General features: G+C 27.9%; 61 protein-coding genes and 1 other RNA gene (1 of these 62 only partly in view). 7 read left to right on the plus strand and 55 right to left on the minus strand.

The features are described 5' to 3' along the window. Positions 1 to 38: 38 nt before the first annotated feature. From D3Z33_RS08935 to cysK, 6 genes are all read right to left on the minus strand, one after another. Complete coding sequence (locus D3Z33_RS08935; RefSeq protein WP_160197418.1) at positions 39 to 1,316, minus strand: ABC transporter permease subunit; 1,278 nt, start codon at positions 1,314 to 1,316, stop codon at positions 39 to 41. 1 nt (position 1,317) lies between these two features. Then, entirely contained in the window at positions 1,318 to 2,358 is a 1,041-nt protein-coding gene (locus D3Z33_RS08940; RefSeq protein ID WP_160197419.1) for an ABC transporter permease subunit, read from the minus strand. Beyond that, positions 2,359 to 3,963, minus strand: a complete 1,605-nt coding sequence (locus D3Z33_RS08945) for a sugar ABC transporter ATP-binding protein (RefSeq protein ID WP_347561235.1) — start codon at positions 3,961 to 3,963, stop codon at positions 2,359 to 2,361. Between the two features lie 77 nt (positions 3,964 to 4,040). Continuing rightward, on the minus strand, positions 4,041 to 5,204 hold the full coding sequence (locus tag D3Z33_RS08950) for a DUF3798 domain-containing protein (protein ID WP_243153468.1): 1,164 nt from the start codon (positions 5,202 to 5,204) through the stop codon (positions 4,041 to 4,043). A 195-nt stretch (positions 5,205 to 5,399) separates the two neighbouring features. After that, a complete protein-coding gene (locus D3Z33_RS08955) occupies positions 5,400 to 6,140 on the minus strand; it encodes a YebC/PmpR family DNA-binding transcriptional regulator (RefSeq protein ID WP_160197420.1) in 741 nt (246 codons plus the stop codon). Positions 6,141 to 6,220: 80 nt separating this feature from the next. Further along, on the minus strand, positions 6,221 to 7,135 hold the full coding sequence (cysK, locus tag D3Z33_RS08960; protein ID WP_160197421.1) for a cysteine synthase A: 915 nt from the start codon (positions 7,133 to 7,135) through the stop codon (positions 6,221 to 6,223). Positions 7,136 to 7,276: 141 nt separating this feature from the next. On the opposite strand from cysK, the gene D3Z33_RS08965 reads away from it, so the two are divergent. Then, positions 7,277 to 7,633 (plus strand): sulfite exporter TauE/SafE family protein, encoded by a 357-nt coding sequence (locus D3Z33_RS08965; RefSeq protein ID WP_160197422.1) that lies wholly within the window; start codon positions 7,277 to 7,279, stop codon positions 7,631 to 7,633. Next, a complete protein-coding gene (locus D3Z33_RS08970) occupies positions 7,630 to 7,986 on the plus strand; it encodes a sulfite exporter TauE/SafE family protein (RefSeq protein WP_160197423.1) in 357 nt (118 codons plus the stop codon). The genes D3Z33_RS08965 and D3Z33_RS08970 overlap by 4 nt, the downstream gene beginning before the upstream one ends. A gap of 16 nt (positions 7,987 to 8,002) precedes the next feature. Here D3Z33_RS08970 and D3Z33_RS08975 read toward each other — a convergent pair whose 3' ends face one another. Genes D3Z33_RS08975 through yunB form a run of 6 tightly spaced genes read right to left on the minus strand, consistent with a single transcriptional unit; the run spans position 8,003 to position 12,258 of the window. After that, a complete protein-coding gene (locus D3Z33_RS08975; protein ID WP_160197424.1) occupies positions 8,003 to 8,377 on the minus strand; it encodes a CoA-binding protein in 375 nt (124 codons plus the stop codon). 52 nt (positions 8,378 to 8,429) lie between these two features. Continuing rightward, the gene (locus tag D3Z33_RS08980) at positions 8,430 to 9,077 is read right to left on the minus strand and encodes a YigZ family protein (RefSeq protein WP_160197425.1); all 648 of its coding nucleotides are present in this window, start codon (positions 9,075 to 9,077) and stop codon (positions 8,430 to 8,432) included. A 56-nt stretch (positions 9,078 to 9,133) separates the two neighbouring features. After that, the gene (locus D3Z33_RS08985) at positions 9,134 to 9,646 is read right to left on the minus strand and encodes an NUDIX hydrolase (protein ID WP_347561236.1); all 513 of its coding nucleotides are present in this window, start codon (positions 9,644 to 9,646) and stop codon (positions 9,134 to 9,136) included. Further along, the gene (locus D3Z33_RS08990; protein ID WP_160197426.1) at positions 9,636 to 10,274 is read right to left on the minus strand and encodes a HEAT repeat domain-containing protein; all 639 of its coding nucleotides are present in this window, start codon (positions 10,272 to 10,274) and stop codon (positions 9,636 to 9,638) included. Before D3Z33_RS08990 ends, D3Z33_RS08985 begins: the two co-directional genes overlap by 11 nt. Before the next feature lie 9 nt (positions 10,275 to 10,283). After that, on the minus strand, positions 10,284 to 11,558 hold the full coding sequence (gene hflX, locus D3Z33_RS08995) for a GTPase HflX (RefSeq protein ID WP_160197427.1): 1,275 nt from the start codon (positions 11,556 to 11,558) through the stop codon (positions 10,284 to 10,286). A 52-nt stretch (positions 11,559 to 11,610) separates the two neighbouring features. Further along, positions 11,611 to 12,258, minus strand: a complete 648-nt coding sequence (gene yunB / locus D3Z33_RS09000) for a sporulation protein YunB (protein ID WP_160197428.1) — start codon at positions 12,256 to 12,258, stop codon at positions 11,611 to 11,613. Between the two features lie 207 nt (positions 12,259 to 12,465). Here yunB and D3Z33_RS09005 point away from each other — a divergent pair, with 207 nt between their 5' ends. After that, on the plus strand, positions 12,466 to 15,486 hold the full coding sequence (locus D3Z33_RS09005; protein WP_160197429.1) for a penicillin-binding protein 1A: 3,021 nt from the start codon (positions 12,466 to 12,468) through the stop codon (positions 15,484 to 15,486). Positions 15,487 to 15,567: 81 nt separating this feature from the next. Here D3Z33_RS09005 and D3Z33_RS09010 read toward each other — a convergent pair whose 3' ends face one another. From D3Z33_RS09010 to spoIIAA, 11 genes are all read right to left on the minus strand, one after another. Beyond that, positions 15,568 to 17,019 carry a spore germination protein gene (locus tag D3Z33_RS09010; RefSeq protein WP_201750478.1) on the minus strand — a complete coding sequence of 484 codons (1,452 nt, stop codon included), beginning with the start codon at positions 17,017 to 17,019 and terminating at the stop codon, positions 15,568 to 15,570. Then, the gene (locus D3Z33_RS16545; RefSeq protein WP_201750479.1) at positions 17,020 to 17,577 is read right to left on the minus strand and encodes a stage V sporulation protein AE; all 558 of its coding nucleotides are present in this window, start codon (positions 17,575 to 17,577) and stop codon (positions 17,020 to 17,022) included. 10 nt (positions 17,578 to 17,587) lie between these two features. Beyond that, positions 17,588 to 17,944 (minus strand): stage V sporulation protein AE, encoded by a 357-nt coding sequence (gene spoVAE / locus D3Z33_RS09015; RefSeq protein WP_160197430.1) that lies wholly within the window; start codon positions 17,942 to 17,944, stop codon positions 17,588 to 17,590. Position 17,945: 1 nt separating this feature from the next. Further along, positions 17,946 to 18,974, minus strand: coding sequence for a stage V sporulation protein AD (gene spoVAD / locus D3Z33_RS09020; RefSeq protein WP_160197431.1), 1,029 nt, complete (start codon positions 18,972 to 18,974; stop codon positions 17,946 to 17,948). 11 nt (positions 18,975 to 18,985) lie between these two features. After that, positions 18,986 to 19,429, minus strand: a complete 444-nt coding sequence (gene spoVAC / locus D3Z33_RS09025) for a stage V sporulation protein AC (protein WP_160197432.1) — start codon at positions 19,427 to 19,429, stop codon at positions 18,986 to 18,988. 16 nt (positions 19,430 to 19,445) lie between these two features. Further along, positions 19,446 to 19,868 (minus strand): stage V sporulation protein AB, encoded by a 423-nt coding sequence (locus D3Z33_RS09030; protein WP_160197433.1) that lies wholly within the window; start codon positions 19,866 to 19,868, stop codon positions 19,446 to 19,448. 11 nt (positions 19,869 to 19,879) lie between these two features. Further along, positions 19,880 to 20,491 (minus strand): stage V sporulation protein AA, encoded by a 612-nt coding sequence (locus tag D3Z33_RS09035; protein ID WP_160197434.1) that lies wholly within the window; start codon positions 20,489 to 20,491, stop codon positions 19,880 to 19,882. Then, the gene (locus D3Z33_RS09040) at positions 20,488 to 20,634 is read right to left on the minus strand and encodes a hypothetical protein (protein ID WP_160197435.1); all 147 of its coding nucleotides are present in this window, start codon (positions 20,632 to 20,634) and stop codon (positions 20,488 to 20,490) included. The genes D3Z33_RS09035 and D3Z33_RS09040 overlap by 4 nt, the downstream gene beginning before the upstream one ends. 66 nt (positions 20,635 to 20,700) lie before the next feature. Then, positions 20,701 to 21,468, minus strand: coding sequence for an RNA polymerase sporulation sigma factor SigF (gene sigF / locus D3Z33_RS09045; protein WP_160197436.1), 768 nt, complete (start codon positions 21,466 to 21,468; stop codon positions 20,701 to 20,703). Positions 21,469 to 21,473: 5 nt separating this feature from the next. Then, entirely contained in the window at positions 21,474 to 21,911 is a 438-nt protein-coding gene (spoIIAB, locus tag D3Z33_RS09050; protein ID WP_130806700.1) for an anti-sigma F factor, read from the minus strand. A gap of 13 nt (positions 21,912 to 21,924) precedes the next feature. Further along, a complete protein-coding gene (gene spoIIAA / locus D3Z33_RS09055; protein ID WP_130806698.1) occupies positions 21,925 to 22,260 on the minus strand; it encodes an anti-sigma F factor antagonist in 336 nt (111 codons plus the stop codon). A 182-nt stretch (positions 22,261 to 22,442) separates the two neighbouring features. On the opposite strand from spoIIAA, the gene D3Z33_RS09060 reads away from it, so the two are divergent. Together D3Z33_RS09060 and D3Z33_RS09065 are read left to right on the plus strand one after the other, a co-directional pair. Then, positions 22,443 to 23,393 carry a phosphoglycerate dehydrogenase gene (locus D3Z33_RS09060; protein ID WP_347561237.1) on the plus strand — a complete coding sequence of 317 codons (951 nt, stop codon included), beginning with the start codon at positions 22,443 to 22,445 and terminating at the stop codon, positions 23,391 to 23,393. A gap of 55 nt (positions 23,394 to 23,448) precedes the next feature. Further along, positions 23,449 to 24,537, plus strand: a complete 1,089-nt coding sequence (locus D3Z33_RS09065; protein WP_160197438.1) for a YibE/F family protein — start codon at positions 23,449 to 23,451, stop codon at positions 24,535 to 24,537. Between the two features lie 87 nt (positions 24,538 to 24,624). Here the strand turns inward: D3Z33_RS09065 and D3Z33_RS09070 are convergent, their stop codons facing one another. The 14 genes from D3Z33_RS09070 to D3Z33_RS09130 form a co-directional block, all read right to left on the minus strand. After that, positions 24,625 to 26,094, minus strand: coding sequence for a DUF92 domain-containing protein (locus D3Z33_RS09070; RefSeq protein ID WP_160197439.1), 1,470 nt, complete (start codon positions 26,092 to 26,094; stop codon positions 24,625 to 24,627). An 86-nt stretch (positions 26,095 to 26,180) separates the two neighbouring features. Further along, positions 26,181 to 26,306 carry a hypothetical protein gene (locus D3Z33_RS16955; RefSeq protein WP_279279074.1) on the minus strand — a complete coding sequence of 42 codons (126 nt, stop codon included), beginning with the start codon at positions 26,304 to 26,306 and terminating at the stop codon, positions 26,181 to 26,183. Between the two features lie 85 nt (positions 26,307 to 26,391). After that, positions 26,392 to 27,837: a leucyl aminopeptidase gene (locus D3Z33_RS09075; RefSeq protein WP_160197440.1), complete on the minus strand. Its 1,446-nt coding sequence runs from the start codon at positions 27,835 to 27,837 to the stop codon at positions 26,392 to 26,394. Positions 27,838 to 27,930: 93 nt separating this feature from the next. Then, positions 27,931 to 28,530 (minus strand): nitroreductase family protein, encoded by a 600-nt coding sequence (locus tag D3Z33_RS09080; RefSeq protein ID WP_160197503.1) that lies wholly within the window; start codon positions 28,528 to 28,530, stop codon positions 27,931 to 27,933. Positions 28,531 to 28,639: 109 nt separating this feature from the next. Next, the gene (gene abc-f, locus D3Z33_RS09085) at positions 28,640 to 30,286 is read right to left on the minus strand and encodes a ribosomal protection-like ABC-F family protein (RefSeq protein WP_160197441.1); all 1,647 of its coding nucleotides are present in this window, start codon (positions 30,284 to 30,286) and stop codon (positions 28,640 to 28,642) included. Between the two features lie 431 nt (positions 30,287 to 30,717). Then, positions 30,718 to 30,882, minus strand: a complete 165-nt coding sequence (locus D3Z33_RS09090; RefSeq protein WP_160197442.1) for a hypothetical protein — start codon at positions 30,880 to 30,882, stop codon at positions 30,718 to 30,720. A gap of 312 nt (positions 30,883 to 31,194) precedes the next feature. Next, complete coding sequence (locus D3Z33_RS09095) at positions 31,195 to 31,371, minus strand: hypothetical protein (RefSeq protein WP_160197443.1); 177 nt, start codon at positions 31,369 to 31,371, stop codon at positions 31,195 to 31,197. 85 nt (positions 31,372 to 31,456) lie between these two features. Continuing rightward, complete coding sequence (locus D3Z33_RS09100; RefSeq protein WP_160197444.1) at positions 31,457 to 32,479, minus strand: restriction endonuclease; 1,023 nt, start codon at positions 32,477 to 32,479, stop codon at positions 31,457 to 31,459. Positions 32,480 to 32,800: 321 nt separating this feature from the next. Next, positions 32,801 to 33,184, minus strand: a complete 384-nt coding sequence (locus D3Z33_RS09105) for a PH domain-containing protein (RefSeq protein ID WP_160197445.1) — start codon at positions 33,182 to 33,184, stop codon at positions 32,801 to 32,803. Between the two features lie 16 nt (positions 33,185 to 33,200). After that, the gene (locus D3Z33_RS16960; RefSeq protein WP_160197446.1) at positions 33,201 to 33,527 is read right to left on the minus strand and encodes a hypothetical protein; all 327 of its coding nucleotides are present in this window, start codon (positions 33,525 to 33,527) and stop codon (positions 33,201 to 33,203) included. Between the two features lie 250 nt (positions 33,528 to 33,777). Then, positions 33,778 to 34,149, minus strand: coding sequence for a hypothetical protein (locus D3Z33_RS09115; RefSeq protein ID WP_160197447.1), 372 nt, complete (start codon positions 34,147 to 34,149; stop codon positions 33,778 to 33,780). A gap of 150 nt (positions 34,150 to 34,299) precedes the next feature. Further along, a complete protein-coding gene (locus D3Z33_RS09120; RefSeq protein WP_160197448.1) occupies positions 34,300 to 35,223 on the minus strand; it encodes an alpha/beta hydrolase in 924 nt (307 codons plus the stop codon). A gap of 72 nt (positions 35,224 to 35,295) precedes the next feature. After that, the gene (locus D3Z33_RS09125) at positions 35,296 to 35,775 is read right to left on the minus strand and encodes a YbaK/EbsC family protein (RefSeq protein ID WP_160197449.1); all 480 of its coding nucleotides are present in this window, start codon (positions 35,773 to 35,775) and stop codon (positions 35,296 to 35,298) included. A gap of 15 nt (positions 35,776 to 35,790) precedes the next feature. Then, positions 35,791 to 36,963, minus strand: a complete 1,173-nt coding sequence (locus D3Z33_RS09130) for a DUF362 domain-containing protein (RefSeq protein ID WP_160197450.1) — start codon at positions 36,961 to 36,963, stop codon at positions 35,791 to 35,793. A gap of 133 nt (positions 36,964 to 37,096) precedes the next feature. Between D3Z33_RS09130 and D3Z33_RS09135 the strand changes: the two genes are divergently transcribed. Both D3Z33_RS09135 and prxU read left to right on the plus strand, forming a co-directional pair. Continuing rightward, positions 37,097 to 37,513 (plus strand): Fur family transcriptional regulator, encoded by a 417-nt coding sequence (locus tag D3Z33_RS09135; protein ID WP_160197451.1) that lies wholly within the window; start codon positions 37,097 to 37,099, stop codon positions 37,511 to 37,513. A gap of 170 nt (positions 37,514 to 37,683) precedes the next feature. Continuing rightward, positions 37,684 to 38,403: a thioredoxin-dependent peroxiredoxin gene (prxU, locus tag D3Z33_RS16730; protein ID WP_243153469.1), complete on the plus strand. Its 720-nt coding sequence runs from the start codon at positions 37,684 to 37,686 to the stop codon at positions 38,401 to 38,403. Positions 38,404 to 38,462: 59 nt separating this feature from the next. Here the strand turns inward: prxU and D3Z33_RS09150 are convergent, their stop codons facing one another. From D3Z33_RS09150 to glyS, 18 genes are all read right to left on the minus strand, one after another. Further along, entirely contained in the window at positions 38,463 to 38,834 is a 372-nt protein-coding gene (locus tag D3Z33_RS09150) for a DUF1667 domain-containing protein (protein ID WP_160197454.1), read from the minus strand. A 1-nt stretch (position 38,835) separates the two neighbouring features. Next, on the minus strand, positions 38,836 to 40,098 hold the full coding sequence (locus D3Z33_RS09155) for an NAD(P)/FAD-dependent oxidoreductase (protein ID WP_160197504.1): 1,263 nt from the start codon (positions 40,096 to 40,098) through the stop codon (positions 38,836 to 38,838). A 47-nt stretch (positions 40,099 to 40,145) separates the two neighbouring features. Next, on the minus strand, positions 40,146 to 41,582 hold the full coding sequence (locus D3Z33_RS09160) for an NAD(P)/FAD-dependent oxidoreductase (protein WP_160197455.1): 1,437 nt from the start codon (positions 41,580 to 41,582) through the stop codon (positions 40,146 to 40,148). A 121-nt stretch (positions 41,583 to 41,703) separates the two neighbouring features. After that, entirely contained in the window at positions 41,704 to 43,206 is a 1,503-nt protein-coding gene (gene glpK / locus D3Z33_RS09165; RefSeq protein ID WP_160197456.1) for a glycerol kinase GlpK, read from the minus strand. Between the two features lie 79 nt (positions 43,207 to 43,285). Then, positions 43,286 to 44,005, minus strand: a complete 720-nt coding sequence (locus D3Z33_RS09170; protein ID WP_201750487.1) for an MIP/aquaporin family protein — start codon at positions 44,003 to 44,005, stop codon at positions 43,286 to 43,288. A gap of 95 nt (positions 44,006 to 44,100) precedes the next feature. Further along, positions 44,101 to 44,667 carry a glycerol-3-phosphate responsive antiterminator gene (locus D3Z33_RS09175; protein ID WP_160197458.1) on the minus strand — a complete coding sequence of 189 codons (567 nt, stop codon included), beginning with the start codon at positions 44,665 to 44,667 and terminating at the stop codon, positions 44,101 to 44,103. Between the two features lie 173 nt (positions 44,668 to 44,840). After that, positions 44,841 to 46,289, minus strand: coding sequence for an NAD(P)/FAD-dependent oxidoreductase (locus D3Z33_RS09180; RefSeq protein ID WP_160197459.1), 1,449 nt, complete (start codon positions 46,287 to 46,289; stop codon positions 44,841 to 44,843). A gap of 184 nt (positions 46,290 to 46,473) precedes the next feature. After that, positions 46,474 to 46,808, minus strand: an RNA gene (gene rnpB / locus D3Z33_RS09185) — RNase P RNA component class A. Positions 46,809 to 46,898: 90 nt separating this feature from the next. After that, complete coding sequence (locus tag D3Z33_RS09190; protein ID WP_160197460.1) at positions 46,899 to 47,618, minus strand: zinc ribbon domain-containing protein; 720 nt, start codon at positions 47,616 to 47,618, stop codon at positions 46,899 to 46,901. Positions 47,619 to 47,637: 19 nt separating this feature from the next. After that, positions 47,638 to 48,744 carry a Nif3-like dinuclear metal center hexameric protein gene (locus tag D3Z33_RS09195; protein ID WP_160197461.1) on the minus strand — a complete coding sequence of 369 codons (1,107 nt, stop codon included), beginning with the start codon at positions 48,742 to 48,744 and terminating at the stop codon, positions 47,638 to 47,640. Then, positions 48,719 to 49,420 carry a tRNA (adenine(22)-N(1))-methyltransferase gene (locus D3Z33_RS09200; protein WP_160197462.1) on the minus strand — a complete coding sequence of 234 codons (702 nt, stop codon included), beginning with the start codon at positions 49,418 to 49,420 and terminating at the stop codon, positions 48,719 to 48,721. Before D3Z33_RS09200 ends, D3Z33_RS09195 begins: the two co-directional genes overlap by 26 nt. 50 nt (positions 49,421 to 49,470) lie before the next feature. Beyond that, positions 49,471 to 50,604: an RNA polymerase sigma factor RpoD gene (gene rpoD / locus D3Z33_RS09205; RefSeq protein ID WP_160197463.1), complete on the minus strand. Its 1,134-nt coding sequence runs from the start codon at positions 50,602 to 50,604 to the stop codon at positions 49,471 to 49,473. A 24-nt stretch (positions 50,605 to 50,628) separates the two neighbouring features. After that, a complete protein-coding gene (gene dnaG, locus D3Z33_RS09210) occupies positions 50,629 to 52,443 on the minus strand; it encodes a DNA primase (protein WP_160197464.1) in 1,815 nt (604 codons plus the stop codon). Between the two features lie 21 nt (positions 52,444 to 52,464). After that, the gene (locus tag D3Z33_RS09215) at positions 52,465 to 52,938 is read right to left on the minus strand and encodes a YaiI/YqxD family protein (RefSeq protein WP_160197465.1); all 474 of its coding nucleotides are present in this window, start codon (positions 52,936 to 52,938) and stop codon (positions 52,465 to 52,467) included. Positions 52,939 to 53,030: 92 nt separating this feature from the next. Beyond that, complete coding sequence (locus tag D3Z33_RS09220; protein ID WP_160197466.1) at positions 53,031 to 54,035, minus strand: deoxyguanosinetriphosphate triphosphohydrolase; 1,005 nt, start codon at positions 54,033 to 54,035, stop codon at positions 53,031 to 53,033. Between the two features lie 186 nt (positions 54,036 to 54,221). Further along, positions 54,222 to 55,037 (minus strand): pyruvate, water dikinase regulatory protein, encoded by an 816-nt coding sequence (locus tag D3Z33_RS09225; RefSeq protein WP_160197467.1) that lies wholly within the window; start codon positions 55,035 to 55,037, stop codon positions 54,222 to 54,224. A 12-nt stretch (positions 55,038 to 55,049) separates the two neighbouring features. Continuing rightward, the gene (locus D3Z33_RS09230) at positions 55,050 to 55,685 is read right to left on the minus strand and encodes a helix-turn-helix transcriptional regulator (protein ID WP_347561246.1); all 636 of its coding nucleotides are present in this window, start codon (positions 55,683 to 55,685) and stop codon (positions 55,050 to 55,052) included. 25 nt (positions 55,686 to 55,710) lie between these two features. Continuing rightward, positions 55,711 to 57,671: the 3' portion of a glycine--tRNA ligase subunit beta gene (gene glyS / locus D3Z33_RS09235; RefSeq protein ID WP_160197468.1), read on the minus strand. It continues 115 nt past the right edge of the window; the window shows 1,961 of its 2,076 coding nt (coding positions 116-2,076); its start codon lies beyond the right edge, outside the window — the gene reads right to left on this strand; the stop codon is at positions 55,711 to 55,713.

Consider the following 57,671-nt stretch of genomic DNA (forward strand, 5'->3'; position numbering starts at 1 on the left):
AATAAAGCACTTCCTAGGAAGTGCTTTATTTATAGATATTATTTTCTTTTCAACTCTACTCTTTTTTTCCAAGCATGTAACCCCAAAGAAACACCTATTACTCCATAAGCTACAAATGCTCTAAAAAATTCTCCTATTTGTGCATCACCAAATAAATTTTTTCCTGCTAAAGGAGATACTATAAATAATGTATGGAATAATGTTGTACCGAGTATTGCCTGACCTATAGTTGCTTTAGAAACTGAAGCCCCACCTATAAGTAATGCTGCTATTGAAAACATTCCAATTTGTTCATGACTTCCATACGTATTTAAGGTTCCTAGATTTTGCAAAAATATAATTTGTCCCCAAGCTGCTAAAACTATAGATATTACAATAGCTAGAACTCTTATTTTATCTACATTTATACCAGAAACTTTAGCAATTTGTTTGTCTTGACCTACCGTTCTAAATTCTTGACCTATTTTAGTCTTGACAATTAATACATTAAAAAGACACAAAGCAAATATTACAAATATGGTTATAACAGGTACCTTAGTCATATTTAATAGTGAATTACTAGTCTTTATATATAAAGATAATATTATAAGTAAGACCATCATTATCATAGTAAATATATATTTAAATTTATTATAATTTACTTTGTATTTACTTCTTTTATTTCTTATATAAATAAAAGAATAAATTATAATTGTTATTATAGAACAAGTTAATAATACATCAAATAAAGGTAGTTTTAAAATATTATCTAAAGCGTATTTTATACCTGTAGGTTTAACGCCCTTTGACAAATCAATAGTATTTCTTATACCTACTCCTCCACTTAACATTAAAACTGGATTTTTCATAGGTATTAATGTACCTACTAAAAATAAAAATATTAATTGATAAACACCATTGGCAAAAAATCCTGTAATCATACTGGCAATCATTTCTTGCCCTTTAGTTTTATTTAATAATTTTCCAGTTAAAAATCCAAATAATAAAGCAATAGGAAATGATATAACTATTGCTAATATAAATCCTTTAAACCCAGTAATACCTAAATGTGTCACAGATATTATAGCTATTTGTCCTGCCATTGCTCCTACTACAATACTAAAGTTTAATCCCATGCCTGCAAGTACTGGAATTATTAATGAAAGTACTAAAAATGAGTTTCTTGTAATTCTTGTTATCAACTCATTTACTATAAATGGTATTGGTAAATTAGATAGTTGAACTCCTATAAGACATAAAATAACAAATATAATTGTAACTATATTATTAAATATCATCTTTTTTCCTGAATCCCCTACAATATTTTTACTTATCATATTAACTATCACCTCCTACTTTAGTTAAAGCATACAAGATGATACCGTTTTGAATAATCATCCTAGCTACCTCAGATAAATTTCCTTCACTTACTATTTTATTAGCAACAGGTAATGATACTGTAAGTAATCCTTGAAATAATAACACTCCTAGAATAACATGACTTATTTTTGCCTTTCCAGCTGAAGCTCCCCCTATTAAAATTGCAGCTACAGCAGGAAATGCCATCATTAATGGAGCTTGATATAGTTGGAAAAATCCATAACTTTGAGCATAAACTAATATACCTATAGCTCCAAGTATAGTAGATAATATTGTACCAGTTATTCTTGCATTATTCACATTAATTCCAGACGCTACTGCAAATTTAGGATTTTCTCCAGCTGCTTTCATAGCTATACCTGCTTTACTTCGTAAAAACAACCAAACTAAAAAACATAATGCTAAAAAGAATGCTAAAAGCCCAGTCGGTATAGTTATATTTCCAATAGAAACAGACATAAATTCATTTAAAATTTGTGCATATCTTCCATCTAAAGAAATAGTAACCCTAAGCCCTTTTCCTATAGGCCAAATCATTTCTGGACTTTTAAACGGCATTAATATCCATAAAATACTCATTAAAAATACTACTGAAAATCCAGTATATGTTGCAACCATCATTTCTGATCCTTTTACTGCATTTAATATTTTGGCATAAAAATAACCAACAATTATTGCAATAGGAATAGAAATAGCTATAGCTGCTAAAAATCCCTCTACTCCAGTTAAATTAAGTTCAATACTTATTAATCCCCCCAACAAACCACATATTACACCTAATGGCAATCCAAAATTAGGTCCTATACCAGACAATATTGATGGAACCATAGCAAGTACTAATACTCCATTCATTCCAATTCTTACTAATGTATCTTCTAATAATAAATTAACTGGTAATTTTAAAAAATGTGCTGAAATTATAAGTAAAATAAAAAAAGTAATTATAATCATCCTTGGAAGCCCTAAAGCATTTTTAGTCTTATTAAATACACTTACCATTTAAAAAGCCTCCCTTCTACTCTTTTTGTATTCTCCTGCCATCATCAATCCAAATTTTGAATCTTCATCATCAGGACTTAATATACCTTCTACCTGTCCTTCAGTGATTATTGCAATTCTATTACATATAGATCTAAGTTCAGCTAATTCACTAGATGTCATAACTATTGTCATACCTAGCTCTTCATTTAATTTATATAATAAATCTAAAACTAATTTTTTAGCACCAATATCTATACCTCTTGTAGGTTCTGATATTAATAAAATGTCAGGTTGTAATGTTAATGCACGAGCTATACATACCTTTTGTTGATTACCACCACTAAGGCGTCTAGTAATTTGTTCTGGTCCTCTGCACCTTATATCTAAATCAGTAATCATTGTAAGACAATGCTCTCTAATATCAGATTTAGAAATTTGACTAAAAAGGCCAAATTTAGAAATATATTTTTTCTGCATTTGAATAGCAGTAAGTGCAATATTCATTTCAATAGAAGTATCTAATAATAATCCAATTCCTCTTCTATCTTCTGAAACAAAACCTAAACCATTTTTTAAAGATTCTACTGTATTATTTAATTTCAATTTTTTGTTGTTAATTATTATTTCTCCTTTAGTTTCATAAAGTCCCATTATCCCATTTGATATTCCTACTTTACCTTGACCAGCAAGTCCACCAATACCCAATATTTCTCCTCGTTTAACATCAATATTTATACCTTTTGTACTTTCTCCTGGCATATTTACATATAAATTTCTTAATGACAATATTACATCTTTCTCTCTATTTTCTGAACTGGTTTCACTTTCTTTTTTAGATAGTCTTTTAATTTTTCTACCTACCATTAGTTCAGCTAATTCTAAAATATGAGTATGTTTCTTTTCTTTACAAACTACTAATTCTCCATCTCTAAGAACTGTTACCTTATCTGAAACCTTCATAACTTCATCTAATCTATGTGTAATAAAAATAATGGCTATGCCTAAATTTGCTAATTTTTTCATTGCTTTTAATAAATTTTCTGATTCACTTTCTGTAAGAACTGCTGTTGGTTCATCAAAAACTAATATTTTAATATTGTCTTTATCTATTTCTCTAGCAATTTCAATAAATTGTTTGTGGCCTACAGGTAACCCTTCTACTAATGTCCATTCATCTAAGCCTATCTCCAATTTATCTAAAGCCATCCTTGTATCTTTATTCATAGATTTATTATCTAATGTTTCTAATTTTTCTCCAAATATTTTACTTATAATATTCTTTTTTGTCTTTTCTCTATTTAATTTAATATTTTCAGTGATGGTAAAACCAGGAATCAACATAAACTCTTGATGAACCATTCCAATTCCATTTTTCATAGCTTCATTTGGAGAATCTATATTTACTATTTCTCCATCAATCATTATATCTCCAGAAAATCCTCCTGTGGATTGAATAACTGGCATACCAAATAATATATTCATTAATGTGGACTTTCCCGCACCATTTTCACCTAATATAGCATGTATCTCTCCTGATTTAATTGATAAATTTATATTTTTTAACACTTTATTTTTAAAATATTCTTTTTCTATATTTTTCATTTCCAATATATAATCACTCAAATTAATACCCCCTTATTTTATCAAAGAGTAATTAAATAAGGCTACCAAAGTACAGGCAACCTTATTTTTATTAACTATTAAAAGTCTATAAAATCAGACAATATCATCAAATAGTTATCGTAAGTTTTCCCTGTATTTTCATCAGTATAAGGTACAATAGTCATACTTGGCTCTACTCCAGCTCTATCTTCTACATACTCATAAAATACTTCTGTTACTTTATCTGTATCTAATCTATTTTCAATATCACCTTCTAGATATGCTTTTGCATATTCTGCTCCTGCCTCAACAAACATCATGTTCATAGGTACAGGCCATGTAGAAAATCTTCCCTTTCCGCCACCTTCTTCAATTTTTTTAGATATTTCAGAAGATACATAGTTTATATCACCTTTTTTATCTTCAGGAATTTCTATTCCTAATGCTCCTGGATATCCATGGAATGGAGATGGACAACATTGCTGTGGTAAAATTGCCCCTTCATTTAATGCTGATTTAATAAGAGGTTCTTGCATTGCACAATTAGTTGCAAATAAAGCTGTATCTTCTCCATATTCTTCTATTTTTCTTGGAACATCTTCTAATATAAATTGTTGTGCTCCTGATACACCTGCATCACCTGTAGGGTCTGGTGCAGTAGCATCTACAAATTCCATGTCTAATTTTTCTGCAGTTTGCTTGAATAAATCTCTTCTTTGAGCTAGTAGTGCATATGACATATGTCTTGGGAATGAATAGTGAACAAAAGTCTCAGCACCTTGTTTTTTTGCTTGTTCAACAACAGCTGTACCCATTCCTAATTCATCCATTTGAAATACTACATCAGCTTTAGAAGCTATCATATTTGGATCTTCTCCAGCAGTACCAACTATAAATAATATATCTTCTCTCGTTTCTCTAACCTTATCTATAGCTGCTGATGTTCCTGGAACACCTTGTACTATTACAATAGCTTTTATGTCCTGATCGGAAGCCATACTTACAATATTTGCAATTGTTGTTTCTTGTTCTTTCATAAATTGGTCAGGATATGTTTGTATAACTACTTTATCTTCACCATATTTTTCTAATACACTTTCAGCAGCTCTATATTCTTCCTCATTCTGAGATACAGTACCTGTCATAATACCAATCTTCCATGAAGATTCAGATTTAGATTTTGAATTTTCTGAATCATCTCCGCATGCTGACAAACTTATAGTCATAATTAAAATCAATAAAACACTTATTAATTTTTTCAATGAAATTCCCCCTTTTATTAAAATTCTTTAGCTAAAATAAATTAAAAACCTCCCCCTTTATTCTAAATTTATATTTTTGTTATTTTTAAAAGTATATTCTATGACTAAAGATATATTACAGAAATTTAGATGAAATAAAAAAATACCTTCAATTTTATTGTGTTAACACAATAAAATTGAAGGTATTTCAAATATTTATTCCATTTCTTCTGGAATTTCCCAGTTATGATACACTTCTTGAACATCATCATTATCTTCAATAGCATCTATAAGTTTTTCCATGTTCTTCATATCTTTAGATTCTTCTAATTTAGTTTGAGTTTGAGGAATAAAAGATACCTCTGCTGTAGAAAACTTATATCCTTCACTTTTTAATGATTCTCTAACATCTTTGAAATCTTCTGGAGAAGTTGTAATTTCAAAATATTCATCTTCCGCTACAAAGTCTTCAGCACCAGCCTCAATTGAATTAAGCATTATTTCTTCTTCATCTATATCTTCATTTCTATCTATTATAAGTATTCCTTTTCTATCAAACATAAAAGATACACAACCAGTTGCACCTAGATTACCGTTATATTTAGAAAAATAATGTCTTATATCTGCTGCAGTTCTATTTTTATTGTCTGTTAAACATTGAACCATTACAGCAACACCATTAGGTCCATAACCTTCATAAGTAATTTCTTCATATGATGCACCATCTAAATCTCCTGAACCTTTTTTGATTGCTCTATCTATATTATCATTTGGCATATTTTCAGCCTTTGCCTTTTCTATAGAATTAGAAAGTTCTGCATTATATTCTGGATCGTCTCCACCTTCTTTTACTGCTACAGTGATAGCTCTAGCTAATTTAGTAAATACTTTAGCCTTTTTTGCATCCTGTCTTCCTTTTCTATGCTTTATATTGGCCCATTTTGAATGTCCAGCCATTTAAATCACTCCTTTATCCCTTTATAAAACAATTAATATTCTAACACAATATAATGATTTTATAAAGAAAAAAGATATCATTAGCTAAAAATATCAGTACTTAGATATCTTTCTCCACTATCAGGTGCTATCACTACAACTTTTTTACCTTTGCCTAATTCTTTTGCAATTTTTATAGCACCATTTATAGCAGCACCAGAAGAAATACCTACTAATAATCCTTCTTTTCTAGCTACCTCTTTAGTTGTCTTAACTGCTTGTTCTCCAGCTATTTTTAATATTTTATCTATTATATTCATATTTAATACATCTGGTATAAATCCTGCCCCTATACCTTGTATTCTATGTGGCCCAGGACTTTCTCCACTCATAACTGCAGACTCACTAGGTTCTATGGCAATTATTTTTATATCTTTATTTTTCTCCTTTAATACTTCAGAAACACCAGTAATAGTTCCACCAGTTCCTACACCTGCTACAAATGCATCTATATCTCCATTTGTTTGTCTAAGTATTTCTACAGCTGTAGTTTTTCTATGCATTTCAGGATTGTTTTTATTCATAAATTGTTGAGGCATAAAATAACCATTTTTTTCTTTCAATTCTTTAGCTTTCTGTATAGCTCCATTCATACCTTTTTCACCTGGTGTAAGTACAAGTTCAGCACCGTATGCTTTAAGTAAATTTCTTCTTTCTGTGCTCATAGTATCTGGCATAACTAATATAACATTATATCCCTTAGCTGCACCTATCATAGCAAGACCTATACCAGTATTCCCGCTGGTTGGTTCAACAATAGTTGAATTCTTTTTTAGCTCACCTTGTTTTTCTGCCATTTCTATCATATTAAATGAAATTCTATCTTTTACACTACTTCCTGGATTAAAAGATTCTAGCTTAACAAATATTTCTGCGCTATCATCATCTACTATATTATTTAATTTCACCATTGGAGTTTCACCAATCAATTCAAGAATATTATTTACAGTTTTCATTTTCATCCTCCTCATTTAAACACTTTAATTCCTACCAGTTTATATGTATTTATTTTATTGTATAAATTAATCTTTGTCAAGGAATATGTTTTTAAACTTTAGTCAATATTATATCTATATAACATTATAAAGGTGATTTAAATGAAAGATAAGATAATATTAATTTTTATTGGTTTAATTACAGGTTTTATCAATGGAATATTTGGATCAGGTGGAGGACTGATAATAGTACCTTCATTAATTTATATATTAAATATAAAGAGACATAAAGCTCATGCAACTGCCATATCAATTATTTTACCATTATCTTTTATAAGTACATATATTTATATTAGAAATGATTTAATAGATTTTAATATAGTAATCTTAATTTCTATAGGTGCAATTTTAGGTGGATTTATAGGTGCTAAATTATTAAATAAAATTCCAATTAACATTTTAAGAAAATCTTTTAGTCTTCTAATAATTTATATTTCAATTAGGATGATAATATTATGAAATTAATATTTATTGGTCTATTATCGGGAATATTAGGTGGGATGGGAATCGGTGGAGGTACAATACTTATACCATCTTTAATTTTTTTTATAGGACTAAGTCAAACACAAGCTCAAGGTACAAATTTAATTGTATTTATTCCTACTTCTATAATTGCATTAATAATTCATTATAAAAATAAAAATATAGTTACAAATATTATATTATATATCATTATACCAGGAATAATTGGGTCTATTCTCGGAAGTTTTATTGCCATAAAAATTGATCAATTACTTCTTAGAAAAATTTTTGGTGTATTTATGCTATTTATAGGTATATATCAATTCTTTCATAAAAAAGACAATGAGTAAAAACTCATTGTCTTTTTTATGAAAGAGCTACAAGTACACAATCTTCTACTATATTAAGATTACTTTCTTTTGCTTTTTCAATCACATTTTTATCAGATGTTCCAGGTTGGAACCACACATTTTTAATTCCCTTTTTATTTACTTCATCTAATGCATTTAGACTTACTTGAGGAGGAACTACAAAATCTAATACATCTGGTGTTTCTGGTAATTCTTCTATAGATTTATAGCACTTTTCTCCATTTATCTCATCGTATTTTGGATTTATAGGATATACTTTATAATCATGATCCTTTAATTTTTTATAAATTTTATATCCAAATTTACTCTCATTAGGAGTGACACCTAATACTGCCCAAACTTTTTTTTCTAACATCTCTTTTTTATTCATACAATCTACCTCCTGAATAGTTTTTACCCTTTTTATTTCTTTAAAAACATCATCATTTTATTAATTTTTTATTTTTAAATGATAAATACTGTTCACCTAGTTCTGTAATAACTACATCTCCACTAGTTATATCTAATAATAGACTCTTTAAATCTTCTAGTTTTTCTTTTCTAGATAAAAGAATCATATTAACAGAATCATCATAACTTATATCTTCTATAAAATATGAAGAATTATTTATAACATTTTCTATTTTACCATTAAAAGTATAATCAAACCTTACTTTTATTTTCTTATAAATAATTTTTTCTATTATTGATGCACTTTCAAGAGCAATTTTAGCACCATGAGTATATGCACGAACTAATCCTCCAGCACCTAATTTTATACCACCAAAATATCTTGTTACAACTACTACTATATTTCTAAGGTCTTCCTTTTTTATAACTTCTAAAATTGGTATGCCTGCAGTTCCACTTGGCTCACCATCATCACTATATCTTTGTATATTATTATTTTCACCTATAGCATATGCATATACATTATGTGTTGCATCTTTATGTTTAGTTCTTATTTGTTCTATAAAATCTAAAGCTTCTTCCTCAGATTCTATAGGTTTTGCATATCCAATAAATTTTGATTTTTTCTCTATAAAATCGTCTTCTCCAAATTTATGTATTGTTTTAAATATATCTTTCATTTAATCTCCTTTCTTTTTTATAAAATATTATAACATAAAAAAGGGCCTAGGCCCTTTTATACTATAGCTAAATTTTCATTTTTAAGTTTTAAATATTTTTTATGAGAAAGTCTTACTAATGATTTATCTTGGCTATAAGTGATTTTTTCTATTGCTTCTTGTATTTCATAAAAACCACCATTTTTAAACTCTTTACTCTTGATATCATATTCCAATGACTTGGCTTCCATTATAAACCATATAATTTCATTACAAACAGGTTTTTTTCTAGATAAAGAATAAAACTCATAATTTGTTTCACCTGCTGGTGATACTATTTGAATATTTTCTAACCCAGTTTCTTCTTTTACTTTAATTTTAGCAGTTTCAATAGCTAAATTTCCACTTTGAATTTTACCTTTAGGAAGAATCCATTCATCCTTTTCATTTTTTAGAATAAAAACCTTGTCTTCATAAAATACAACACCACCAGCACAATTTCTCAAGAGCATATTTAAAACCTCCTCTTTATTATTAATACCATCATATAATAATTTATCAGAAAATTCAATTGATTTTTTATTTTTCAACTAAATAATTTATAACATCTTTTGATGCACGTCTTACATATTCCTTTTCCCTTTTATCATTTGATATTTTTTCCAACAACTTTATAGTATTCATATCTCCTATATTTCGAGTGGATTTAATTGCATATTGTCTAACTTGAGGATTATCATCAAAGAAAAACTCTTCCAATATATCTTTATGTTCACTTTTAGCCATCTTACCTAGTGCCGATACTGATAACCTTCTATAATTTACATTCTTACTTTTTAATTCCATAAGTAAAAAAGGAACTAATTTCTCATCTTTTAACTCTCCTATTAACCATATTAATATCATTCTATCTTCAATATTTTTAAATTTTATATATCTTTTATAAATCTGTTCAACTAAATCTTTTTTATCTTCATTTGTAAGTGTTTTTAAATACTCAACTCTTTTTGACTTGCTCATAGAAATAATCTTTATTAATTTATCTTGTTTTTTCTTTTTTTGATATTTGATCTTTGCTTCTATAATATGCTTTTCAATTTCTTTATATGGCAAATTTCTAATTTTAGATATTATATCAATACTTTTACCTTCAAGATATAAAAGATAACTTATTTGAAAACTCTCCATCTTATCTATTTCATTCCACTTACCAAGCATAATATCACCTTACTTAACTACATATTCTTTATATTTAAAATAATCTTTCTTATTAAGCACTACTTCTATAAAAGTACCTTCTTCTGTATGTGATACCTTCTTTGGATTATAATTATCTAAAATATAAGAAGTTATATCAGATTTATTATAAGGTAAAAGTATTTTTGTATTATAAAATTTATCTTCTAAGGCTATTTCAATTGAATCAAACAATTTATCAATATTGATATTTTTTTTGGCAGAAATATATAATTTTTCTCCTTTTATATTATATCCTATATCTTCAATGCTTTGTTGATCAATTTTATTAAATACTGTAATAATAGGTTTGTTTTCTGTATCTAAATCTTTCAATATATTTAATGTAGTTTTTATTTGTATATCAAAATCGCTATTTGTAGCATCTACTACATGAACTATTACATCAGCATAATTAACTTCTTCTAAAGTCCCTTTAAAGGCAGCTATTAAATGTGTAGGCAATTTACTAACAAATCCAACTGTATCTATTACAAGCACTTTTTGACCATTAGGCAGATTAGTCTTTCTTAGAGTAGTATCTAATGTTGCAAAAAGCATATCTTCAGTATATACATCTTTTTCATTATTATAATCACTTCCAGCTTTTAAAAGTTCATTAAAAAGAGTAGATTTACCTGCATTTGTATAACCTACAAGAGCTATTATAGGTATTTCAGAATCTATTCTATTTTGTCTTTTTATCTCTCTTACACTTTCAACCTCTTTTAATCTTCTTCTTATTTCATCAATTCTATTTTCTATATGTCTTCTATCAGTTTCTAATTTTTTCTCACCTGGTCCTCTTGTACCTATTCCTCCACCTAATCTAGAAAGTTCTTTTCCAAAGCCTGTAAGTCTAGGTAATCTATACTTTAATTGAGCTAATTCTACTTGTAGCTTACCTTCCTTTGTACTAGCACGCCTTGAAAATATATCTAATATAAGTGCGGTTCTATCAATTACTTTTCTTTCTAATACATTTTCAATATTTCTAATTTGAGCTCCTGTTAATTCATCATTAAATACAATAGTGTCTATATCTAACTCCTCGCAATAATTTAAGATTTCTTGTACCTTACCTTTTCCAATATAAAAAGCACTATCAATTCTATCTTTATTTTGAACAACAGTAGATATAGGATCAGCATTTGCTGCTATAGCTAATTCTCTTAATTCTTCCATAGAACTTTCAATATCAAATTCATTTCTTTTATTTAAATTTACTCCAACTAAAAGTACTCTTTCTTCTATTTGTCTTTCCACTAAAACACCTCATTTTTCTTTTAATTATAGTATAACAAAAAAATTATAATTTTTAATCAACAACATTCAAAAAATCTTTTTCTGGTACAGAAATATAGCTATCAGGTACATCTCCTACTATAACTGTTTCTGCAATAGGTATAGTTGTAAGAACTTCTTCTGTTTTTGTAGCTAAGGGAACTATTATTCTAACATTTGTCTTTATTATTAAAATTACTCTATGGACTGTTTGATTTATCCCAGATTCTTCAAACTCTGTTGTAAAATCTACAGTGACAGAACCTTGTGGGGTCATCTTCATACTAACTTTAGGTCCGTATTGAGATAATAATTGACTATTCATTGCATTACCTAAAGGTATTTTTACTTTTTTTATTCCAATTTGTCTTATCTCATCTTGAACTGCCAATGCTATATTTGAAGAAATTTTTGTCATCATCATAGTATTATTTTGTATAGTTCTTAATTTACCATCATTATCATATCTTAAATGTATTAAATCTTCATATTTTATTTCTTCTCCTATATTTTCCTTTACAGCATCATTTATAGCTTGTGTTGCTACCATTCTTGCTTTAACCTGACTTATAGCAAGTATTGTAGGTCTTATATTTTTATCAACTATTAAAAAACTATAAATAATAATTACTATTAAAAAAACCAAAATGAAATATCTTTTTTTAAAAGGACTTTTCTTCATTATAATCACTCCTATAAATCATTATATGAAGATTACATTCTTAATTTACCAAATAATAATTTTGTTATATAATATGTTTTTATGGCAATATTTATAGTATAATTAATAAAATATATTATTTAATAATTATTTGTTTTTATATTTATATGATATAATTGTTGTAATTTAATAATATTTATTTTTATTAATGTTAGAGGAGGTTCATAAATGTCTAATGAAAAAAATACCAAAAGAGATAAGACAAAAAAAGCTAAAACAAAAAAAGATAATAAAAAAAGAAATATAATACTTAAAACTATATTAGTAGTATTTCTTTTATTTGTCTTTATCTCTGTAGGTACTGTAGGTGGAATTTTGTTTGGTGTAATAAAAGATTCACCAGAAATAAATCCATCACGCGATATAAATGCTTTAAGTGAGAATTCAAAGATATATGATCAAAATGGAACTTTAATTGAAGAAGTTCTAACAGAAGAAAAAAGAACAATAGTAAATTTAGAAGATATGTCACCTTTTGTTAAGGATGCATTTGTTGCAGTTGAAGATGAAAGATTTAGAGACCATTTTGGTATAGATTTAAAAGGTATAGCAAGAGCTATAGTTGTAGATATAAAAACTCGTTCTCTTGAAGAAGGAGCAAGTACTATAACTCAACAATTAGTTAGAAATTTATATCTTACCAAAGAAAAAGCTTTTACAAGAAAAATTACTGAAATGTACTTAGCAGTTAAGATGGAGCGAGAAATATCTAAAGATGATATTTTAGAAGCTTATCTAAATACAATTTATCTTGGTCAAGGCGCTTATGGAGTTGAAGCTGCATCAAAAACATATTTCAATAAAGATGCCAAAGATCTTACGCTTGCTGAATCTACATTACTCGCAGGTATAACTAAATCTCCACAAGACTACCAATTATTTAAAAGGATAGATCCAGAGAATTTAGAAGAGGATAATATGAATGTAGTAGGTACTGTAGAAGTTATAGGTAAACAATATGTAGCAGTATTTAATGAAAACATAATAAATAGGCAAAAAACAATTCTTTCTCTGATGAAAGAGCAAGGTAAAATCACAGAAGAAGAATATAATGAAGCTTTAGATGAAGATGTTGTTTCACTTATTAATCCTGGTCAAATGAAAAATGAAAACATAGAAACTTCTTATTATACTGATTTTGTTAAAAATCAAGTAAAAAAAGATCTAATTTCAAAAGCTGGATATACAGAAGAAGAAGCAGAAGAAGCTCTGTTTAAAGATGGGCTTAAAATTTATACTACAGTAGATATAAAAATGCAAGAAAAAATTGAGGACATTTATAAGTCATTTACAGAAAATGTAGGAAATAAATCATGGTTAAGATTAAATTACAAAACTAGAGGTGGCAATATAATTGATAGTTATGGAAGAATAGCTTACTATCAAAAAGAAAACCTACTCGATAATGAAGGTAACTTATATTTATCTAAAGATTCATATAATATTGATGAAAAAGGTAATTTAACAATAAAGTCTCCTAAAATAAATTATAGAAATTTAGATATAACTGATTATTTTACTAAAAAAGATGGTACAATTTATACTCATCCAACATGGTCACTTAGTGTTGATAAGCAAAATTATACTGTAAATAAAGAAGATGAAAGTTTTACTATAAAAGCAGATTATTTAAAAGAACATAGTGATTTCTATAAAATAACAGATAATACACTATATATATCTAAAGATAGATTCTATAATAATGAAAAAGGTGTAGTTCAACCACAATCTGCTATTACAATCATGGATCCTAAAACTGGACAAGTAAAAGCAATAGTTGGTGGTAGGGATTCTGAAGGTCAAAGAGTCTTTAATAGGGCAACAAATGGTCCAAGACAACCTGGATCATCCATAAAGCCACTTTCAATATATACCCCAGCTTTAGATAATGGGTTTACAGCAGCATCAGTAATTGATGATGTTCCTAGGTATTCAAATGGTAAGATTTGGCCTAAAAACTATTCTACAGGAAGATTTTATGGTTTAACGCCAATGAGAAAAGCAATTCAATATTCTTATAACGTATCCGCAGTTAAATTTTTGGAAAAAGTAGGAATAAATTCTTCAATAGATTATCTGGCTAAGTTTGGACTAATAAATAAAGATAATCCATCAAATGATACTTTTATTTCTGGAGATGAAGCTATAGGTGGTAGTTCAGACGAAAACTTAGCTGCTCTTGCTCTAGGTGGTATGACAAAAGGTGTAACTCCACTTAAAATGACTGCAGCATATGGTGCTTTAGCTAATAATGGTGTCTATACAGAACCTATTGTTTATACAAAAATTGAAAATAATAAAGGTGAAGTTATAATAGACAACAAACCAAAGCAAAATACAGTAGTTAGTCCACAAATTGCATATATTATGACTGATATGCTACAAACTGTAGTTAATTCTGGCTCAGGAACTAATGCTAATTTTGCTAATATGAGTGTAGCAGGTAAAACTGGTACAACTAATAATCAAGTTGATGTTTGGTTTGCAGGATACACTCCATATTACTCTGCAGCAGTTTGGATAGGAAATGACAGTCCTGCAATTGAACTTACACAATCAAGTAAACTTGCATCTAGTTTTTGGGGAAATATAATGAAAACAGTTCATGAAGGATTAGATAATAAAAACTTTAAGCGACCAGAAGGAATTGTATCTAGACAAGTATGTATAGATTCTGGAAAACTTCCTACAGAATTATGTTCTAAGGATCCAAGAGGTAGTCGTGTTAGAACAGAATTATTTGTAGCAGGTACTGAGCCTCGTGAAAGATGTGATGTTCATGTATCAGTAGAAGTAGATACTTCAACTGGAAAACTTGCTAATGAATATTGTCCAGATGACGTAGTTAAAAATGGTGTGTTTATACAAAGACCAGTCCCATATAATGGTAGTATAAAACCTATAGACTCTAAATACGAAGTTCCTACTGAAGTTTGTGATGTTCATACAAAAGATTCTAATCCTATAAAAGATATTATAGATGATATCTTAGATAAAGATAAGGATGAAGACAAGGATAAAGAAGATGATAAGCCTAAGCCTGAAGATCCAGATGAAGGAGATAATGGTAATGACGGTAATGGTGAAGATGGTAATGGCGATGGAGGCAATGAAGGAGATGAAGGTACTGGTGATAGTGAGGATAATGAAGATGACTCAGAACCAGATTCAAAACCTAACCAAAACTAAAGTAATTTAAATATTTAACAAGAGATTTTAAATGACTAAATAATTTAAATTAAAGATTAAAAGGAAGGCATATGCCTTCCTTTATTTTTTCGTTGTTTTATCTTTAGTCCTTAATATTTCTGGTCTTAATTTTACTTCTGGAATCGGTTTTCTCATAATTATAGTGGAAAATGCTCTCCCGTTAAATGGAATAAGAGGCCACAAATAATTTATTCCTCCAAAAGACTTAGTTTTATAAAGAGTTATTAAGAAAATTAAAAAGGTTATAAGGAATCCATAGATTCCAAAAAACCCTCCACCTATGAGCAATAATATTCTAAATAACCTCATAGCAAGTGAAAACTCTATACTAGGAGTTGCAAACATCCCAATACCTGATATTGCTGTATATAATACTGTTTCTGGTATAATCCATCCAACTTTAACAGCAAAATCACTTAATAACAATGCTCCAATTATACCTAGAGATGTAGTCAACGCATTTGGTGTATGAATAGATGCAATCCTAAGCATATCTAGTCCAACTTCTAATACCAAAAACTGAATTACAAGTGGTATTTCTCCTATTTCTTTAGGACCAATAAAACTTAAAGCTTGAGGTAAAAGATCAGTATTATTTGCAAAAACAAGCCATAATGGACTTGCTATAAGTGAAAAGAATATTGCTAAAAATCTTACCCATCTCATATATGTTCCAATTGTAGGGTTTTGATAATAATCCTCTGCATGCTGAGTAAAATGAAACATTGTAACTGGTAAAATCATTACACTAGGTGTAGTATCCACTATTAAAATAATATGTCCTTCTAATAAATGAGCTGCTGTCACATCTGGTCTTTCTGTAAATCTAGCTTGTGGAAATGGATTAAAACTTTTACCTAAAATATATTCTTCTAAACTCTTCTCTGCCATTATAAGAGAATCTGTGTCTATTGCATTTAGTTTATCTTTTATACTTTTCACCAAATCATCATTAGTAATATCTTCAATATATCCTACTACAATATCTGTTTTAGATCTTCTACCTACATTAAAAATCTCAAATCTCAAATTAGGATCTCTAACTCTTCTTCTTATAAGAGCTGTGTTAAATATAATAGTTTCAACAAATCCATCCCTTGATCCTCTAGTAACTTTTTCTAAATCTGGTTCTTCTGGTCCTCTAGCAGGATAAGTTCTTGTATCTAAAATTATTGCCTTATAAACACCCTCTACAAAAAGTACAGATGCGCCAGAAAGTATCATGTATTCTATTTCCTTATAATCATCAGATTCAGTACATTCAATATAAGGTATTTTTTTTACAATTAATTTTTCTAATATATTTGGTACTATTTCATCATGCTTAGTTCCTTGCAATTCCTCCATTATAAAAAGCATAATATCGTCTTTAGAAAACCCATCAATAAAAAATATAGCTGCATTTTTGCCACCAATTGTGATATCTCTTTTTACAACGTCAAAACTCTTTCCTACTCCTAATTTATCAGTCAAATAATCAATATTTTCCTGATATTTTTGAAAAAGTTTCATTTATATCTCCCTTCTATTTAATATATCACTGAAAGCCTTTGTTATAATAGGTGCCCCTATTTTGCAATCATCAGAACCATTCATCTTCCCAATATCCCCGATACCTATTATCAAAGGAAATTCATATACTTCTAATATATCTACAGTATCACCATATAATCTCTTTTCACCAGTGGCATTTCCTTCTTTATCCACACCACCTTCAACATTGTTCCCTCTACAATCAATGGAATAATCAACTTCAATTCCATTTACTCCTTCAGTATTTGAAGCTACTGCAACAACTCCAGCAATAGTTACTCTATCATCATTAACTATTTCACTTAACGCTTGTTCCCCTACTCCATATCCAGGATCTCCTTTATCATCTACCATAACTGCAACAGGATCATATTCTGCAGTAACTATTAAGTCAACAATATCTTTACCAGATAATCTAGTTGGATTTCCCCAAGATTTTGAAATACACCTTCCATTAACATTTTTTATTGCTACTTCTATTGCTTTTTTAGCTTTTTCATCACCATCAGTTACCAAAATAATTTTTCTCTTATTCATAAAATCATCCTTATTTTTTAGTCTTAGGATTAAATATTACTGCCATGATGTATCCAAAAAATATAGCTGCAGCTACTCCTCCTGCTGTTGCTGTTATTCCTCCTGAAAATATTCCAATAATTCCAGATTTATCAACCCCTTCTACAGCTCCTTTAGCTAACGAATAACCAAATCCAAGTAAAGGGACACTTGCACCTGCACCTGCAAATTTTATTATTGGTTCATAAATACCAATAGCAGTAAGTATGACTCCTGATGTTACAAATGAAACTAATATATGTGCAGGAGTAAATTTTGTTCCATCCATAAGTAGTTGAGCTATCAAACATATGAATCCTCCCACTAAAAATGCCTTTATATAATCCATATTACTCCTCCTTATCTAAACTATTTGAAATAGTTACAGCATGAGCTATACAAGGAATTGACTCTCCTTGATTAGCACTTGTAGGAGAATGCATTGCTCCAGTTGCAACTAATAAAATTCTATTTATTTTTTTCTGCTTTAAAAGATCATACATATACCCATTAAAAACTACACCAGAACAAGCACAGCCACTACCACCTGAATGTGTATCTTGTTTTTCATTATCAAATATTAAAATACCACAATCAGTATGATTATCAGAAATATTTAACCCTTCTTTTTTGCACATATCTATTAATATATCTGACCCAATAGTTGCTAAGTCTCCTGTTACAATATAATCATAATCACTAGGACTAAATCCTGATTCTTTAAAGTGAGCAGTTATTGTATCAGTTGCTGCTGGTGCCATTGCTGCCCCCATATTATTTGCATCAATTATTCCTTTATCCACTATTCTACCTGTAGTTACATGAGTTATATAAGGGCCATTTCCATTTGATGATAATACACTTACTCCAGCACCTGTAACTGTCCATTGAGAAGTTAATGGTCTTTGATTTCCAAGTTCTAGTGGAAATCTAAATTGTCTTTCAGCAGTTGAAAAATGACTGGAAGCTATGCATATTACTTTATCAGCAAAACCACCATCAATTGCCATTGCTCCTAAAGAAAGTGATTCACTCATTACTGAACATGCTCCATATAGACCAAAAAAAGGAATATTAGTATTTCTAGCAGCAAATCCTGTAGCAATAATTTGATTTAATAAATCTCCACCAAATATATATTCAATATCATCTTCTTTTAAATTTATTTTATTTAGAGCTTCTTGTATAGTATCTGTTTGCAATTTTGATTCACTTTGCTCCCATGTATTCATTCCATTTAAATCATCTTGAATTATTTTGTCAAAATAATCTTTTAATGGACCTTCTCCTTCTTTAGGACCTACTATTGAAGCTGTAGATATTATTGAAGGAGGATTTAAAAATTTAATTGTCTGTTTTCCTAATTTTTTTATAGCCATATTATACTCTCCTATCTATTTGCAAGGTAATATATAATTCCATAAATTATGGAAGAACCATATCCATATACTAATACTGGTCCAGCAATTACAAACATTTTAGCTGCTACTCCAAAAACATAGCCTTCTCTTTTATATTCCATAGCTGGAGATACAATAGAATTTGCAAATCCAGTGATAGGAACAATAGATCCAGCACCAGCATATCTTCCTAATCTATCGTAAAGTCCAATACCAGTAAAAAGTGCACTTAAAAAAACTAATGTCATTGGAACTGCTGATGCTACTTCTTTTTTATCTAATCCTATATATGTGTAATAATTTAAAAATACCTGCCCTAATGTACATATAAGTCCTCCAACCCAAAATGCTCTTATACAATTTCTGAGATAACTTGGTTTAGGAACTTTCTTTTCTACATATTTACTATATTCTTCACTATTCATATTCTTCATATAAACATCCTTTCATTTATCTAATGTTATTAAGTATTAACCAATCAATAAGAGAACCTATAACTTTTCCAAGAGAGATACATAATACTGGTATCTGCAATAATTCTTTTAATTTTAATTTGTTTTCAAGTACTGGTATTACATTTAACACTTCTGCTAATGCTGAAGCAATTAATCCTATAAAAGCACCTGTGAATATTCCTATAGGAATTAAAAAGAGCATATTTACATATAAAGATATCTGAAAAAATTCTATTAAAGTTGTTAAAATAACTGAAATTACAATTGCTCTCTGATAAATATATAATTGTCCATTGGAATCTGATATTTGTGCAAGTCTTGGTATTAAATCTAAAAGTGTTAAAAATGATGCAATAGCAGTACCTACACCAACACCACCTGCAAATCCTAATATTACAAGAAAAATTGATTTGAACATCTAATCACCTACTAATCTGAATTATGTTTTGTAGCATCTAAAATATAATCATCAATATTTTTCTCATAACTATGCATTTCTAATTGCAATGGACTTGGTTCATTTTTCTTTTTCTTTTTAAAAACTCTCTGAAAAAATGCCACCATTCCAACACCAAGTCCTAATGAATAAGGTATTGTTAATATTAAAGGATTTTGTTTTTCCACTCCAGTAACAATGTAATTTATAGTTGATAGACTTTCTTCCATATTTACATCATCATGAAAGTTTATTATTGCAATTGAAGCTCCAAAAAATAATAATATAGACACAGTAAAAACTTTTAAAAATTTATATAAATTATTTTCTTTTTTATAATCTTTTATGTGTATCAATATTTCAGGTGAGCCATGAATTACTATATTGATATTATTATTCATATTTTTTATGTTTTTTATTATTGATAATACTGAAATCACCTTATTATTATCAAAATCATTGGTTTCACCAATTATTAATTCTTTAATTTCTTGTTCTAATTTAATATCCTTACAGAAAACTGAAGCAATATCTTTAATTTTTATTTGAGAATTTGGTTTAATCGTAACTTTTGGTTCAACTTGTAAAAATAACTCTAAGTTCATATATTATCACCCTTAATATTTAATACTAATGTTGAACCACTAGGCTTTTCATTGATAGAATCATTATTTAAATACAAAGTCGCTATTCCAAAAATTATTAAAACGACTATTAATATTAAAAATCGAATATATATCTTTTTCATATCTTCAACTCCATTTTTTAATATTATTTGCAATTGATTTTTTTTAATACAAAAAAGAAGGCATAATTATGCCTTCATTAAATCATCTTTTAAACTACTTAATATTTTCTTTTCAATTCTTGAAACTTGAACTTGAGAAATTCCTAGTTTTTTTGCAATTTCTACTTGAGTTTCATCTTTAAAATATCTCATTATAATTATCTGCCGTTCTCGTGGTTTCAAATTTACAATTAATTCTTTTAATGTTATTTTATCAACCATATCATAATCTCCTGTATCTTCATCTTCAATTTTATCAATGAGATGAATTGGAGAACCATCATTTTGATGAACCACATCATACAAATAGTCTGGAGAATAACTTGATTCTAAAGCCATAATAATATCTTCTTTATCAACCTTTATTTCATCAGAAATTTCTTGAATAGTAGGTTCTCTACCTAATTTTTTTGTTAAAGATTCTTTTGCTTGTTTTGCCTTATTGGCAGTTTGTTTTAAAGATCTACTTACCTTTATGATTCCATCATCTCGTAGAAATCTTCTTATTTCACCTATTATCATAGGTACAGCATATGTAGAAAATTTCACATTATAACTATCATCAAATTTTTGTATCGCTTTTATAAGGCCAATAGAGCCTAGTTGAAATATATCTTCAGAATCATAACCTCTATTAACGAATTTTTTAACTACACTTCTTATAAGTCCTAAATTATGATTTACTAATATATCTTGAGCTTCTTGATCTCCTGCTTGTGCTTTATTTATTAATTCAATGGTTCTTTCATGACTTAATAGATCATGACTTTTATTTTGTGCATTACAAAATTCCATATCAATTACTCCTCTGAAGATATTTTTTTGAACTCTTTAACCATTCTGATTTTTGTTCCTTTATTTTCTTCAGAATAAACCTCTAATCCATTCATGAAAGTTTCCATAACAGTAAATCCCATACCTGATCTTTCAAGTTCTGGTCTAGATGTATAAAAAGGCACTCTAGCCTCTTCTACATTTGGTATACCTACACCAAAATCTTGAATTATTATTTCAAGCAATTGTCCCTCTATGCTACATTCAATTAAAATTTTACCTATTTTATCCTCATATCCATGAATTATTGAATTAGTTACAGCTTCAGATACAGCAGTTTTTATGTCTGCAAGTTCTTCAATTGTAGGATCTAATTGTGCAGCAAAAGAAGCTACAACTACTCTTGCAAATGCTTCATTTTGTGATTTACTAGGTATTTCTAGTTTCATGGTATTATCTTTCATTTTTCACACTCCCTTATAAATGTTCTAAAACTTTTTCTTCAGTCTCATATACTTCAACTAACTTATATATTCCTGACATTTCAAGTATCTTATTTACCCTAGGATTAACATTAGTAAGAAATAATTTTCCACCAAGTTCATTTACTAATTTATATCTTCCCATAATTAAACCTATACCTGAACTATCCATGAAATTTAGACCTTTCAAGTTGATTGATATATTCTTATATCCAACTTGACTAAATAAAGCATCTATCTTTTCTCTTACTTTTTTTGCATTGTGATGATCAAGTTCACCATTTACATCTACAAATAATGTATTTTTCTTGTTACTAAAATTTATATTCACACTCTTCCCTCCTATTTTGTTTCTATTCTTTCTAATTCTATATATCCTTTTAAAATTCCTTCAATGAAATTTGACTAGTTTTATATAGTTTTAGCTTTTTTTGTAATATTTTGTTTTATATAAAAATAATTATACATTTAGAGGTTAGAATATCATATAAAGTGGTATAAATACATTTGGAGGTGTTAAGTTTGAAAGTACTTTTTACATATAATCAACCACAAGAAAATATTGAAAAAATCAAAGAATTGGGATATGAAGTCATAGTTAAAAATGAAAAATATTTAGAACTTACAAAGGATATATTAGATATTGATGCTATGATATGCTATAAACCTTTTGATAAAATAGACATTTCTAAATTAAAAAATCTTAAATGGATACAATTATCTAGTGTTGGTATTGATCAAGTTCCAATGGATAAACTTAGAGAACAAAATATAACTCTTACAAATAATAGAGGTGGATATAGTATTCCTATGGGTGAATGGATAGTAATGAAAATACTTGAAATGTTAAAAAACTCTAAAGAATTTTATGAAAAACAAAAAAATAAAAATTGGAAATTAGATACTTCACTTTTAGAGCTTTATGGTAAAAAGGTAGGGTTTATAGGCACAGGAACAATATCAATTGAAGCTGCAAAAAGATTACAAGGGTTTGAAATAGAAACATTAGGTTTAAATACAAATGGTAGAAAAGTAGAATATTTTGATAAAACATATTCTAAAGATAATATTGATGAACTTTTAAAAGTTTCTGATATAGTTGTTGTAGCAATACCGTATACAGATAAAACTCATCATATGATAAATAAAGATAGATTTGATTCTATGAAAGATGGAGCCTATCTTATAAATGTAGCCCGTGGTAGTATTGTGAATGAAAAAGATTTAATAGATGCTCTACAATCAAACAAAATACGAAAAGCTGCATTAGATGTAGTAGAAACTGAACCATTAGATAAAAACAGCAAACTTTGGGATTTAAATAATGTTATAATAACACCACATAATTCTTGGATATCAGAAAACAAAGGTAAAAGAAGATTTGAAACTATATATGAAAATTTAAAAAGATTTAAAAATAATGATGAACTTAAAAACAAAGTAAATATTAATAAAGGATATTAAAAAACAAGTTCTGTTTGTCCACCTTCTTTCATATTTATTTAAAGGAGGTGGTTTTTTGCTTAAAAAGATAATTATTATATTAATAATTATAGTATCATTTCATAGTATTTCTTGGGCTTCAAATAATAATGAAGTTAAAGCAAGAATTATTTCTATTAAAAATAATTATTCAAATGAAGATAATAGTATACAAAGTCAAATTATAAAAGTCAAAATATTGGAAGGAAAGCATAAAGACAATATTATAACTTTAGAGAGGTTTATCGATAAATACTCTTTATATGGTTTTATTTTGAAAAATCAAGATACTATCTTGATAGAATTAAATATGGAAAACAATAATTTGGAAGGAAAGTTTATAAATATTTGGAGAGTTAATCACCTAAAAAATTTAGGGCTTATATTTTTAATATCTTTAGTTATTTTTGGTAGAATGAAAGGAATATTATCACTATCTGCACTTGTATTTTCATGTTTTGTAATTATAAAATTTCTTATACCAAATATTCTAAAAGGCTATAATGCAGTGATGCTATCAATAATTAGTGCAATTTTTATTACTATAATAAGCTTTATTTTAATTTCAGGATTTACAAAAAAAACATTAATTGCAATATTAGGCACTATAGGAGGAACAATCACTGCAGGGATACTATCACATACATATATGAACTTAGCTCGAATAACAGGACTAGCTGATGATGATGTAATGTTCATGGTATCAAATATGGGAATTGAATTAGATTATAGAGGACTTTATATGGGAGCAATTATAATAGGTACAATTGGTGTAGTAATGGATGTTAGTATGTCAATAACATCTTCAATATTTGAGATTAAAAATCAATCTCCAAATATTAAGTTCATATACTTATTTAAATCTGGACTAAAGATTGGAAAAGATGTAATGTCTACCATGGTAAATACACTGGTATTAGCTTATGTAGGAAGTTTTATGCCTTTACTAATAATATATCTATCTTCTGAATCAAATTTTTTAAACTCAATAAATACCGAACTCCTATCAGTAGAAATTATAAGATCATTATGCGGTAGCATAGGACTTATATTTACTATACCTTTAACATGCTTTATTGCAGCTTATTCAGTCAATAATAGTCATAAAATAAGAAAATATAGATAAATATCTTATATAAGATATTTATCTATATTTCAAATTAAACTAAATTTAAATATATTAAAAACCATCTTTTCCTCAAGTAAATTCATTTTATAGTAATACTAAAACAAATAAAGTAGCTAAAAGAATACTTGTTATATTAACAAAATCATTATTTATAATTTTAAATCCTCTTGATAATTTTCTAATACTTTGATTAATAAACTTCTTCTCTGTTTCATTACCATTTTCATCTAAATATATAGCTTGTACAGAAGCCCCTAGTAAAGAATCTATAATAGTACCTAAAAATCCTGAAACAGTAAGTATAAAGAGCACTAATATATTGTGTTTTATATCTGAAAATAAATAGATATAAATATATCCATAAGTCGCTATTAAAAAAGCTCCTAAAAAACCAGAAATAGTTCCTAAAATAGATACAGCACCTGAAGTACCCTTAGATACCCTTTTAAGGTTTCTAAGTGATATAGGGTTGTTTTTATCTAATATGCCTAGTTCAGTAGACCATGTATCTGCATTAGCTGCAGCAAAAGCTACTATAAACATATATATAAATATAATTTCCTTAGTAAAAAAATATAAGATACTATAAATTAAACCTATACCTCCATTTGCAAAAACTTGAAATATATCTCTATCTCCAGTTTTATCAAATTGAGAAGCAACTAAAGTTTTATCTTTTTTCTTAAAATGACTTAAAAAGCTAGATGATATGAAAAATAAAATCATAATAGATGCACCAAAGAAACCTGTAGTTACAAATATAGTAGTCCCTAATATTATTGCACCAATTAGACCAGATACGGTTAAAGATCTTTTTTTATATGCTAAAAATCCAATTAAACCACTAAATATAAATCCAATTAAAATTCTATTTATATAAAAATAAAAGTCATTATTTATGTTAATTAAAAAATATGCTAATATGGAACTAAATATAGGCACAGTAATATTATCAAGTCCAAAAGGAGTTATAAGCTCTAAAATAGTAGCAATAATTGCTATAATAAATGAAATGAGAATAGTACTTGTCCCAAAAGATTCAGCAATAGATAGAAATATAATAGATATAATAAATGAAGCCATGAACATAGTAAAGGTACCTATAAATGACTTTTTATTACTTCCTATATAAAAAGTGTTAAGACCAAATTTGATTCCAAAAAGAGCAGCTAATCCATCTCCATATCCCATTATTAAAATACCTATAGCACCAATATAAATATTTACATCCCAAAAAATAAAAACTAAAATTAATAATGATATTGGAAAATATACTATACCAAGACTTTCCTTTTGGTTTCTTTTCATACTTTTAAATATGCTTTTTTTATAAGAAATATAATTAAGTATTATAAATATAAAAGGTGGAATTGAGGCATAAAGCTTATTATCAATAACCATCATAGAAATAATCCACCAATTTGATACTCCAATATGTACAAATTTCCTATTAAATTCTTCACTTGTATTCGTATATCTATTTAAGATTTCTGCCACAATAAGTATTATACATACAAAAACAAAAGATATAATCATACCAAAAAAATCATTCAAAAAAATACCTCCTTAAATCATATTAATCTAATTATATAATATAATAACAAAATCCACTACAAAAATAAATGTAGTGGGTTTTGTTATTACTTTTCAAAAGCTATCAAGTAATATTTTTCTTGAAGACTCTTTTCTAAATCTTTTAATTTAGTTAATTCATCTTCCTTAAGATCTGCCAAAGGTACTTGATTTAATTTGTTTTTGGATTCCATATGTTTAAATCGTCCTCCTTATATAGTTTAAAATTTATTGTACCTTTTATTATTTTGGCCTAATCTATTATTTTTATTCTTTAGTTTAATTTTTTGCTAAATAATAAAGTGGTCTTACTGCTATACCTGTTCCACCTTTAGATATAACACCAGATTCTTTTTTTGCAAACGCAGTACCTGCTATGTCTATATGAATCCATGGTAAATCCCCATTAAATTCACCTACAAATAACCCTGCAGTTATAGTACCAGGATTTCCTGCTGTATTAGTTAAATCAGCTTCTTCATGTTTTATAAGTTCCTTGTATTCATCAAATATTGGCATTCTCCATATTTGTTCACCACTTAATTTAAAACTATTATCTATGTCTTTAAAGAATTCATCATTATTACTAATAGCAACTGAAGCTGCATCTCCAGTACAATAAATTGCAGCACCTGTAAGAGTTGCTATATCTAATACTTTATTTACCTTTTCTTTTGTAACGATATAGTTCATAGCATCTATTAAGGTTAATCTTCCCTCTGCATCAGTATTACCAATAAATATAGTTTTTCCACCCATAGAATTAATAATGTCACCTGGTCTATAACTATTTCCAGAAATCATATTTTCACATGCAGCAACAACAGCAACTACATTTCTTTTAATTTTAGCTTCTGAAATTGCACACATAGATCCAATAACTGCAGCAGCTCCTCCCATATCACTTTTCATAGTTACCATACCTGAAGTAGGTTTAATTGAGAGACCACCTGAATCATAAGTTAAGCCTTTACCAACATATCCTAAAGTTTCTTCACTTTCACTATCACCTTTATAACGCATAATAATAAACTTTGGCTCTATAGAAGAAGCTTTAGCCACAGACAAATAAGCTTCCATACCTAATTCTTTGATTTCATTTAATCCTAAAACTTCAACCTCAAATCCTTTTTCTTTTCCTAACTCTTTTACCTCTTCAGAAAGTTTTATAGGATTCATTACATTAGCAGGTTGATTCACTAAATTTCTTGCTATTATATTTGAACTTGCAAGAATCATAGCTTCATTTTTTATTTCTTCATAATGATCTGGATCATTTACTAATATATCTAATGAAATTTCATCTTTATCATCTTTATCAGTCTTATAATCATCAAACTTATAATTTGCCATAATAATAGACTCTACTGCTGCTTTTACATTAATTTCATTCTTTTCTGAATTTTCATCTTTAAAAATTAAAGCCATATTTTTAATATTTTCTTTTTTTAACTTACGAAAACCATTAGCTAATGTATTTAATAATTTTCTGTATTTAATATCATCCTTTTTTCCTAATCCTACAAGAACAACTTCTATTAATTTATCATCTTGTGAAATTGTCATTTTATAGTTTTTACCAGCTTTTCCTTCAAAACGTTTTGATTCTTTTAATTTCTCTAGTGGTATATTGATCCCATCTAATACTAATTCATCTTCATACATTGGAATCATCAAACCATCATATTTAGAAATTTCCACTTCTTTCATTAAATATACTTTCATTTTATCTAAATCCCCCTTCAAAATATGTAATTCTATATATATAATATTCATATTATATATATAGAATTATATCATAAATATGAATAAATTATATTAATCTAATATTTTAACTCTCTTATCTAAAGGTAAAAATTCTTTTTCTCCTGCATCTTCTTCTTTTTTACCAAAAGGCAATTGAGCCAATAACTTCCATGACTTATCTATATTCCATTCCGATTTAACATCTTCTTCTATAAGTTCAGTATAATGTTGTAAAGAAGCACCTAATCCATTAATAGCAAGTCCTGTCCAAATATTATATTGAAGCATTCCTGATGATTCTAGTGAATATATTGGAAAACTTTCTTTATATAATGGAAATTGTTCTTTAAGAGATTCAACTGTATCTTGATCTTCAAAAAATAAAATAGTTCCATAACCCTTTCTAAAAGATTCTATCTTCTGTTCAGTAGGTTCAAATTGTCCTTCTGGTACAACTTTTCTTAAAGCATCCTCAGTTATATCCCAAAATCTCTTGTGTTTATCATTTAAAAGCAATATTACTCTACCACTTTGTGAATTAAAAGCAGTTGGTGTATGTTTTACACTTTCCTCAATTATTTCTTTTATTTTTTCATCTGAAATAGGGGAAGAATCACTTATATTATATATACTTCTCCTCTCTTTCATAGCATCATAAAAATTCATTAAAATACCTCCTATTATTTGATAATTCTTTTCATTAATATAGAGTTACCCTAAGGAGGTATATATTATTCATATGTTATTGTTAAGTTATTTTAACTTTAAAACTAATAAAGTGCTAATAATTCCCTTTAAGTTTATTTATATCTTTTACTAATTGATTAAACTCTTTATCTAGAACTTCCTTTTCTTCCTTTGAAGGCATTAAAGACAATTTTCCCATCACTTCTGACATTCTATTTTCTAATATTAAAAGTTTCTTTTCAGCCTGTTCTTTACCAAAGTTAATATTATTTTCTTTTCTTTCTATAAATTCTTTATAGCTTCCTTTAAATACTTTTAAACTCTTGTCCTCTATAGTTATTATTTTATTTGCTATCTTTTCTATAAAAGTCTTATCATGAGTTACTAAAAGAAGACTTCCTTCATAGTCTAACAAGACATCTTCAAGTGCTTCTATAGATGGTATATCTAGATAATTAGTAGGCTCATCTAATATAATAAAATTTACATCTGATAAGAAAATTTTTGCAAAGGCTACTTTTACTCTTTCTCCTCCACTTAATACTTCAACATTTTTCTTTATATCTTCTCTCTTAAATAATAATCTTGATAAAAGTGTTCTTACAATAGTCTCATTCTGAATACTATCCTCCATTACATTTTCTAGAATAGTTTTATTCTCTCTTAATATATCTAACCTTTGAGAAAAATATCCTATCTTAAGATTTTTACATGTATTTATACTGTCATGTCCCTCTAATATCATCTTTATTAGAGTAGTTTTTCCAGTACCATTACCTCCTAATAATGCAGCTTTATCTCCATTAAATATCTTTAATTCCGAATTTCTAAAAAGAATCTTATCTCCAAAGGATTTAGATATTTTATCTCCATCTATTAATAACTTGTTTCTCAAATTAGTCACTGAAGGCATATCTATTTTTACCTGATGTATTTCCTTAGGTTTTTCCTTTTTATTTAATTTTTCTATCCTAGTTTCCAAGGCATTTATAGTATTATGAATCTTCCCTTGAATTTGTCGAGTACTTGACTTATGAAGTCTTGCTTCAGAGTTACCCATCCTTGTAGGAGCCTTCTTCATACCTTTGGCATGACCTTGTCTTTCATAAATTGTTTGAGTTAATCTTCCCTTTTCTTTAATATATTCTTCATATTCAAACTCTTGTCTTTCTCTTATAGATTCCTTTTGCTCCTTATATGATGAATAATTACCGCTATATTCCTTAATTTCTCCATCTTCTACCTCAATTATCTTATCTACTACATTATCAAGTAGAGTTCTATCATGGGATACTATTAAGATTGCTCCATAGAAATTTTTAAGTTTCTCTGTTAGTAGATCTATCCCATCTATATCTAAATTGGATGTAGGTTCATCTAATAGCAATAGATCTGGATTCACACTTAATCCCTCAGCCAATTTAAGTCTTGTTTTCTCTCCTCCACTTAAGGTATCTCTATTATCATAGTCTACTTTAAACTCACCCTTTAACTTATAGTCCATGTCTTTATCTTCTGGAGTTCCTAATTGAGTTATATAACTTATCTTACCCTTAATATCTACTTCTCCACTATCTGGATTATCTTCAGTAGATAGTATATTCATTAAAGTAGTCTTACCAGATCCATTTACTCCTACTATACCTATCCTATCTCCTTCATATATTCTAATGTTTTTTATATCTAGTATTTTTCTTTCTCCATAATATTTCTTTATATTTTTTCCTTCTAATATAAGCATAAAAAAACCTCCCTTTGATTTCTAGAGAGGATATATCCGCAGTAAAATAAAGCCTTTTCATCTAATTTTAGACAACAAAAAAAGATGATAGCTTATGCACATACTAATCCCACCCAGAAATACAGTTAATTTTCTATACACTACAAAGTGTATTAAATTACTCTGTCTCATAAATAGGATTAATTGAACATCGCTCCACCTTACCTTTCATTAGTATAACTGTATTATATCATAAATTAAAATAATATCAAACCAACCCCTCATATCTAAGTATTGCATTTATTTCTATTTTCTTTCATTTGTTGAATTGTAAATACATGTCCTTAAATAGCTAATAAGATTTTTAATTTTTATATTTTTACTTATTGATTTAAATTTATTAATGGCATATTCTAAAGTGAAATAATCTAATTGTTCTAAATCTTTTTTTACTACTGATAAGGAATATAGGTGTTTACTATTTTTACTTTATTATTGTTTTCTATGTCTAATAAAAGCATCCTTATTGCATGAGTCACAGCTCTTTTATATGATTCATCTAAGTAATTTATATAGCAATTAGATATTATCTTTTTAAAATTATCATTGAAACTCAAAGATTCATTTTTTCTATCAATTTTTCTTTATTTACTTCTTTTTTATCTATTACTACAGTATTAGACTGACTGATTTATATTTTTTGTAGAAATCTCTGGTATTGGTGAGATAATTTTATTCTCTTCCATTGGTTCATTTTGTTATTTTTCATTTGGTAATAATTTTTTAAGCTCTTCATAGTCAATTGTATACCAAAGAGTCCTGTCCATTTTCATAGTATTATAATTCCCTATTATAAGTAATTTCATTTCTCTTAGTTTTTTGAATATCCTTTTTACTATTTCTTTACTCCAAAATGGAAACTCTTCTCTTCATTCTTCTATAGTATTGTATGCCCAATATATTCCGTCTCTAAAATTATGATTTTTCTTTTTGTTAACTTCTAACCAATAATTGATTTGTTGAAGGACTATAGTTTCGTTTAGTCCTAAAACTTTTGCTATATCTCTATTAACTACTATAGGGTTACTATTAAATAAATTTTGCATAAAATTACCGCCAAATTTCTTTTTAATATTTATATAGAAATTTGGAGGTAAAGTTACTATTGTTATTTTATTTTCTTATAATTCTTTACTCTTCTTCATTTAACATCCATACACGTTTTAAAGGAATTTCAGCTTTTATCTTATCGCTAAGACTTTCATAATTTTTAAATATTTCTTCAATTATTTTTTGTGAGTCCCAAAGACGTACTTTAAAGAACTGTTTTGGTATTTCTCTTATTACTGAATTTTTAAATCCACTCCAAGATACTAATAACCCAAAATCAGCATTGAAATTACTCATAGTTCCAATGAGCTGATCTAAAGTTGGTCTATCTAGTGGATTATTACTAGTCTTTATTTGAGCACATATTTTTGGAGACCCAAAACCTAAAGTATCTGCTGAAGCCAATATATCTACTCCATGATCAGATCCTTCTGGACTTCTAAATGTAGTGAATCCTTTAGCTTTTAATATTTCTTCTATAAGTTCTTCCATTTTATGCCCTTTAAACTTTTGTATTATTCTTTCTGATATACTATCAAATATATATTCATTTAAATCTACTGGAACTGCTTCATCTGAATCATCTACCAACTCTTCTACAGTTTTAGCTTTTGGAATATACCAATTATTTTTATACATTTGCTTGATTCTTTCTTCAGCATTGTTTTTATGTATTCTACATACTGTCATAAATGCTCCTAGTGAATATAATATATCTTGATCAAATCTATCTCTAGGTATATCTTGTGCAAACCAATCTACTTCTCTATAGTGATAGTATGGGTTTCCTAAAGATTCATCAAAAATATAATCACCTATGATTTTTCCAAAATGAATTGTTCTATTAACCTTTGATGGCAGTACAACCCAATCCTCTTTTTCCATATTATAGACCATTGGCCATATTTGAGATGCCCAATTTATAGCGGTCTTTTCTTTCTCTAAATCGTAGTGATTTATAAGTACTTTATAAAGTTCTTTTTTACACTCCACATTTCTTAAATCAAAGTTAAGCTCATCCCAAGTCAAATACACTCTACCCTCAGTTAAAAATTTATTTTCATATTCACCATTACTACCAGCTCTAAATAACCATATACTCATATACAAAATACCCCTTTTTTTATAAAATTCCTCTATTTAATTATAGAAATAGTTAAGTTATATTTATCAGCAATATTATGTTCTCATTATACCATATAAATTTACTATATCTAAGATTCATATTGCCGATAAATTTATAATTATTTTTATACTTTATATAAATACTCATTTAAAATAAGTGATTTTTCTAACTATGAATTTTTAAAAAAATACCTTCAATTTTATTTCTTCTTTGAGTAAAATTTGAAGGTAAAGTATGTACTCTTATTTTGTGTTTTTTAATTTATAACATATCTATTATAAGAATTAAAATGATATTTATTACTGTATCATATAGTTATTTATAATATCATAAACTCTTAAAAGTAATCCATCCATCTTCTTATCTTTAAAAAATTTAAGCTCAACAGTAATTCCACCTGATAACACTAACTTTATTTCAGAATCTAAATCAAAAGTACCAGCTGTTTCTACAGCATAGGTAATAATACTTTTGTATGGTATAGTATAATATTCTATCTTTTTACCTGTAATCCCTTGTTTATCAGCTACTAATATTCGTTTATCTGTAAATATTGCAACATCTCTAACTGTTTTTACAGCAAATTTCACAATTTCATTTTCAGATATAAAAGGGTTTAAACTCTCAGGAACAGGTAACTCTTGATAAAAATTAAAAATTTTATTTAAATTTACATCTGCCATATTGTTTCATCCTCTACTAATTTATATTTATTTCTGATACTAGTATTCTTGGGATTGTAATATTTCCACCTAAAGCTGATTCATAAGTATATAGACCAATGCTGGAGCCTTTGATAGTTACTAAATCATCTTCTAATATTCTTACATTCGTTATATTAGGATCATAATCGGCTTCTGTAATAGAGATTGGAGTCAAGGCAACACCTATTATAAACAAGACAAAAGTAACTATTAATGAAATTACAATTTTTTTCTTTGACTTTCTTTTTATAAATCTCATCACTAACCATACCAAAGAAAATATAAAACCTATAAATCCTATTAAAGGTAAAAATCCTCCCATTTACATTTCCTCCTTTAGTTTTAATTATTTTTATTGTTTATTATTTAATTTAAATACTATATGTTAAAGAGTTTCTTACATTCATCTATCACTCACTTTTAACTTTCTTAAAGTATATATTATAAAATAGTAGATATTTTTAAAATAAGATAGAAACCAAATTATGAAATTGATTTCTATCTATATTATTTACACTACTATATAATAATCAGATGCTAAAGCTAAAAACTCTCTTATTCCCAAATATCTCCTATTCAACATCTACTTGTTTTTTACTTTTACTATAACTTTCTTTATTTCTAAAGTAGTGAAATATCAACAATAAACCAAATACAAGACTAAGTACTGACCATATTGCAAGATCTGAGTATGAACCTATATTAGTTATTCCAAGTAGACCTCCTATTATATAAAATACTATTGCTGTTATTAATACTCCTTTTTTATCTTTTGAGATTAATACTAGTATTCCTCCTATTAACATAGAGATTGCTAAGAAAAACCCTGCACTACCACTTATCTCGCCCTGACCTTCCATGGCATTACTTACTCCTGCTACACATGACTGAAGCATAATAAATAAAAATAATACTAATGATATAACACCTATAACTTTTTTCATTATGATTCCTCCTTGAAATAATATTTGTTTAATTATATTATTTCAAAAGAAGTGTACCATTGTACGGACAAGTTATATTTATCTTTTATATATACTAATCGTTGCATCAAAGCCAGCTTTGTTCAGTTTTTTAATTTGATTTTCTGAACTTTACTCATAAACTTCTTTAATCCAGTCAGTTATATGATTATATACTTCTTTTCTATTTATTTCATTTAACATTTCATGTCTACCACCAGGATATAGTTTTATATTTACATTTTTTATTCCTATATCTTTATATGTTTCATAAAGTTTTTTTACTTGTTTCCCATATCCACCTACAGGATCTTTATCTCCTGAAAATATGAATATTGGTAGATTTTTTGGTATGTTTTCTAATCTTTCTTTTATATAAAGTTTAGATAGCCCATCAAAAAAATAATAATAATATATAATTGGAAATATAGTTCCACATAATGGATCTTCATCATATTTTTCAACTTGTTCTTCATCTCTAGTAAGCCATGAAAATTTTGAAATTGGATGTTTTATTTTTTTGTTAAAATTACCAAAACTTGCTTTGTCTATTAAATTAGCTTTATTTTTATCATCATATATTTTTTTCTGAATTGTTGAAATTATTTGACCTAGTTTTATTGGTATACCTTCCATTTTAGCAGATCCTGAAAGTATAAGTCCATCTATACTTTCACCATATTTAATTATGTATTCTTGTGATATAAATGAACCAAAGCTATGTCCTAATAATATTATAGGTAAATTTGAATATGATTTTTTTATCATCCTATTTATTATATAACCATCATGGACGATATTACTAAAACCATCCTCTCCAATATTTCCTAGGTTATCTACTCCTTTTGCTGTTTTACCATGTCCTCTATGATCGGAGGCATATACTATATATCCTTCTCTATTTAAATGTTTTGCAAAGTCATTATATCTTGCTGCATGTTCTGCCATACCATGAAATATTTGTACTACTCCTTTTGGTTCATTTACTCTATTCCAAGTATATAAATATATTGGAAAATCATCTTTTCCTTTTATGAATGTTCCATTATTTTTCATACTATCAACCTTCCTCTCATATATCATCATTATATAAATCATTTTTTATGTCATCTATTATAGGTGTAAGTCTTAAATACTTATAAATTTATAATCATACCCTAACTCTTTTAAAAACTTATACATATCTCCTGTTTTTATAATAATTGTTTTAGTATTATTATTTGGATGGAATGTTACTTCTTCTTTTTTTGCTATATTAGTATCTAAATATACTTGTATATCTTTTTCTTCATTATTTAATAGTCCAAATAAGGATACTGCTCCTGGTTTAGTATTCATTTTTTCTTCTAAATATTTTTCATTTGCAAATTTAATTCTCTTTTCTCCTATATATTCTTCAAAACTCTTTATATCCATTTTAGTATCTTCATTTATAAGTACAAGAAAAAATTTGTTTTTCTTTTTATTAGTTAAAAATAAATTTTTTATTCCTTCTTCACTAGTATATTTACGAGCTTCTTCGATTGTAAAAACTTCAGGATGTTCTATTAATTCATATTCTATATTCATTTCTTCTAATACTTCATATACTTTTTCTTCTGTTTTCACATTTATCAATCCTTTCTATAATTTAGCCATTAATTTCATAAGTAATGGTCTATGAATATCTATTGCATTTACTGGGCATAGTTCCTGACAACAAAAACATCTTATACATTCATCTAAATTTGCAGATGGCTTGTTATTAATCATTTTTATTACTTGAGGTGGGCAACTTTCCAGACATTTCTTACAACTAATACATATTTCTTTATTAAATACTGGTTTTGGTTGCATAAGTTCATTTATTATATCTCTCATAAATTTTGGTAGTTTACCATCTAAAAGGTCTAAACTTCTTATTTCTGGTACTATAAAATCCTTTATTTTAAGTTGATTTAATTTATTTCCTAAAAGTTCTATATCTGATAAATCACCTTTACATAATTTCCTTTCTATACACCTTTGTATTGTAGGTACTTTTTTAGAGTTTATTCCTATTAAATTTGTAGCTACTACATCTAAATGATATGGTGTTGTAGACGCTAATACTACTCCTACTTGTTTTGGTGTGCCTCCACTTGGTCCATTTCCTTCCATACCTACAATTCCATCCATAAATGATAATATTGGATTTGAAAGCATACATATATCTACTAAAGCATTTGAAAAGTCTTTGATATTTGGCATTCGCACATGATATTCTGCTTTTTCAAGTCCAGCTACTATTCCAAACATATTTTTAACTGCTCCCGTAAACATCATCATACCATGTGTTTTTAATTTTGATACTGATATTACTTTGTCTACTTTATTTAATACTTCTATAGCGTTTATATTTTTTAATATTAATCCTTTTTCATTTTTCATATTAACTGCATTTGTATTATAGTTTAATTCCGCTCCTATTTCATTCGATATTTCTTCTATTCCACAGGCCTTATATACTCCATTTAATATTTTTTTATTGAAAGGTCCTCCTGGGCTATCTGCTATTATTACTTCTGCACCATAGTCCATCAATACCTTTGCTAATGCTTTTGTAAAAACAGGATGAGTAGTTGTAGCTTCTTCAGGTCTTTTCTTCATTAACAAATTTATTTTAAGAAGTACCTTTTCTTTAGGTTTTATGTAATTTTCTATTCCACCTAAATTTTCAAAGGATTTCAATATTGATTCTTCAACTTTTTTATAATTATAATCAGGGCATTTGAGTAATGATACTTTTGTTCTATTCAACTTTACACAGCCTTTCATTTAGTACATTATATTATTATAATATCATAATATTTTGGGAAATTCACTTGAATTTAGCTGTAATTATTATTAATTTGTAATGATTACTATTTTGTATTATAATATTAATATATTATTTAAAAGGGGTAAAATTATGAACATAAAAAATTTATCAGATATTCTAGCAGAAAAAAATATTAGACCATCTTATCAAAGATTAAAAATATATGAATATTTAATGAATAATAAGAATCATCCTACTGTTGATGATATATATAATAATTTATTAATTCAAATTCCTACTTTGTCTAAAACTACTATATATACTACTCTAGAGTTGTTTATAGAAAAAGATTTAGTTCATAGGATACTTTTTGATAAAAAAGAATTTAGATATGATGCCAATTATAATCATAATGCTCACTTTAAATGCAAAAAATGTAGTAATTTATATGATATAGACATAGACACTAGTATTGCTAGTGATAAAAATTTAAAAGGATATGAAACTCATGATATACAAATTAATTTAACTGGGATATGTGAAAATTGTATTGCAAATATGACTTAAGCTAATATTAGCTTAAGTCTTTTTATTTATATTATAGACTATATCTATAAATAGTTGACAATCATTAAAAGTTCATCTATAATGTAATTGTAATGATTACATAATTGAATATATATCAATTTTGGAAAATTTTATTTTTGCTTATACTATATAAATGAAAGGGTGAAAATATGCCAAAAGAGTTTAAAGCAGGTTGTCAAAGACCAACAATTAAAAAGAAAGAAACAATTTCAGAAAAAAAAGATTTTGTAAAAGAAACTAAAAAGGAGGAATTGCAAATGATTAAAGTAGGTAAACCAGCACCAAATTTTAATGCACCAGGTTTTTATGATGGAAAGTTTATGGATTTTGATTTGTCTGAGTATAAAGGTAAATGGGTATTATTATGTTTCTATCCAGGAGACTTTACTTTTGTCTGAGCTACTGAAGTGTCAGCAGTTGCTGAAAAATTTAATGAATTACAAGATTTAGGTGTAGAAGTATTGTCTGTAAGTGTAGATAGTCCTTTTGTTCATAAAGTATGGAATGACAATGAGTTATCTAAAATGGTTAATAAGGATATTCCGTTCCCTATGTTATCTGACCAAGATGGTTCTATTGGTAAAAAATATGGTATTTATGATGAAGAAAGTGGCGTTGAAACTAGAGGTAGATTTATAATAGATCCTGATGGAATAGTACAAGGTTTTGAAGTACTTACTCCTCCAGTAGGTAGAAATGTATCTGAAACTATTAGACAAATAAAAGCATATCAATTGGTAAGAAAAACTCAAGGTGGTGAGGTTACTCCATCTGGATGGAAACCAGGTAAAAAGACTTTAAAACCAGGTCCAGATTTAGTGGGTAATGTTTGGAAAGAATGGAAAGTATCAGAAGCATTTGAAGATTAATATATATATACCATTACCGAATTCGGTAATGGTATTTTATTTATAAATAATTTATAATTTTATTCTTTTTCCATACTTCTTGATGCTACTATGTCTACTCGGGTATCTAATATATTTTTTACTACTACATCTCCTGACTTTATTGGTGCTATAATTTCTAAATTATTTATTATTTCCATAGCTTCAAATAGTTTATCTTTAGGTATCCCATCATTACTTATAACTGGTATTCTAGATAAGTGAGCTCCTACTATTTTTACTGTAGTAGTTAATACTCTAGTGGGATTAGTGACTTCTTTTATTCCGTATTTTTCTCCTCTAGGACAATTGTTTCCTTCTACTTTATACCCATCATCACTTTTAGGATCCTCTGTTATAGTTAGTCTACATCCAATAGGGCATACTATACATACTTTTTCATATTCCTTCATACTAGTTCTCCTTCCCTTGAACTTCTACTGAAATATTAGATATATTTTTATTTTTTATACTTTTAGCTGGTAATTTAACCCTTTCCATCTCTCCAGGGGCTAAATGTTTTTTATTAATTTCCCTTACTACTTCTCCATCTGCCTTAATTACTAGCTTTACATCTTTGTATACATCTGTCACTCTCATGAATAAGTCTAGGGTTGTATCTAAGTTTTCTTCTCTAATTTCATGGGGAATTATATATCTTATTCCATTCTTAGGTTGTGAATTTATTATGTGACTATAATTTGAAAGCTCTTTTTTAATAAATTTAGCTGCATTTTCTCCCGCTCTTCTACTTTCTTCTGTAACAAAATCTACTAGATCGTGTACATGTACTACATTTCCACAAGCAAATATTCCTTCTATACTAGTCTCCATAGATTCATTCACCCTTGGACCATTTGTTGTAGGATCTAATTGGATTCCTGTACTTTTTGAAAGTTCATTTTCCGGTATTAATCCAACAGAAAGTAATAACGTATCACATTCGTAAACTTTTTCAGTTCCTGATATAGGTTTTTTATTTTCATCTACCTTTGCTATGACTACTTTCTCTACTCTATCTTTCCCTTTTATATCTACTACTGTATGACTTAATAGTAATGGTATATCAAAATCATCTAGGCATTGGACTATATTCCTAGTCAATCCTCCTGAGTAGGGCATTAACTCTGCAACTGCTTGAACTTCTGCTCCTTCTAAAGTAAGTCTTCTAGCCATAATAAGTCCTATATCTCCTGAACCCAATATTACTACCTTTTTCCCTACCATATATCCTTCCATATTTATAAAACGCTGAGCAGTACCTGCTGTATATACCCCTGCAGGCCTTGTTCCTGGAATTGATAATGCCCCCCTTGGCCTTTCTCTACATCCCATTGCTAATACTATTGCTCCTGCTTTTATCTCCATAAATCCATCTTCTGAATTTATAGCGTTTATAACTTTATCTTCCGTTATATCTAATACCATAGTATCTAATTTATATTCTATATTTAAATCTTTTAATTCATTTATGAATTTCTCTGCATAACCTGGTCCTGTCAATTCTTCTTTAAACACATGAAGTCCAAATCCATTATGAATACATTGTTGAAGTATTCCTCCTAATTCTTTATCCCTTTCTATAACTAAAATATTATCTATACCATTTTTTTGAGCTTCTATTGCAGCAGCTAACCCTGCTGGGCCTCCTCCTATAACTACAATATCGTAATTCAACATGTTATCACTCCTATTATTTCTATTCTATAAATGCTAATAGTTTATTAGGATTTCGTTTTTCCTGTTAATATATTAGATTTATTTCCGTCCTTTACTACTTCTTCTATATCTTTATTTAGTTCTCTAGCTAATATTTCCATTACCCTAGGACCACAAAAACCACCTTGACATCTTCCTGCTCCAGGTCTTACTCTTCTTTTAATTCCATCAACTGTCATTGCCCCAACATTCTTCTTTATGCTATCTACTATTTCTCCTTCTGTTATATTTTCACATCTACAGATAATTCTACCGTACCTTGGATCTTTTTTTATCAATTCAACTTTTTTTTCTTTAGTTAACTGATCAAATACAATCATTTCTCTTCTAGGATTAAAGTCTGTATTTTCATCTAATCCATTATCAATTTCTTTAATTAAATCTACAACATATTGAGCTATTGCAGGTGCAGAGGATAATCCTGGAGACTTAATTCCCGCTACATTTATAAATCCTTTTGCTTCTTGTGATTCACCTATTATAAAGTCTCCTGTACTTGGTTCTGCTCTAAGCCCTGAGAAGTTAGTGATAGTCTTATTAAATGGTACTTTATCTATACTTTTTAAAGCTGTATTTCTCACGTAGTTAAGATTAGAGCTTGAAGTATGAATCTGATCCCTTTCATTATCACTTAATTCTTGGCTGTCTGGCCCTACTATTATATTCCCATGTACTGTAGGGGCAATCAAAACACCCTTTCCAAATTCATTAGGAGTTTGGAATATTATGTGGTTAGTTATATCTCCAGCACTCTTATCTAAAATATAGTATTGTCCCCTTTTAGGTATTATCTTAAATGTTTCATTTGCAACCATATTATTTATCTTATCTGCATATACACCAGCGCAGTTGATTACATATTTAGATTTCATTTCTCCATTATTTGTTAATATTTTATACCCATCATCTACCTTTTCAATATCTTTAACTTCGCTATTTAAAATTAACTCTACTCCATTGTCTACTGCATTTTCAGCTAAAGCTATAGCCAATTCATATACACCAACTATTCCTGCAGTAGGAGAATATAATGCTCCTATTATATCTTCATTTATATTAGGTTCCATTTCCTTAACTTTTTCTTTCCCTATTATTTGCATATTAGGTATATTGTTTTCTATACCTCTGTTATATAATTCTTCTACCATTTCCATGTCTTTATCGTTGAAAGCTAATACTAAAGATCCTATTCTTTTGAAAGGTACATCTAATTCTTCACATACCTTATCGAACATAGGATTTCCCTCTGAATTGAACTTGGCCATTTTTGTTCCTGGTTTTGCATCATAACCACCATGGATTATGGCACTATTTGCTTTTGTTGTACCATTTGATACTTCATTATCTTTTTCTATTATTCCTATATTTAGTTTATATCTTGATAATTCCCTTGCTATAAAATTTCCTATTACTCCAGCCCCTATTATTGTTACGTCATACATCAAGACTGCCTCCTTTATTTATTAATAAAAAAACCACACCAAATTAATCCTATCATTCCATAGGAAACTTAGTGTGGTTCTCATAATCTCAACCTAATATTTTATTTAAATTATATGTTTTTTACTTATCTTCTTCCCATCTTAAAGATCTTCCAATAGCTCTTTTCCAGCCCTTATATATTTTATCTACTTTTTGTTGTTCCATTTCAGGCTTAAATATCCTATCTATTGAACATCTCTTTGATATTTCCTCTTTACTTTTCCAGAATCCTACTGCTAATCCTGCTAAATATGCAGCTCCCATAGCAGTTGTTTCTGTTATCTCTGGTCTATTTACTGGAACACCTAGAATGTCAGACTGGAACTGCATCAAGAAATTGTTGGCTACCGCTCCACCATCTACTTTTAATTCCTTAAGATCTATACCTGAATCCTGTTGCATAGCTTCCAAGATATCTTTACTCTGATATGCTATAGATTCTAATGCTGCCCTTATAATATGATTTTTATTAGATCCTCGAGTAAGTCCAACCATTGTACCTCTAGCATACATATCCCAATGGGGTGCTCCTAATCCAACAAAAGCTGGTACTATATATACTCCATTGGAATCTTTAACCTTAGTTGCAAAATATTCACTATCTGCGGCATCGCTTATCATACTCAATTCATCTCTTAGCCATTGAATTATAGCTCCACCAACAAATATACTTCCTTCTAGGGCGTAATTTACTTTTCCATCTATTCCCCAAGCTATTGTAGTAATTAATCCATTATTTGACTCTACCATGTTTTCACCAGTATTCATAAGCATAAAACATCCAGTTCCATATGTGTTTTTAGCCATACCATCATCGAAACAAGATTGTCCAAATAAAGCTGCTTGTTGATCTCCTGCTATACCAGCAATTGGTATCTCTGCCCCTCCATAAGTTTGAGGATCAGTATGTCCATATACTTCACTGGAAGGCTTAACCTCGGGTAACATCGATGCAGGAATATCTAATTCCTTTAAAAGCTTTTCATCCCATTTAAGATCTTTGATATTATATATCATAGTTCTTGAGGCATTTGTGTAATCAGTTACATGTACCTTGCCCCTTGTCAAATTCCATATAAGCCATGTGTCTACATTTCCAAATAGTAATTCTCCACGTTCTGCTTTTTCTCTAGCACCTTCAACATTATCAAGAATCCATTTAATCTTTGTTCCAGAGAAATAAGCATCTACTACTAATCCCGTATTTTCTTTAATATATTCTTCTAATCCTCTTCTCTTTAAATCATCACATATATTAGCAGTTCTTCTACACTGCCAAACTATTGCATTGTAAATAGGTCTTCCCGTGTTCTTATCCCACACGATAGTAGTTTCTCTTTGATTTGTTATACCTATTGCTGCAATCTCTTGAGGTCTTATTCCAGCAGTTTCTAGTACTTCTCTAGCAACTCCACTTTGACTGCCCCAAATTTCCATAGGATCATGTTCTACCCATCCTGCATTAGGATAAATCTGTGTAAATTCCTTTTGTGCTACATTTACAATTTCACTATTATGATCAAAAAGTATAGCTCTTGAACTTGTAGTACCTTGATCTAATGCCATTATAAATTTCTTTTCCATTATACACCCTCCATAATATATTATATTAAAACATTTTTCAACAATAAAATTATAATATTATTTCTAGTAAACCTTTTCCTTAAACCCATATATTAAGAAAAAAATTATATAATAATGCTCCAATTACACCACCTACTATTGGACCAATAACTGGTACCCATGCGTATGACCAATCTGAATCCCTTTTCCCTGGAATTGGAAGTATAGCATGAGCTATTCTTGGTCCTAAATCTCTAGCTGGATTTATAGCATAACCTGTTGGTCCTCCTAAACTCAATCCAATACTCCATACTAAGAAACCTGCTAATAATGCACTTAATGGTCCTACTCCATTTTCGCCATAATTGATACCTAAGATTCCTACAACTAACATAGCAGTACCTATTACTTCAGTTATAAAATTCCACTTTAAATTTTTAATTGCTGGTCCTGTACTAAATACTCCTAATTTTACATTTGCATCATCAGTAGCTGCAAAATGATCTCTAAATGATAGATATACTAAAAATCCTCCTACCATTGCTCCTAATATTTGAGAAATTATATAACCAGGAACTAACGCCCAAGATATATCTCCAACTGTTGCCATTGCAATAGTTAATGCAGGATTTATATGTGCACCACTTACCCATCCTGTAATATATGCTGCCATAGCAACTGCCAGACCCCATGCAGTAGCAACAACAATCCACCCTGAATCATGAGCTTTAGATTTTTTAAGAGAAACGTTTGCTACAACCCCATCACCTAATAATATAAGTATCATAGTACCAAAAAATTCTGCTGTGTACATAGCCATATTCGACATATTAATTCCTCCATACTTTTAAATTTTAATGAATATGTGTTACTATAGTTTAATTTTTCATTTAACTATACCTACCCCCTTTTAAATCACATATACCATACGTCAGTATCACTTGTAGATATCCCTAGTGTACCTGCATTTAAACTTTCAATTACATCTTCCTTATCCCTTATTAATCCCCCAGCTATTATTGGTGTCCTTGTCTCCTCATGAATCTTCTTTATAACTTTAGGCATTATCCCTGGAAGGATTTCTACTGCATCAGGTCTTGCTGATTTTATAAGCTTTATTCCTGTTTCAAGGGATAAAGAGTCTAATATAAAAAGTCTTTGTATGGCAAATAAATCAAATTTTTTGGCAAATTTTATTAAATTACTTTTAGTTGTAATTATTCCATCAGGCTTAATATTTTTAGCTATATATTCTAAACTCCATCTATCTTTAGCAATTCCATCAATCAAGTCAATATGAACAAAAACCCCTTTATTATATTCTTTGCATTTCTCTACAATTTCCCCTATATTTAATATGTTCCCTGATAATAAAAATATATTTTTTACTGGAGATTTCAGTACAGCCTCAAGTTTCACTGATTCATTTAATGCTGCTATTATAGGATTTTCATGTATATTAGTAAAGAATTTAGTGGCCATGCCACTCCCCCTTTCATTTAATAAAAAAAGCATGTAGTGATGACCTATATCTCCATAGGTTTCACACATGCTCTCAATTCTCTGATCTGCGTAATATCACGATATTTAATTTCTATAAATATTTCATTATCTTAATTTTATTATAAAAAAAATTGTATGTCAATGATAGTTAATTATTTGTCGAATTTTCTTATATCATTTATAGATACTTTTTTAGGTGTAAATTGGCAATTTTCATCTCTAATTTCAACTTCATCTATAGGTATATTCTTTTCTCTAGATATTATTTTTTTCACCCTTGGCCTACAAAAATTTCCTTGACAAGTTCCCATACCTGCTCTTGTTCTTCTCTTTATAGAATCTGTTGATCTGATTGATATATTTCTGTTTATTGCATCGGTTATTTCATATTCTGTAACTTTTTCACATCTGCATATTATATTTTTTTTAGGATCTTCATGATCAATTTCTCCTTGGAAATCTTCTTTATTGATTATAATAGCTTTTCTATAAGGATTAAATTTTTTGTTTTTTTCAAACTTTAATCCGGATTTAGTTAATATATCTACAACTCTTAATGCTATAGCTGGAGATGAGGTTAAACCTGGTGAATCAATACCTGCTACATTTATAAATCCTTTTGTATCACTTTCTTCTATTATAAAATCTCCAGTATTACTTCTAGCTCTTATTCCAGAAAATGTAGTTAAAGCTCTTTTAATATTAAATTCTGGTATAGATTTCCTTGCACTATTGACCACATATTTTAATGCTTCTACTGTTGTATCTACACTCCATCTCTCATCTATATCTTCTGCATCTGGACCTATCATAAAGTTTCCATGATAAGTCGTTGTTACAAGTACTCCTTTTCCTTTATTAGTAGGTGTTTGAAACACTACTGTATTGACCAAATCCCCTTGATCTTTACCAAATAATATGTACTGTCCTTTTCTTGGTAGTATTTTAAAACTATTAATCCCTACCATATTAGCTATCTTATCACTATAAACTCCTGCTGCATTTATAATATATTTTGTATGTATTTCTTCTTTATTGGTATCTATGATAAAATGTTCATTTGTCTTTTTTATGTCAATTGCTTCTGTATTTAATTTAAGATCCACACCATTTTCAATAGCGTTTTCTACCAAAGCTATAGTCATTTCATAGGGAGATGTAACTCCAACACTTTTACAGTAAAATGCACTTCTCACATCTTCATTTATATTGGGCTCTATTCTTTTAATTTCATCTTTAGATATTATATCTATATCGTCTTTTTTATGACCTACTTTTAATGCATTTTCATATGTTTTCTCTAAATTTTTTTCATCCTCTTCATCAAAAGCTATTACCAATCCTCCTGTCTTCCTATATCCAAAGTTCAACTCTTTATCTAACTGTTCAAACATACTATTTCCCTTTATGCATAATTCGCCTTTTAGTGTACCATATTTACTTACATATCCTCCATGTACTATACCACTATTTCCTTTAGATGCTCCTAAGGATACATCTCCTTGTTTTTCTATCAAAGTTACATTCAAATCATATTTTGATAATTCCCTTGCTATAGCTCCACCTATAACTCCCGCTCCTATGATACAAATATCATACATATATCTCACCCTTTATATATTTTTATTAATTTAACTAATACATTATAATTTACCCTACAAATATAATATTTAACATTAAAAAGCATGATATGCTTGTACTCTTTTAAAATTTCTGCTGTATCTTTGTATATTTTTAAGTTATTTAAAAATACCATTACCTCATGCGGTAATGGTATTTAAGTTATATACGACTAAATCTATAAGCCGAGTTCTGTATCTGACGATCATCTTTCTAGATCTACTGTTACCAGTAGACTCAAGCGACCTACCTACGGGATACTACGAGCAGTAGCTTTTTCATCCCTACTTGGTCTTGCTCCGAGTGGGGTTTACAGAGCAGACTAGTCACCTAGCCTCTGGTGAGCTCTTACCTCACCTTTCCATCCTTACCTGTCATGCAGGCGGTTTATTTCTGTTGCACTATCCTTAGAGTTACCTCCACTGGGTATTACCCAGCACTCTTGCCCTATGGAGCTCGGACTTTCCTCATGTAATTCATGCGATCATCTGATTTACTCGTATTTAATTTTTATTTTTAATCTATAAATAATATATCATATACTCATAATCTAATCAAGAACCCTTTTATCCCTATATTTCCTTAAATTACTAATTATCATCTTGTTCATAATAGAGCATTCTACCACAATTATCACAATATACAACTTCTTTGCCTTTTTTAACCTTTGAAGCAACAATTGAGGGTATTGACATATGACATCCCGTACATTTATCATCATCTAGTTTTGATATTGGTTTTGATTTTTTTATTTTTAAATTCTCATATTTAGATAATATTTCATTTTCTAATGATAATTTTAATTTTTCTATTTTATTTTCTAATTCTTTAATTTGTTTTTTTATATCATTTAATATATTTATATTATCTTTTTCAGAACTTTTATGTTTTGTTTGTAACTGTTCATAAATTTTCTCAGAATTATATAATTCCTTTGTATTTGTTTCTACATCTTCCATTAATTCTAGTATTTCATTTTCTAATTTTTCTTTTTCTTTTTTTAAATCTGCTTCTTCTTTTTGGAGTTTTGTTAACTTCTTTACATTTGAGATATCACCACTATACAATTTAGAATTTGTATCTTTAATTTGAAAATTTATTTCTTTTAATTTATGATTTAATCTTTTAATTTTCATATTGTCAACTTCTAGTTGAGTTTTAAAATTAATTATATCATATTTTTTTTCATTTAAACTCTCTGATAATTCTTCTAAATTTTTATTTGCCTCTAAAAATTGTTTTTTATTTTTGAATGTTTCTATTTCTTTTTCATATTCATAAATTTTCCATAGTATTTGTGTTGTATCCATAAAAGCACCCCCAGCTAGATTATATTGTTTTATATTGAGCTATATTATCATTTTCTGCCACTATAATTTCTATATCTGATTTAATTTTTGAACTTAAATATTTTTTTATACTATCCATTACAATTTTTTCAGTATGAAAATGACCTGCATCAATTAAATCTAGGCCTATTTCTTTTGCTATTTGTGCATCATGATGTTTTATATCTCCTGTAATATATACATCTGCTCCCTTTTTATATGCATCTAATATAAAATCTGCTCCACTACCTCCCGCTACAGCTATTTTTTCTATGTTTTTTTCTAAGCTTCCATATACACGTACATTTTGTATATTTAATCTTTGCTTTGTTTTTTCTGCCAATTTTTTCAAAGTAATCCTTTCTATATTTCCAAACCTACCTATTCCATATTCTTTTATTTTATTTTCTAATTTTATTATATCATATGCTACTTCTTCATATGGATGAGCATTAATCATCTGTTTTAATACATTATTTAAATTTGATTCCTCAACTACTACTTCTATTTTTATTTCTTTTACAACTTCTATTTCTTCTTTACTTCCTAAATAGGGGTTTGAACCTTGTTCTGGTTTAAATCTACCCATTCCTTCATATGAAAATGAGCAATTACTATAGTTACCAATATTTCCTGCTCCACTTTCTCCAAATGCTCTTCTCACTTCTTCTTCGTGAGTTTCTGGAACTGTTACTACTACTTTGTATAATTTATCACTATGAGTTTTAGATAATATTTTAGGATTTTCTATATCTAATAATCTTGCCAATTCATCATTTACTCCATTATTAGATGCATCTAAATTTGTATGTGCAGTATATACTAATATATCATTTTTAATTAGTTTTTCTACTATTTTACCTTTATAGGTATTCAAATTAATTTGCTTTAAAGAAGAAAAAAATAAAGGATGATGAGATATTATCATATCTACTTGTTCTTTTACTGCTTTATCAACTACTTCTAAGTTTATATCTAAAGCGAGTAATATTTTTTCTACTTTTCTTTTTGTATCTCCTATTTGAAGTCCAACATTATCCCAGTTTTCTGCTAAATTTTCAGGTGCAATTCCTTCTATATATTTAATTATCTTTTCTGAATCTATCATTGTATATCACCTCCAATTTAGATAGTCTATTTTTAATCTGATTATATTTTAGATTTTCTTTACTACTGTTTTTCTCAATATTTTTTAATATGCTTTTATTTTTATTTATTTTCTTTTCTAAAAAGGGTTTTAGTAATGGATCGTTCTTTTCTATTAGTTTTTTTCCTATTTCATAATATATTTCATCTTTTACTTTTTCTTGTCCTTTTTTAGCTACAATTATTTCATAATATCTATTGTCTTCTCTTGCCAATTTTTCATCTGTTATTTTATAATTATTATCATATAGATATTTTCTAAGCTCACTACTTGCCACCATTGGTTGCAATATAAATTTTTCTGCTTTTTTAGATATATTTTTATTTTCTTCTAATATATTCTGTATTAATATACCACCCATACCTGCTATTATTACAGTATCTACTTCATTTTCATTTAATGGAGAAAGTCCATTTCCAAGTCTTGTATCTATTTTATTTTGTAATTTTTTATTATTTATATAATCTATTGCACTTTGGAGCGGTGCTTTATTTATATCACACGCTATTACCTTTTTTGAAATTTTATTTTCTATTAAATATACTGGAATATATCCATGATCTGTTCCAATATCTGCTACAATACTATTCTTATCTACCATTTTTGCTATTTCTAATAATCTTGGAGTTAGTTTCATTTTTACCTCCTCTTATTTTAAAACATAAAAATGCTCTATATAGAGCATTTTTATTCTAAAAAGTCTTTTAATTTTTTGCTACGGCTAGGATGTCTTAACTTCCTAAGAGCCTTTGCTTCAATTTGTCTTATTCTTTCACGAGTAACATCAAATTCTTTACCAACTTCTTCAAGAGTTCTTGCTCTACCATCATCTAATCCAAATCTTAAACGTAATACTTTTTGTTCTCTATCTGTAAGAGTGTGTAATACATCTACTAATTGTTCTTTTAACATTGTAAATGTAGCTGCTTCAGATGGTGCTTGAACGTCTTCATCAGGTATGAAATCACCTAAGTGACTGTCTTCTTCTTCACCTATAGGTGTTTCAAGAGATACTGGTTCTTGAGCTATTTTTAATATTTCTCTTACTTTTTCTTCATCTAAATTCATTTCTTTTGCTATTTCTTCAGGACTTGGATCTCTTCCTAAATCTTGTAATAATTGACGTGAAACTCTAATGAGTTTATTTATTGTTTCTACCATATGAACAGGTATTCTTATTGTTCTTGCTTGATCTGCAATAGCTCTTGTTATTGCTTGTCTTATCCACCATGTAGCATATGTTGAAAATTTATAGCCCTTTGTATAATCAAATTTTTCTACAGCTTTTATTAAGCCCATATTACCTTCTTGTATTAGATCTAAAAAGAGCATACCACGACCAACATATCTTTTAGCTATACTAACTACTAATCTTAAATTTGCTTCTGATAATCTTCTTTTTGCTTCTTCATCTCCTGCTTCCATTCTTTTAGCTAAGTCTACTTCTTCTTGAGCTGTTAAAAGTGGGACTTTACCTATTTCTTTTAGGTACATTCTTACAGGATCATCTACACTTACACCTTTTGGAACACTTATTACAGGTGTTTTATTTTCCTTTTCATCATCATTGTTTTCTTCATTGTCAAGTAATATATCATCCTCTTTATCACCTACTACATCTATTCCTTTATCTTCTATGTCTTGATATATTTCATCAATTTCTTCAGGCGATAAATCCACCTCTTCTAATGGATCTATTATTTCTTTGTATGTTAACATGCCCTTCTTTTTACCTTTAGCAATGATTTTCTTTATGACTGCATCCTTTTTATTAGTTTTATTGGATTTTTTACTTTTAGTGTTATTCTTTTTATCACTCATTGCCTTTCCTCCTTTCAATAACAATTAGTGATTCATCTTTAATTGCTTGTTTATTTCTGTGAATTCCATAAATAACTCTTTTAATTTTTGAACCTCTCCTTCAGCATTATCTTTTTTGCCAAGATTTTTAATTTCTTTTTTAATTTTTTCTCTTCTAATTTTTAATTTATAGTAATTTATATTATCAATATAATCTTGGATTGCTTTATCAGTATCATCAACAAGTGAATCTAAATTCAAAATTTCATCTAATCTATTAGATAAATTTTGTTCTAATCCTATTTTCAGATTATCTATATTTAAATTTTTAGAATCACTATATTCTTTATATATGATTTTAGCTAGTTCTCTATTTTCTTTATTTAGAAAGTCTAAATAATTAAAATCATCTTTTAGTTTTTCATATATATTATGGTCATTTATAATTAAATTTAAAATACTTTTTTCTGATGCAATATGACCTGATTCCAATTTATATTCTACAGGCATTATATAATCTTTTCTATTATGTCTATAATGAATGTTAGAAGAGTTTCTATCAGAGTAATTAGATTTATTTTTATTATAGATTTGGTTTCTTATAGCATCTAAAGATATACCTGTACTGTTAGAGATTTCATTTAGATATACGTCTAGTTCTATTTCATTTTTTATCTTTTTTAAAAAAGTAGATATTTCTTCTGTAAATTTAATTTTACCTTCAACTGTTGATATATCAAATTTCTTCTTTAGACTGTATATTTTGTAATCTATTAAATTTAATGATTTATCTATTGCTTTTTCAAATGCTTTTATTCCTCTTTCTTTTATAAAGTCATCTGGATCTTTTCCTTTAGGTAATATTATAACTCTTGGTTTTATACCTATTGAATGAAATACTTCCAAAGCCTTATCTGTAGCTCGTTTACCAGCTGTATCTGAGTCATAACATATATAGAATTCTTTAGCATATTTATTTAGTAATTCAGCTTGCTTCTCAGTAAATGCTGTTCCAAGTGAGGCTACAGAATAACTTATACCATGACTATTTAGAGATATTACATCCATATAACCTTCTACTAATATAGCTCTATTATAAGATATATTCTTCTTTAAAATATTAATACCATATAAATTATAACCTTTATTAAATATAGGAGTATCAGGAGTATTTAAATACTTAGGCATAGTGTTATCAATTACTCTTCCACCAAATCCTATTATTTTACCTCGTATATTAATTATAGGAAATATTATTCTATTCCTAAATCTATTATAATATCCTGATTTATCTTTTCTTTTAACTATTAATCCAACTTTATATATAAGCTCAGTAGAAAACCCTTTATTTTTTAAATATTTAAATAGATCATCCCAACTATCATTGGCAAAACCTATACCAAATCTATTTATAATATTGTAATTAATTTGTCTTCTTTTTAAATATTCTAATGCTTTTTTATTCTTTTTTAGATTTCTATAGTAATATAAAGCTGCTTCTCTATTTAGTTCAAATAATTTTTCTCTTTCCTCATATTTCTTTTTATCTTCTTCGTTATTATTTTCTGGTAATTCAATATTTGCCCTATGAGCTAGAGTCTCTAATGCTTCAATGAAATTTAAATTCCTATGTTTCATTAAGAATGTTATTACATCTCCACCTTCTCCACATCCAAAGCAATGAAATATTTCTTTAGATGGAGACACCATAAAAGAAGGTGTCTTTTCATTATGAAAAGGACATAAACCTTTATAATTAGTACCTGCTTTTTTAAGATCTACATAACTTGAAATAACTTCTACAATATCATTTGCATCTCTTATTTCATTTATTACCTCATCATTAAAATTATAAGGCATTAAAATCACCTTCATATTTATTTATTCGCCAGAAAAATTCTTATTCCTTCTTATTGAACAAATTAATTTTATAAATTTTTCTTCAAACTTTTTATTATCTTTTTTTTCTCTTTTTCTATTTGTAGATTTTACTCTTTTATTTAATTTTCTTTGCTCTTTACTTAAATATCTTCTAGTTAAAAGACTATTAATATTATCATTATTATATATATATCCTTTAGAAGATATACAATAACATTTTTTAGATAATACTAAAGAAGCAAGTCCATAATCATCAGATATGACAATATCATCTTTCTCTAGTCTATTCATTATTTCTATGTCAGCAGCTTCTGAAAAATTATCTACATATATATAATGGGAACTATCTATTTCAGAGTTTATAGAATAATGAGATATGCTTGTTATGAATAAAATATCAATATTATATTTGTTTGAAATTTTATAAGCTAAATCTTTTACAGGACATGAGTCAGAATCAACTAATATTTTCATTTAATCCTCCTCATTTATTACTACTAAATAAAATTCGACATTTTTCTTCTAATTCCTTCATTTTTTCTAAAAAAAATATTAATTATTATTAATTATTTATGCCAAGGTGATGGTACAAATATATTATTAAATGTTTTAATGGCATATCTATCAGTCATACCAGCTATATAATCTGAAACTATATCTTCTTTGTCTCCTATATTTTCTCTGAATTCTAAAGGAATTTTTTTGGGATCTTTAATATAATATTTATATAATTGTTCAATTATATATTCTGCTTTTCCTTCTTCTTTTTTAGCCTTTTTATTTAAATATACCATTTCAAACATAAATTCACGTAATTTATTTGTATAAAGCTCTATTTGTTTACTCATTTTTATAAAATCATTATTCATACTATTTTGGATTACATCTACAATCATAGTATTTATTCTTTCACCATGTGTTTCACCTAATATGTCAATACAATCTTTAGGTAAATCTTCTTTGCCTAATATTCCTGCTCTCATAGCATCATCAATGTCATGATTTATATATGCTATTCTATCGCAGTATTTCAATAATTGTCCTTCTAATGTGTTAGCTTTCAATTCACCTGTATGATTCAATATTCCATCTTTAACTTCATAGGTCAAATTCAATCCTTTTTCATCTCTTTTTCTTGTTTCCAAAAATGAAACAACCCTAAGACTCTGTTCGTTATGGTTAAACCCCTTTGGATTCAATCTATTTAATACCCTTTCACCTGTATGTCCAAATGGAGTATGACCTAAATCATGACCTAAAGCTATTGCTTCTGATAGATCTTCATTTAGGCTTAAAGCTCTTGAAATTGTTCTTATTATTTGTGAAACTTCAAGGGTATGTGTGAGTCTTGTTCTATAATGATCTCCTTCAGGTGATAAAAAAACTTGAGTTTTATGTTTTAATCGTCTAAAAGCTTTTGAGTGAGTTATTCTATCACGATCTCTTTGAAATACTGTTCTAATGTCACATTCTTTTTCCTCTCGTTCTCTACCTTTTGAGTCCATGCTTAAAGTAGCTTTAGGAGATAAAATTTCTTGTTCTAACATTTGACTTTTTTCTCTTAATTTCATGTTCTCACTCTTTTCTATATGTTTTTGTCTTCACTATATATATTGGACAAATAGATATAAAATTCCTCTATTTATATAAAATTAATCTATGCTTGCTATAAATATAACCATATTTATATATACTTAATCATATATATAGTTATTATTCTATAAACATAATTAAAGAGGGTTAACCCTCTTTAATTATTAATCATTATTATTTTCTCTTAATAATTCTAATATAACTCCCGCTGTTTCTTCTACTGCTTTATTTGATACATCTATGATTTGACAACCTAAATCTTTCATTAATTCTTCAGCATATTCAATTTCTCTTAATATTCTTTCCATACTAGCGTAACTAGCTGTATTATTTAAACCTAAAGATTTTAATCTTTCTTGTCTAATTTCATTTAACTTAATTGGATTTGCTGTCAAACCTATTATTTTCTTTGGATTTATTTCATATAACTCTTTTGGAGCTTTTACTTCAGGTAATAGAGGAATATTTGCAACTTTCATATTTTTATGTGCTAAATACATACTTAAAGGAGTTTTAGAAGTTCTAGAAACCCCTATTAAAACTATATCAGCTTTTTTAATACCTCTTGCATCTTTTCCATCATCATATTTAACTGCAAATTCTACTGCTGCTACTTTTTGAAAATAATTTTCGTCTAATTTCCTTATTAATCCTGGTTCTCTTTTTGGTTTTATTGCCACTACAGATTCTATTGCATTTAGTATAGGTTCCATTATATCAACTGCTTTTATATTATATTCATGAGATTTTTCTATTAAAAACCTTCTTAGTTCTTCTACTACTATAGTAAATAATATTATACTATTTTCTTCTTTTGCTTCTTCTAAAATCTCTATTACTTGTTCTTTTTCAGTTATATATGGAAATCTTCTCATTTCAAAATTACCAGAATTAAATTGACTTATTGCTGCTTCTGCAACTTCTTCTGCTGTTTCACCAATAGAGTCAGATAATACGTATGTTACCATTGATTTCTCCATATAATCCCACCTTTAATTTTCTATCCCTAAATCTACAAATAATTTAGTTATATTTGTTTTGGATATTTTACCTACAACTTTAAACTTTTTATCCTCTGTACTATCTGTATTTATTTCTACAATTGGAAGACTATCAAATTCATGCTCAATAATTTTCACTGCTGCTTCAAGAACTGATTCCTTTTCTTCTAAATATACTATATTAGGCATCCTACTCATTATTACAGCAACTGGTACCTTTTCTATATCAACACCACCAATAGCACTTTTAAGTAGATCTTTTCTGGATATTATACCAGTTAGATATCCATCTGAGGTAACAAATATACTCCCTACATCATCTATAAAAAGAGTTACTATAGCGTCATATACAGATGTCTCTTCATCAACTACAGTTGGTAAAGATTTAATTTCTCCTACTTTTATAGATTCTATTTTGTCTCGAAATATATTTATATCTGACTTACCTGAATAAAAATATCCAACTTTAGGTCTTGCATCAAGTATTCCACTCATAGTAAGAATAGATAAATCTGGTCTTAATGTAGCTCTGGTTAGTTTCAACCTTTTAGCAATAGCTTCACTAGTTATAGGTTCGTTCTCTTTTACAATTTCAATTATCTTTTCTTGCCTATCTGAAAGTTTTATACCTCTCACCTCTTTACTTCTCTTATTAATCTCTTGAGATCTTAGATAAGTCACAAACTTCAAGCATCATGTTATATATGCTCTTAATTAAAGCAAGTCTATTATTCTTTATCAATTCATCCTCTACCATAACCATTACATTATCAAAAAACTCATCGATTGGATTTCTTAATTCTGCTACTTTTTCTATTGCTTCATAATACTCTTTTTCTTGTATATTTTCATGTACTTCTGTTTTTATTTCAATATACTTTTCATATAATGCTTTTTCTTTTTCTTCCTTTAATAAATCTACAGAGATTTCATCGTTTTCCGCTTTCTCAGCTATTTTTGAAACTCTATTAAATGCAGCTAATATTTCTTCTACATCTTCATTTTTACTCCATTTATCTAATTGCTCTATTCTTACTTCCATATCTGTAATATTATCATTACCAGTGCTTATTACAGCATCTATTATATCATACCTTATTCCTTTATCTATAAACATGTTTTTGATTCTCACATTAAAGAATTCTGTTATTTGACACTTCACTTTATCAAAGTCAAAATATAATTCATTTTCAATATATATTCTAAGAGAATTATCTATAGAGCTATTTAGTGATAAATCTAAGTTTTTATCCAATATTATATTTATTATACCTAAAGCAAGTCTTCTAAAACCATATGGGTCTTGACTTCCTGATGGCTTCATTCCTATAGCAAAACCACCACAGATACTATCCAATTTGTCCGCTATACTAATAATTGCTCCTGCTGTTGTAGTTGGAAGATTATCTCCTGCAAATCTAGGTAAATAATGTTCATATATAGCTAAACTTATTACTTCATTTTCTCCTGCTATTTTTGCATATTCTCTTCCCATTATACCTTGAAGTTCTGTAAATTCATTTACCATTTTAGTTACTAAGTCTGCCTTAGATAATAAACTTGCTCTATCTATATTTTTTTCTGTTTCTTCCCCTAAATCTAACTCTTTTGCTATATCTATAGATAATTCGTTTATTCTTTGAGTTTTATCAAATATTGTACCAAGTTTTTCTTGATATACAATTGTTTTTAAACTTTCTACATATTCTTCAAGCGGTCTTCTTACATCTTCATTGTAGAAGAATTTTGCATCTTCAAGTCTAGCATCCAATACTTTTTCATTACCTTTTGTCACTATATCAATATGTTCTGAATTACCATTTCTAACTGCTATAAAATATGGTAATAAATTACCTTTATCATCTATCACTGGATAATATCTTTGATGCTCCTTCATAGGAGTAATTATTACTTCTTTAGGCAACTTCAAATACTCTTCTTTTATTCTACCTCTTAATGGTGTTGGATACTCTACTATATAAATTAATTCTTCTAATAGCTCATCATCTTGTAATAGATTACCACCTTTTTCTTTAGCCAGCTTTACACAACCAGTTTTAATAATTTCTTTTCTTTTTTCTTGATCTACTATTACATAATTTTCTTTTAACTTTGTAAAATACTCATCTGTATTTTCGATTTTTATATTATCAGATCCTAAGAATCTATGACCTCTAGTAATATTAGATCCTTTTATACCTTCTAAATCAAACTCTACTATTTCACTATTAAATATTGAAACCAGCCATCTTATAGGTCTTGCAAACTTTATATTTTTTCCTCCCCATTTCATAGGTTTAGGAAAATGAATCTTCTTTATATAATCACTTATGTTTTGTTTTAGAATATCCTTTGTATTTGTTCCTTCCACATGTTTATTTGCAAATACATATTCTTCTCCATTAAATTCATCTATGATTATATCCTCTATATCTACTCCTTGTCCTCTAGCAAATCCTAAAAGTGCTTTTGTTGGATTATTATTATCATCAAATGCAATTTTTTTAGATGGTCCTTTTACAGTTTCTTCTAAGTCAGATTGCATATCACTTATTCCTTCTATAAATAGAACTAATCTTCTAGGTGTGCCAAAAGTAGATATTTTTTCATAAT

The sequence above is a fragment of the Senegalia massiliensis genome (genome assembly GCF_009911265.1).
GTDB classification, from domain to species: Bacteria; Bacillota; Clostridia; order Tissierellales; family SIT17; genus Anaeromonas; species Anaeromonas massiliensis_A.

What these genes read in the sequence shown, in the direction of transcription:
- D3Z33_RS08935 (WP_160197418.1), bottom strand. Translation starts at nt 1,316, where the DNA reads ATGATAAGTAAAAATATTGTAGGGGATTCAGGAAAAAAGATGATATTT.
- D3Z33_RS08940 (WP_160197419.1), bottom strand. Translation starts at nt 2,358, where the DNA reads ATGGTAAGTGTATTTAATAAGACTAAAAATGCTTTAGGGCTTCCAAGG.
- D3Z33_RS08955 (WP_160197420.1), bottom strand. Translation starts at nt 6,140, where the DNA reads ATGGCTGGACATTCAAAATGGGCCAATATAAAGCATAGAAAAGGAAGA.
- cysK (WP_160197421.1), bottom strand. Translation starts at nt 7,135, where the DNA reads ATGAAAACTGTAAATAATATTCTTGAATTGATTGGTGAAACTCCAATG.
- D3Z33_RS08965 (WP_160197422.1), top strand. Translation starts at nt 7,277, where the DNA reads ATGAAAGATAAGATAATATTAATTTTTATTGGTTTAATTACAGGTTTT.
- D3Z33_RS08970 (WP_160197423.1), top strand. Translation starts at nt 7,630, where the DNA reads ATGAAATTAATATTTATTGGTCTATTATCGGGAATATTAGGTGGGATG.
- D3Z33_RS08975 (WP_160197424.1), bottom strand. Translation starts at nt 8,377, where the DNA reads ATGAATAAAAAAGAGATGTTAGAAAAAAAAGTTTGGGCAGTATTAGGT.
- D3Z33_RS08980 (WP_160197425.1), bottom strand. Translation starts at nt 9,077, where the DNA reads ATGAAAGATATATTTAAAACAATACATAAATTTGGAGAAGACGATTTT.
- D3Z33_RS08990 (WP_160197426.1), bottom strand. Translation starts at nt 10,274, where the DNA reads ATGCTTGGTAAGTGGAATGAAATAGATAAGATGGAGAGTTTTCAAATA.
- yunB (WP_160197428.1), bottom strand. Translation starts at nt 12,258, where the DNA reads ATGAAGAAAAGTCCTTTTAAAAAAAGATATTTCATTTTGGTTTTTTTA.
- D3Z33_RS09005 (WP_160197429.1), top strand. Translation starts at nt 12,466, where the DNA reads ATGTCTAATGAAAAAAATACCAAAAGAGATAAGACAAAAAAAGCTAAA.
- D3Z33_RS09010 (WP_201750478.1), bottom strand. Translation starts at nt 17,019, where the DNA reads ATGAAACTTTTTCAAAAATATCAGGAAAATATTGATTATTTGACTGAT.
- D3Z33_RS16545 (WP_201750479.1), bottom strand. Translation starts at nt 17,577, where the DNA reads ATGAATAAGAGAAAAATTATTTTGGTAACTGATGGTGATGAAAAAGCT.
- spoVAE (WP_160197430.1), bottom strand. Translation starts at nt 17,944, where the DNA reads ATGGATTATATAAAGGCATTTTTAGTGGGAGGATTCATATGTTTGATA.
- spoVAD (WP_160197431.1), bottom strand. Translation starts at nt 18,974, where the DNA reads ATGGCTATAAAAAAATTAGGAAAACAGACAATTAAATTTTTAAATCCT.
- spoVAC (WP_160197432.1), bottom strand. Translation starts at nt 19,429, where the DNA reads ATGAAGAATATGAATAGTGAAGAATATAGTAAATATGTAGAAAAGAAA.
- D3Z33_RS09030 (WP_160197433.1), bottom strand. Translation starts at nt 19,868, where the DNA reads ATGTTCAAATCAATTTTTCTTGTAATATTAGGATTTGCAGGTGGTGTT.
- D3Z33_RS09035 (WP_160197434.1), bottom strand. Translation starts at nt 20,491, where the DNA reads ATGAACTTAGAGTTATTTTTACAAGTTGAACCAAAAGTTACGATTAAA.
- D3Z33_RS09040 (WP_160197435.1), bottom strand. Translation starts at nt 20,634, where the DNA reads ATGAAAAAGATATATATTCGATTTTTAATATTAATAGTCGTTTTAATA.
- sigF (WP_160197436.1), bottom strand. Translation starts at nt 21,468, where the DNA reads ATGGAATTTTGTAATGCACAAAATAAAAGTCATGATCTATTAAGTCAT.
- spoIIAB (WP_130806700.1), bottom strand. Translation starts at nt 21,911, where the DNA reads ATGAAAGATAATACCATGAAACTAGAAATACCTAGTAAATCACAAAAT.
- D3Z33_RS16955 (WP_279279074.1), bottom strand. Translation starts at nt 26,306, where the DNA reads ATGGAATCCAAAAACAAATTAAATCAAGTACCTTTGGCAGATCTTAAG.
- D3Z33_RS09075 (WP_160197440.1), bottom strand. Translation starts at nt 27,837, where the DNA reads ATGAAAGTATATTTAATGAAAGAAGTGGAAATTTCTAAATATGATGGT.
- abc-f (WP_160197441.1), bottom strand. Translation starts at nt 30,286, where the DNA reads ATGCTTATATTAGAAGGAAAAAATATAAAGAAATATTATGGAGAAAGA.
- D3Z33_RS09095 (WP_160197443.1), bottom strand. Translation starts at nt 31,371, where the DNA reads ATGCAAAATTTATTTAATAGTAACCCTATAGTAGTTAATAGAGATATA.
- D3Z33_RS09100 (WP_160197444.1), bottom strand. Translation starts at nt 32,479, where the DNA reads ATGAGTATATGGTTATTTAGAGCTGGTAGTAATGGTGAATATGAAAAT.
- D3Z33_RS09105 (WP_160197445.1), bottom strand. Translation starts at nt 33,184, where the DNA reads ATGGCAGATGTAAATTTAAATAAAATTTTTAATTTTTATCAAGAGTTA.
- D3Z33_RS16960 (WP_160197446.1), bottom strand. Translation starts at nt 33,527, where the DNA reads ATGGGAGGATTTTTACCTTTAATAGGATTTATAGGTTTTATATTTTCT.
- D3Z33_RS09115 (WP_160197447.1), bottom strand. Translation starts at nt 34,149, where the DNA reads ATGAAAAAAGTTATAGGTGTTATATCATTAGTATTATTTTTATTTATT.
- D3Z33_RS09120 (WP_160197448.1), bottom strand. Translation starts at nt 35,223, where the DNA reads ATGAAAAATAATGGAACATTCATAAAAGGAAAAGATGATTTTCCAATA.
- D3Z33_RS09130 (WP_160197450.1), bottom strand. Translation starts at nt 36,963, where the DNA reads ATGAAAGGCTGTGTAAAGTTGAATAGAACAAAAGTATCATTACTCAAA.
- D3Z33_RS09135 (WP_160197451.1), top strand. Translation starts at nt 37,097, where the DNA reads ATGAACATAAAAAATTTATCAGATATTCTAGCAGAAAAAAATATTAGA.
- D3Z33_RS09150 (WP_160197454.1), bottom strand. Translation starts at nt 38,834, where the DNA reads ATGAAGGAATATGAAAAAGTATGTATAGTATGCCCTATTGGATGTAGA.
- D3Z33_RS09160 (WP_160197455.1), bottom strand. Translation starts at nt 41,582, where the DNA reads ATGTATGACGTAACAATAATAGGGGCTGGAGTAATAGGAAATTTTATA.
- glpK (WP_160197456.1), bottom strand. Translation starts at nt 43,206, where the DNA reads ATGGAAAAGAAATTTATAATGGCATTAGATCAAGGTACTACAAGTTCA.
- D3Z33_RS09170 (WP_201750487.1), bottom strand. Translation starts at nt 44,005, where the DNA reads ATGGCTATGTACACAGCAGAATTTTTTGGTACTATGATACTTATATTA.
- D3Z33_RS09175 (WP_160197458.1), bottom strand. Translation starts at nt 44,667, where the DNA reads ATGGCCACTAAATTCTTTACTAATATACATGAAAATCCTATAATAGCA.
- D3Z33_RS09180 (WP_160197459.1), bottom strand. Translation starts at nt 46,289, where the DNA reads ATGTATGATATTTGTATCATAGGAGCGGGAGTTATAGGTGGAGCTATA.
- D3Z33_RS09190 (WP_160197460.1), bottom strand. Translation starts at nt 47,618, where the DNA reads ATGGATACAACACAAATACTATGGAAAATTTATGAATATGAAAAAGAA.
- D3Z33_RS09195 (WP_160197461.1), bottom strand. Translation starts at nt 48,744, where the DNA reads ATGATAGATTCAGAAAAGATAATTAAATATATAGAAGGAATTGCACCT.
- D3Z33_RS09200 (WP_160197462.1), bottom strand. Translation starts at nt 49,420, where the DNA reads ATGAAACTAACTCCAAGATTATTAGAAATAGCAAAAATGGTAGATAAG.
- rpoD (WP_160197463.1), bottom strand. Translation starts at nt 50,604, where the DNA reads ATGAGTGATAAAAAGAATAACACTAAAAGTAAAAAATCCAATAAAACT.
- dnaG (WP_160197464.1), bottom strand. Translation starts at nt 52,443, where the DNA reads ATGCCTTATAATTTTAATGATGAGGTAATAAATGAAATAAGAGATGCA.
- D3Z33_RS09215 (WP_160197465.1), bottom strand. Translation starts at nt 52,938, where the DNA reads ATGAAAATATTAGTTGATTCTGACTCATGTCCTGTAAAAGATTTAGCT.
- D3Z33_RS09220 (WP_160197466.1), bottom strand. Translation starts at nt 54,035, where the DNA reads ATGAAATTAAGAGAAAAAAGTCAAATGTTAGAACAAGAAATTTTATCT.
- D3Z33_RS09225 (WP_160197467.1), bottom strand. Translation starts at nt 55,037, where the DNA reads ATGGAGAAATCAATGGTAACATACGTATTATCTGACTCTATTGGTGAA.